The organism is Pseudomonas sp. NPDC047961, assembly GCF_050272435.1.
Lineage (GTDB): Bacteria > Pseudomonadota > Gammaproteobacteria > Pseudomonadales > Pseudomonadaceae > Stutzerimonas.
Map to the genome: position 1 here is coordinate 170,688 of NZ_JBNNMD010000005.1, position 56,952 is coordinate 227,639.

The 56,952-nt window shown below is 63.0% G+C and carries 51 protein-coding genes (2 of these 51 running past the window's edge); 26 read left to right on the forward strand and 25 right to left on the reverse strand.

Features of this window, described 5'->3' with window-relative positions; translation table 11 throughout:
- The 5 genes from ACQKIK_RS17305 to ACQKIK_RS17325 all read left to right on the forward strand — a co-directional run.
- On the forward strand, positions 1 to 5,912 hold the 3' portion of the coding sequence (locus ACQKIK_RS17305) for a DUF4347 domain-containing protein (protein ID WP_499136856.1). It extends 514 nt beyond the left edge of the window; 5,912 of the gene's 6,426 nt are visible here — the last part of the coding sequence; its start codon lies off the left edge, out of view; it ends in the stop codon at positions 5,910 to 5,912.
- Between the two features lie 64 nt (positions 5,913 to 5,976).
- The gene (locus ACQKIK_RS17310; RefSeq protein WP_499137032.1) at positions 5,977 to 7,449 is read left to right on the forward strand and encodes a TolC family protein; all 1,473 of its coding nucleotides are present in this window, start codon (positions 5,977 to 5,979) and stop codon (positions 7,447 to 7,449) included.
- 634 nt (positions 7,450 to 8,083) lie between these two features.
- Entirely contained in the window at positions 8,084 to 9,004 is a 921-nt protein-coding gene (locus ACQKIK_RS17315) for a hydrogen peroxide-inducible genes activator (RefSeq protein WP_045422729.1), read from the forward strand.
- 4 nt (positions 9,005 to 9,008) lie between these two features.
- Entirely contained in the window at positions 9,009 to 11,084 is a 2,076-nt protein-coding gene (gene recG / locus ACQKIK_RS17320) for an ATP-dependent DNA helicase RecG (protein ID WP_499136857.1), read from the forward strand.
- Between the two features lie 74 nt (positions 11,085 to 11,158).
- Complete coding sequence (locus ACQKIK_RS17325; RefSeq protein ID WP_045422733.1) at positions 11,159 to 12,562, forward strand: aminoacyl-tRNA deacylase and HDOD domain-containing protein; 1,404 nt, start codon at positions 11,159 to 11,161, stop codon at positions 12,560 to 12,562.
- A 69-nt stretch (positions 12,563 to 12,631) separates the two neighbouring features.
- On the opposite strand, the gene ACQKIK_RS17330 is transcribed toward ACQKIK_RS17325, so the two are convergent.
- The 9 genes from ACQKIK_RS17330 to gspE all read right to left on the reverse strand — a co-directional run bounded on the left by ACQKIK_RS17330 (position 12,632) and on the right by gspE (position 20,290).
- Complete coding sequence (locus ACQKIK_RS17330) at positions 12,632 to 13,144, reverse strand: type II secretion system protein M (protein WP_499136858.1); 513 nt, start codon at positions 13,142 to 13,144, stop codon at positions 12,632 to 12,634.
- On the reverse strand, positions 13,141 to 14,283 hold the full coding sequence (gspL, locus tag ACQKIK_RS17335) for a type II secretion system protein GspL (protein WP_499136859.1): 1,143 nt from the start codon (positions 14,281 to 14,283) through the stop codon (positions 13,141 to 13,143). The genes ACQKIK_RS17330 and gspL overlap by 4 nt, the downstream gene beginning before the upstream one ends.
- A gap of 3 nt (positions 14,284 to 14,286) precedes the next feature.
- Positions 14,287 to 15,270, reverse strand: coding sequence for a type II secretion system minor pseudopilin GspK (gene gspK, locus ACQKIK_RS17340; protein ID WP_499136860.1), 984 nt, complete (start codon positions 15,268 to 15,270; stop codon positions 14,287 to 14,289).
- Positions 15,267 to 15,983 (reverse strand): type II secretion system minor pseudopilin GspJ, encoded by a 717-nt coding sequence (gene gspJ / locus ACQKIK_RS17345; RefSeq protein WP_499136861.1) that lies wholly within the window; start codon positions 15,981 to 15,983, stop codon positions 15,267 to 15,269. The genes gspK and gspJ overlap by 4 nt, the downstream gene beginning before the upstream one ends.
- Complete coding sequence (gene gspI, locus ACQKIK_RS17350) at positions 15,980 to 16,387, reverse strand: type II secretion system minor pseudopilin GspI (RefSeq protein ID WP_241529800.1); 408 nt, start codon at positions 16,385 to 16,387, stop codon at positions 15,980 to 15,982. Before gspI ends, gspJ begins: the two co-directional genes overlap by 4 nt.
- On the reverse strand, positions 16,384 to 16,959 hold the full coding sequence (gene gspH / locus ACQKIK_RS17355; RefSeq protein WP_499136862.1) for a type II secretion system minor pseudopilin GspH: 576 nt from the start codon (positions 16,957 to 16,959) through the stop codon (positions 16,384 to 16,386). Before gspH ends, gspI begins: the two co-directional genes overlap by 4 nt.
- A gap of 3 nt (positions 16,960 to 16,962) precedes the next feature.
- On the reverse strand, positions 16,963 to 17,397 hold the full coding sequence (gene gspG / locus ACQKIK_RS17360; RefSeq protein WP_045422747.1) for a type II secretion system major pseudopilin GspG: 435 nt from the start codon (positions 17,395 to 17,397) through the stop codon (positions 16,963 to 16,965).
- A 5-nt stretch (positions 17,398 to 17,402) separates the two neighbouring features.
- Complete coding sequence (xcpS, locus tag ACQKIK_RS17365) at positions 17,403 to 18,617, reverse strand: GspF family T2SS innner membrane protein variant XcpS (protein WP_046163451.1); 1,215 nt, start codon at positions 18,615 to 18,617, stop codon at positions 17,403 to 17,405.
- 161 nt (positions 18,618 to 18,778) lie between these two features.
- The gene (gene gspE, locus ACQKIK_RS17370) at positions 18,779 to 20,290 is read right to left on the reverse strand and encodes a type II secretion system ATPase GspE (protein ID WP_499136863.1); all 1,512 of its coding nucleotides are present in this window, start codon (positions 20,288 to 20,290) and stop codon (positions 18,779 to 18,781) included.
- Positions 20,291 to 20,811: 521 nt separating this feature from the next.
- On the opposite strand from gspE, the gene ACQKIK_RS17375 reads away from it, so the two are divergent.
- From ACQKIK_RS17375 to ACQKIK_RS17410, 8 genes are all read left to right on the forward strand, one after another.
- The gene (locus ACQKIK_RS17375) at positions 20,812 to 21,933 is read left to right on the forward strand and encodes a Re/Si-specific NAD(P)(+) transhydrogenase subunit alpha (protein WP_102837185.1); all 1,122 of its coding nucleotides are present in this window, start codon (positions 20,812 to 20,814) and stop codon (positions 21,931 to 21,933) included.
- Positions 21,934 to 21,947: 14 nt separating this feature from the next.
- Positions 21,948 to 22,268, forward strand: a complete 321-nt coding sequence (locus ACQKIK_RS17380) for an NAD(P) transhydrogenase subunit alpha part 2 (protein WP_102837186.1) — start codon at positions 21,948 to 21,950, stop codon at positions 22,266 to 22,268.
- The gene (locus ACQKIK_RS17385) at positions 22,265 to 23,716 is read left to right on the forward strand and encodes an NAD(P)(+) transhydrogenase (Re/Si-specific) subunit beta (RefSeq protein ID WP_148925809.1); all 1,452 of its coding nucleotides are present in this window, start codon (positions 22,265 to 22,267) and stop codon (positions 23,714 to 23,716) included. The genes ACQKIK_RS17380 and ACQKIK_RS17385 overlap by 4 nt, the downstream gene beginning before the upstream one ends.
- Positions 23,717 to 23,935: 219 nt before the next feature.
- Positions 23,936 to 24,139, forward strand: a complete 204-nt coding sequence (locus ACQKIK_RS17390) for a DUF1127 domain-containing protein (RefSeq protein WP_148925808.1) — start codon at positions 23,936 to 23,938, stop codon at positions 24,137 to 24,139.
- Between the two features lie 102 nt (positions 24,140 to 24,241).
- Positions 24,242 to 24,559, forward strand: a complete 318-nt coding sequence (locus tag ACQKIK_RS17395; RefSeq protein ID WP_499136865.1) for a DUF2388 domain-containing protein — start codon at positions 24,242 to 24,244, stop codon at positions 24,557 to 24,559.
- A gap of 90 nt (positions 24,560 to 24,649) precedes the next feature.
- Complete coding sequence (locus ACQKIK_RS17400; protein ID WP_499136866.1) at positions 24,650 to 24,973, forward strand: DUF2388 domain-containing protein; 324 nt, start codon at positions 24,650 to 24,652, stop codon at positions 24,971 to 24,973.
- The gene (locus ACQKIK_RS17405; protein WP_045422762.1) at positions 24,970 to 25,290 is read left to right on the forward strand and encodes a DUF2388 domain-containing protein; all 321 of its coding nucleotides are present in this window, start codon (positions 24,970 to 24,972) and stop codon (positions 25,288 to 25,290) included. Before ACQKIK_RS17400 ends, ACQKIK_RS17405 begins: the two co-directional genes overlap by 4 nt.
- Before the next feature lie 44 nt (positions 25,291 to 25,334).
- Complete coding sequence (locus ACQKIK_RS17410; RefSeq protein ID WP_499137033.1) at positions 25,335 to 27,254, forward strand: DUF7844 domain-containing protein; 1,920 nt, start codon at positions 25,335 to 25,337, stop codon at positions 27,252 to 27,254.
- Positions 27,255 to 27,870: 616 nt separating this feature from the next.
- On the opposite strand, the gene polA is transcribed toward ACQKIK_RS17410, so the two are convergent.
- Positions 27,871 to 30,615: a DNA polymerase I gene (polA, locus tag ACQKIK_RS17415; RefSeq protein ID WP_499136867.1), complete on the reverse strand. Its 2,745-nt coding sequence runs from the start codon at positions 30,613 to 30,615 to the stop codon at positions 27,871 to 27,873.
- 76 nt (positions 30,616 to 30,691) lie between these two features.
- On the opposite strand from polA, the gene ACQKIK_RS17420 reads away from it, so the two are divergent.
- The 4 genes from ACQKIK_RS17420 (at position 30,692) to ppnN (ending at position 33,744) form a co-directional block, all read left to right on the forward strand.
- The gene (locus ACQKIK_RS17420) at positions 30,692 to 30,973 is read left to right on the forward strand and encodes a DUF2782 domain-containing protein (RefSeq protein WP_046163445.1); all 282 of its coding nucleotides are present in this window, start codon (positions 30,692 to 30,694) and stop codon (positions 30,971 to 30,973) included.
- 30 nt (positions 30,974 to 31,003) lie between these two features.
- Positions 31,004 to 31,954, forward strand: a complete 951-nt coding sequence (locus tag ACQKIK_RS17425; RefSeq protein ID WP_499136868.1) for a homoserine kinase — start codon at positions 31,004 to 31,006, stop codon at positions 31,952 to 31,954.
- Between the two features lie 129 nt (positions 31,955 to 32,083).
- The gene (locus tag ACQKIK_RS17430; protein WP_156155723.1) at positions 32,084 to 32,374 is read left to right on the forward strand and encodes a hypothetical protein; all 291 of its coding nucleotides are present in this window, start codon (positions 32,084 to 32,086) and stop codon (positions 32,372 to 32,374) included.
- Entirely contained in the window at positions 32,371 to 33,744 is a 1,374-nt protein-coding gene (ppnN, locus tag ACQKIK_RS17435) for a nucleotide 5'-monophosphate nucleosidase PpnN (protein ID WP_127838109.1), read from the forward strand. The genes ACQKIK_RS17430 and ppnN overlap by 4 nt, the downstream gene beginning before the upstream one ends.
- Before the next feature lie 144 nt (positions 33,745 to 33,888).
- On the opposite strand, the gene ACQKIK_RS17440 is transcribed toward ppnN, so the two are convergent.
- The gene (locus ACQKIK_RS17440) at positions 33,889 to 34,668 is read right to left on the reverse strand and encodes an MBL fold metallo-hydrolase (RefSeq protein WP_499137034.1); all 780 of its coding nucleotides are present in this window, start codon (positions 34,666 to 34,668) and stop codon (positions 33,889 to 33,891) included.
- On the opposite strand from ACQKIK_RS17440, the gene ACQKIK_RS17445 reads away from it, so the two are divergent.
- Positions 34,667 to 35,728, forward strand: a complete 1,062-nt coding sequence (locus ACQKIK_RS17445; protein ID WP_499136869.1) for a GlxA family transcriptional regulator — start codon at positions 34,667 to 34,669, stop codon at positions 35,726 to 35,728. The two genes, ACQKIK_RS17440 and ACQKIK_RS17445, sit on opposite strands and share 2 nt — an antisense overlap.
- A gap of 140 nt (positions 35,729 to 35,868) precedes the next feature.
- Here ACQKIK_RS17445 and ACQKIK_RS17450 read toward each other — a convergent pair whose 3' ends face one another.
- The 3 genes from ACQKIK_RS17450 to znuA form a co-directional block, all read right to left on the reverse strand.
- The gene (locus tag ACQKIK_RS17450; protein WP_064481170.1) at positions 35,869 to 36,564 is read right to left on the reverse strand and encodes a TSCPD domain-containing protein; all 696 of its coding nucleotides are present in this window, start codon (positions 36,562 to 36,564) and stop codon (positions 35,869 to 35,871) included.
- A gap of 48 nt (positions 36,565 to 36,612) precedes the next feature.
- Positions 36,613 to 38,763: an adenosylcobalamin-dependent ribonucleoside-diphosphate reductase gene (locus ACQKIK_RS17455; RefSeq protein ID WP_499136870.1), complete on the reverse strand. Its 2,151-nt coding sequence runs from the start codon at positions 38,761 to 38,763 to the stop codon at positions 36,613 to 36,615.
- A 152-nt stretch (positions 38,764 to 38,915) separates the two neighbouring features.
- The gene (gene znuA, locus ACQKIK_RS17460; RefSeq protein WP_499136871.1) at positions 38,916 to 39,941 is read right to left on the reverse strand and encodes a zinc ABC transporter substrate-binding protein ZnuA; all 1,026 of its coding nucleotides are present in this window, start codon (positions 39,939 to 39,941) and stop codon (positions 38,916 to 38,918) included.
- 65 nt (positions 39,942 to 40,006) lie between these two features.
- On the opposite strand from znuA, the gene zur reads away from it, so the two are divergent.
- Genes zur through ACQKIK_RS17480 form a run of 4 tightly spaced genes read left to right on the forward strand, consistent with a single transcriptional unit; the run spans position 40,007 to position 42,558 of the window.
- Complete coding sequence (gene zur / locus ACQKIK_RS17465; RefSeq protein ID WP_499136872.1) at positions 40,007 to 40,492, forward strand: zinc uptake transcriptional repressor Zur; 486 nt, start codon at positions 40,007 to 40,009, stop codon at positions 40,490 to 40,492.
- Positions 40,489 to 41,259 (forward strand): zinc ABC transporter ATP-binding protein ZnuC, encoded by a 771-nt coding sequence (gene znuC, locus ACQKIK_RS17470; protein WP_499136873.1) that lies wholly within the window; start codon positions 40,489 to 40,491, stop codon positions 41,257 to 41,259. Before zur ends, znuC begins: the two co-directional genes overlap by 4 nt.
- A 5-nt stretch (positions 41,260 to 41,264) precedes the next feature.
- On the forward strand, positions 41,265 to 42,050 hold the full coding sequence (znuB, locus tag ACQKIK_RS17475) for a zinc ABC transporter permease subunit ZnuB (RefSeq protein WP_046163573.1): 786 nt from the start codon (positions 41,265 to 41,267) through the stop codon (positions 42,048 to 42,050).
- A 22-nt stretch (positions 42,051 to 42,072) separates the two neighbouring features.
- Entirely contained in the window at positions 42,073 to 42,558 is a 486-nt protein-coding gene (locus ACQKIK_RS17480) for a M48 family metallopeptidase (RefSeq protein WP_127840564.1), read from the forward strand.
- A gap of 89 nt (positions 42,559 to 42,647) precedes the next feature.
- On the opposite strand, the gene katE is transcribed toward ACQKIK_RS17480, so the two are convergent.
- On the reverse strand, positions 42,648 to 44,792 hold the full coding sequence (katE, locus tag ACQKIK_RS17485; RefSeq protein WP_499136874.1) for a catalase HPII: 2,145 nt from the start codon (positions 44,790 to 44,792) through the stop codon (positions 42,648 to 42,650).
- Positions 44,793 to 45,052: 260 nt separating this feature from the next.
- Between katE and ACQKIK_RS17490 the strand changes: the two genes are divergently transcribed.
- From ACQKIK_RS17490 to ACQKIK_RS17500, 3 genes are read left to right on the forward strand one after another with little or no spacing between them, the layout of a single operon-like run.
- A complete protein-coding gene (locus ACQKIK_RS17490) occupies positions 45,053 to 46,072 on the forward strand; it encodes a methionine ABC transporter ATP-binding protein (protein ID WP_064481165.1) in 1,020 nt (339 codons plus the stop codon).
- On the forward strand, positions 46,072 to 46,749 hold the full coding sequence (locus ACQKIK_RS17495; protein ID WP_417781142.1) for a methionine ABC transporter permease: 678 nt from the start codon (positions 46,072 to 46,074) through the stop codon (positions 46,747 to 46,749). Before ACQKIK_RS17490 ends, ACQKIK_RS17495 begins: the two co-directional genes overlap by 1 nt.
- Before the next feature lie 43 nt (positions 46,750 to 46,792).
- Positions 46,793 to 47,566: a MetQ/NlpA family ABC transporter substrate-binding protein gene (locus tag ACQKIK_RS17500; RefSeq protein ID WP_499136876.1), complete on the forward strand. Its 774-nt coding sequence runs from the start codon at positions 46,793 to 46,795 to the stop codon at positions 47,564 to 47,566.
- Between the two features lie 134 nt (positions 47,567 to 47,700).
- On the opposite strand, the gene ACQKIK_RS17505 is transcribed toward ACQKIK_RS17500, so the two are convergent.
- Genes ACQKIK_RS17505 through ACQKIK_RS17525 form a run of 5 tightly spaced genes read right to left on the reverse strand, consistent with a single transcriptional unit; the run spans position 47,701 to position 51,678 of the window.
- Entirely contained in the window at positions 47,701 to 48,333 is a 633-nt protein-coding gene (locus tag ACQKIK_RS17505; protein WP_499136878.1) for an SCO family protein, read from the reverse strand.
- Between the two features lie 20 nt (positions 48,334 to 48,353).
- On the reverse strand, positions 48,354 to 49,253 hold the full coding sequence (gene cyoE / locus ACQKIK_RS17510) for a heme o synthase (protein ID WP_045422786.1): 900 nt from the start codon (positions 49,251 to 49,253) through the stop codon (positions 48,354 to 48,356).
- Positions 49,254 to 49,264: 11 nt separating this feature from the next.
- Positions 49,265 to 50,326 (reverse strand): COX15/CtaA family protein, encoded by a 1,062-nt coding sequence (locus ACQKIK_RS17515; RefSeq protein ID WP_499136879.1) that lies wholly within the window; start codon positions 50,324 to 50,326, stop codon positions 49,265 to 49,267.
- A 57-nt stretch (positions 50,327 to 50,383) separates the two neighbouring features.
- On the reverse strand, positions 50,384 to 50,965 hold the full coding sequence (locus tag ACQKIK_RS17520) for a PA_0111/PP_0108 family redox-active disulfide protein (protein ID WP_499136880.1): 582 nt from the start codon (positions 50,963 to 50,965) through the stop codon (positions 50,384 to 50,386).
- Positions 50,966 to 50,970: 5 nt separating this feature from the next.
- Positions 50,971 to 51,678 carry an SURF1 family protein gene (locus tag ACQKIK_RS17525; protein ID WP_045422790.1) on the reverse strand — a complete coding sequence of 236 codons (708 nt, stop codon included), beginning with the start codon at positions 51,676 to 51,678 and terminating at the stop codon, positions 50,971 to 50,973.
- Positions 51,679 to 51,760: 82 nt separating this feature from the next.
- Between ACQKIK_RS17525 and ACQKIK_RS17530 the strand changes: the two genes are divergently transcribed.
- Positions 51,761 to 51,964, forward strand: a complete 204-nt coding sequence (locus ACQKIK_RS17530; RefSeq protein WP_499136881.1) for a twin transmembrane helix small protein — start codon at positions 51,761 to 51,763, stop codon at positions 51,962 to 51,964.
- Between the two features lie 5 nt (positions 51,965 to 51,969).
- Here the strand turns inward: ACQKIK_RS17530 and ACQKIK_RS17535 are convergent, their stop codons facing one another.
- From ACQKIK_RS17535 to ACQKIK_RS17555, 5 genes are all read right to left on the reverse strand, one after another.
- Entirely contained in the window at positions 51,970 to 52,869 is a 900-nt protein-coding gene (locus ACQKIK_RS17535; RefSeq protein ID WP_499136882.1) for a cytochrome c oxidase subunit 3, read from the reverse strand.
- Positions 52,866 to 53,447 (reverse strand): cytochrome c oxidase assembly protein, encoded by a 582-nt coding sequence (locus ACQKIK_RS17540; protein ID WP_499136883.1) that lies wholly within the window; start codon positions 53,445 to 53,447, stop codon positions 52,866 to 52,868. The genes ACQKIK_RS17535 and ACQKIK_RS17540 overlap by 4 nt, the downstream gene beginning before the upstream one ends.
- Before the next feature lie 273 nt (positions 53,448 to 53,720).
- A complete protein-coding gene (ctaD, locus tag ACQKIK_RS17545) occupies positions 53,721 to 55,349 on the reverse strand; it encodes a cytochrome c oxidase subunit I (protein WP_045422798.1) in 1,629 nt (542 codons plus the stop codon).
- Between the two features lie 12 nt (positions 55,350 to 55,361).
- Positions 55,362 to 56,495, reverse strand: coding sequence for a cytochrome c oxidase subunit II (coxB, locus tag ACQKIK_RS17550; protein ID WP_499136884.1), 1,134 nt, complete (start codon positions 56,493 to 56,495; stop codon positions 55,362 to 55,364).
- Positions 56,496 to 56,707: 212 nt separating this feature from the next.
- Positions 56,708 to 56,952, reverse strand: partial view of a hypothetical protein gene (locus tag ACQKIK_RS17555; RefSeq protein ID WP_234463451.1) — the 3' portion only. It continues 43 nt past the right edge of the window; only the last 245 of its 288 coding nucleotides appear in the window; its start codon lies beyond the right edge, outside the window; it ends in the stop codon at positions 56,708 to 56,710.

A 56,952-nucleotide genomic window follows, 5' to 3' on the forward strand; every position in this document is an offset into this window, starting at 1 on the left:
CAACGCTATCGGAATCAGGAGATTTGCTGCTGTACGGTTGCTCCGTGGCCGATAGTGCAAGCCAAGACTTTCTCTCGTCCATCGCACGGGCGACTGGGGCAGACGTCGCGGCGTCTACCGATGCCACCGGCTCTGCGCTGGTGGGAGGAGACTGGGACTTAGAGCACATTACGGGCAGTGTCGAAACAGGAATCGCTCTTACCGATCTCGCGAGCTTCAACCACCTACTCGCTAGCACCACCTTGACCGCAAACGGGGTGGGTTTCAGCGATCTGGGTCCTACACTTATCGATGGCGAAGCCAACACGGCCGATGTGCCGGGTAAGAATTTTGAGATCTTCTACACGGACTCGGCGACCAGCAATACGTCGACCGATAGTATTGGCCACTTCCACTACACAGACTCAGATCTTGACCTGACGAGCTACCCAAACGCCTACAACGGGAAGCGGGACGTTGTGTTGAATGCCAATCAAGCGTCCGCTTTTGGCGGCGACGGCAGCGCGGAGCCATTTCTCGTTCTCCGAACCCAAGACGGGTCGGAATTTAGCTTCAACGGCATCGATGCCTTTAATTCTTACGCGCTTTCGGGCAATGAGGCCAAAATTAGCCTGTCTGGTTACCGAGATGGCGTACTGCTCGGCTCGGTGACATTGACGATTGATTCGGTGAGCACGTTCCATGGCTCATTTAATCAAAGCAATGGTCTAGCGGCGTCTGTTTTCCAGAATGTGGACCGGGTTGTTATTACTACTGACTCATCTTCGCAGTATTCCGATCCTGCTAACCCAAACTACGGTCTTTGGATGTTCTTCAATGGCTTTGTAGTCGGCGACGCCGTAGTCCCCGCTAATGCTCCGTCACTGTCGGGCAGCGGTAACGATCCTCTGTTCACCGAAAACGGCTCCGCCGTCGATCTCTTCAGTAGCGTCACCGCCAGCACCAACGACAGCGGCCAGACTTTCAGCGGCATGGCCATGACGGTTACCAATGTCAGCAACGGCAGTAATGAAATTCTGTCGATCGGCGGCACTGATGTGGCGCTCAGCGGCGGCAACAGCGGCACCATCGCCGGCATCGGCAATTACAGCGTCAGCGTGGCGGGGGGCACCGCGACCGTGACGCTGTCGGGAATGACGCGCAGCGGCGCGCAGATGGGCACGCTGATCGACGGCATGACCTACCGCAATAGCAGCGAAGCGCCGAGCACCAGCAGCCGGGTAGTGACCATCACCAGCATCTCCGACAGCGGCGGCAGCAATAACGCCGCGAGCCCGAACATCGCCGCTACCGTCACGGTCGATACCGTCAACGACGCCCCGACCGCAACCAACCTCACCCAGAGCAAAACCACCACGGAGGGCGGCGGCGCAGTGGCGTTGGACGACATAGTGCTCAGCGATGTGGACAGCGGCGACACCGTCACCGCGACCCTGACGCTTTCCAATGCATCCGCCGGTTCGCTGTCCACCGGTACCTACGGCGCGGCCACCTCGACCTTCAACGCCGGAACCGGCGTCTGGACCGTCACCGGCTCGGTCACTGATGTAAACGCCGCACTGGCGGCGGTGGCGCTCACGCCTTCAGCCAATAACGAGCAAAATTTCACCATCACGACACGCATCCGCGACGCGGCGAACACTGGACCGACTGACGGCACGATCTCGGTCACGGTCACGACGGTAAACGACGCGCCGACCGCAACCCACCTGACGCAAAGCAAGTCGGCCACCGAGGGTAGTGGGCCGGTAGCGCTGGACGATATCGTGGTCAGCGACGTGGATTCCGGGGACACCGTCACCGCCACCCTGGCACTATCCAACTCGGCAGCGGGTACGCTTTCCACCGGCACCTATGGCTCGGCGACGTCTACCTACAACGCCGGCACGGGCATCTGGATCGTCACTGGGTCGGTTGCCGACGTGAACGCTGCACTCGCCGCCGTAGCACTGACACCCTCGTCCAACAACGACCAGAACTTCACCATCACTACTCGCATTCGGGACGCGGCCGCTACCGGCCCGGCCGACGGCACGATTACGGTGACGGTCACGGGAGTCAACGACGCCCCGACCGCCACCAATCTCACCCAGACCAAGGCGGCCACCGAAGGTGGCGGCGCAGTGGCGCTGGATGACATCGTGGTCAGCGATGTGGACAGCGGCGAGACGGTCACCGCGACCCTGACACTTTCCAATTCATCCGCCGGTTCGCTGTCGACTGGCACCTACGGTGCGGCCACCTCGACCTACAACGCCGGCACTGGCGGGTGGACGGTCACCGGTTCGGTTAGCGACGTCAATGCCTCGCTGGCGGCGGTGGCGTTCACGCCTTCGGCCAATAACGACCAAAATTTCACCATCACCACGCGCATCCGCGACGCAGCGAACACCGGGCCGGCCGATGGCACCATCACGGTCACTGTCACGCCAGTGAACGACGCACCCGTCCTGACAACCACCGGTGGCAGCGTCCCGTTTACCGAAAATGCTCCGCCGGTGGCGGTCGACAGCGCCCTGACGCTGAGCGACGTGGACAGCGCCACAATGACCAGCGCTACGGTCAGCATTACCGGCAACTACAACGCGGGCCAGGACGTACTGGGGTTCGTCAACGACGGCAGCACCATGGGCAACATCACCGCCAGTTACAACGCCGGCACCGGTGTACTTACCCTCACCTCGGCTGGAGGCACGGCGAGCTTGGCCCAGTGGCGGGCGGCGCTGCGCGGGGTCACCTACAGCAATAGCTCGGAGGCACCGAGCACGGCAAGCCGTACGCTGAGCTTCACGGCCAACGATGGCAGCACCGACAGCAACGTAGCCACGCGAACCCTTTCGGTAACGCCGGTCAACGATGCCCCGACCACCAATACGGCCACCGGCTTCGTCAATACCGGCGCTTCCACGGAAACAGGCGGGGCATTGACGCTCACGGGTGCCCATCTGCACGAAGGCGATCCGGACGATCAGGGCACGGGCATCACCTACACGGTTACCACCGCCCCTACCGACGGCACGCTGTTCCTCGATGGCAACGGCAACGGCGTGGTCGATGGCGGTGAGGGGCTGGGCGCCACGTCGACCTTTACCCAGGACGACGTGGACAATGGCCGCGTCAAATACCTGCACGGAGGTGGGGTCGGAAGTTCGGACAGCTTCACCTTCAGCGTCGCCGACGGCGGCGAGGACGGTGCGGCCGCCCTGACCGGCCAGACCTTCTCCATCAGCGTGGCCGAACGCCCGGTCGTGGCGGTCGGTGGAGGCTCGCCCGCACACACCGAGGACGGCACCGCCACCGTCATCGCACCGAACCTGACGATCACCGATGGCGACAGCGCAAACACGGCCGGGGCCACCGTGATCATCACCGACTTCGTCTCGGGCGACGTGCTGGGCTTCACCAACCAGAACGGCATCACCGGCAGCTTCAATGCCGCCACCGGCGTGCTGACGCTAACCGGCACGGCCAGCCGCGCGGACTACCAGACCGCCCTGCGCTCACTCACCTACGGCACCACCAGCGACAACCCGGCGACGGGTGCAGGCAATGCCGACCGGGTGATCGAACTCCGAGTCAACGATGGCGTGCTGCAAAGCGCGGCCGGGACCAGCGCTACAGTGACGGTTGCAAACGCCAACGACGCACCCGTGCTGGACGCCAGCCAATCGCCCTCGCTCGTCGGAGTTGCAGAGGACGCTCCAGCCCCGACCAACGGCAGCACCGCCAGCAGCACGCTGGTCAGTGCGCTGCTCGGCGGCGCCACCGATGTCGATAGCGGCGCACTCCAGGGCATCACCATTACCGGCACCTCCAGCCAGGGCACGCTCTGGTATTCCACCGACGGCGGCACCACCTGGACGCAGGTACCAGTGGTATCGGCAGCGAATGCGCTGTTGCTGCAGAGCGATGCACGCCTGTACCTCCAGCCTGACGCCAACGTGAGCGGCTGCGTTACCGATGCCATCACCTTCCGCGCCTGGGATCGCACCAGCGGCAGCAACGGCGGCACGGCCGATACCACGACAAATGGTGAAGGCACCGCCTTCTCGACCTCGACCGACACCGTGGCCGTCAGCGTGACAGCGGTCAATGACGCGCCGACGATCGACGCCGGCCCGCTCGCGCTGACTGGCACCAACGAGGACACCGCCAGCAGCGCGACCGCCGTATCCACCATCCTTGCCGGCCTCAGCGCGGCCGATGCGGACAGCGGCGCGCAAACCGGCATCGCCGTCACCTCCGCCAGCGGCAATGGCACCTGGCAATACACCACTAACGGCACCGACTGGTGCAGCCTGGGCACCGTCAGCTCTGGAGCCGCATTACTGCTCGATGGCTCGGCCCAGTTGCGCTACGTACCGGATGGGGTAGACGGCGAAACAGCCGGGGCGGCACCGACCATTGGCTTCCGTGCCTGGGACCAGACTAGCGGGACGGCAACCAGCGGGGCCACGCGCAGCACGGCCGACGTCTCCACCAATGGCGGTACCACCGCCTATTCGGCGACGCAGGCCAGTGCCGCCCTTACCGTCACAGCAGTCAACGATGCGCCGACGCTCGTCTCCGGAACCGTACCGCTTACGGGTACCAACGAAAACAGCACCAGCCCCTCGACACTGGTGTCGACCATCCTGGCCAGCAGCACCGTCAGCGACGTGGATACCGGCGCGGTGTTCGGCATCGCAATCACCGGGAGCAGCGGCAATGGCGCCTGGCAGTACTCGACCAATGGCGCGGCATGGACCGCCTTCGGCGATGTCAGCGACAGCTCGGCCTTGCTGCTGAACTCGACGACGCGCGTGCGGCTGGTAGGGGACGGGATTGACGGTGGCACCGCGACCTTCACCTGGCGCGCCTGGGACATGGCCAGCGGCAGCGCGTCGGCAAACAGCGCGCCGGAAACGGCCGACGCCAGCAGCAACGGCGGCAGCACCTCGTTCTCCTCCACCACGGCCCAGGCTTCGCTTAACGTCACGAGCGTCAACGATGCCCCGACCCTGACCCTTCCCGGCGGGCAGACGGTCGAAAGCAACGGCACGCTGACACTCAACGGCACGCCAATCGTGCTCGCCGATGTGGATGCCGGCAGCGGCGCCCTGGAAGTCACGCTCACCGCCACCCAAGGCACGGCGAGCCTCGGCAGTGCGAGCGGACTCACCTTCAGCAACGGTGACGGTGTGGCCGATGCCAGCATGACCTTTACCGGCAGCCTAGCGGATATCAACACGGCGCTGAGCGGCCTCAGCTTCGCCCCCGCCAATGGCTATGTGGGCACAGCAGGCCTTCGCATCGATGCCAGTGATCTGGGGAACACCGGCGCCGGCGGCATTCTGGCCACCACCGGCACGATCGAGATACAGGTGACCGCACCAGTCGCTGTCACGGTAACCCCACCACCGCCGCCACCCGCACCGGCCACTGTCGACATGACGCCGGCCCCGCCGCCGGTAGCACCGCCGTTGCCGCCCGCATCGGTGGCCCAGCCGCTGTTGCCCCCGCCCCTGTTCGAGCCGCCGACCCTGGGCGCCGGCCTGCCACCGGTCGGCAGCATCTTCTTGCAGAACAACGCATTGGCGCCGAGCTACCTGACCCAGGTCTTTGCCAGCGAAAACGCCGGTGGGGATGGCGGCGGTGCCGGTTTCCTGGGCTTTAGGGGTAGCGACGGCGGCGTATTCGGCACCAGCACGCTGGGCAGCATCTTCAGCGACGGCGCATTGCCTACCGACAACGGCAGCATTTTCGGCGACCGCCTGGGCGGGTCGGACGGCGGCGGCGGCGAACTGCGCGGCATCTTCGGCGCGCCGAGCCTGGGGCAGCAACTCGAAACACTGAACAACAACGAGAAACGGCAAATCCAGACGCTCGCCAACGCGCTGGGTTCCATCGCGAAAGCCGCACCGCAGGCGTGATGCCTACGGTGTAATCGGTTTGCCGTACAAGGGGGCGGCGCCGTACATGAAAACCATCAAGAATCTGTTCGCAGTCAGCCTTCTGGCCCTGGCGATTGGCGGTTGCGCCGTGACCAGTCAGCCTATCGAGCGTGACGTCAGCGAGGCCAGGGCCCAGCAGGACCTTAAGGCCATGTTCGACAACCAGGAGCCCATAAGCGGCCCGCTGAGCCTGCACGACGCCATGGCCCGTGCGGTGAAATACAACCTCGAGGCCCGGCTCAAGGTCATGGAACACGCCCTGGCCGAGCGCCAGCTGGACCTCTCGACTTTCGACATGCTGCCGCGCATGGCGCTGTCGGCCGGCTACGTAGGCCGTAGCAACCTGAGCGCCTCGAGCAGCGAGAGCATTCTCACCGGCACCCAGTCGCTGGAGCCCTCCACCTCGCAGGACCGCGACCGCGAAGTCGCCGACCTGACCATGGTCTGGAACATCCTCGACTTTGGCGTCAGCTACGTCAGCGCTAAACAGCAGGCAGATCAACGACTGATCGTCGAAGAACGTCGGCGCAAGGTCATCCATACCATCGTGCAGGACGTTCGCTCGGCCTACTGGCGCGCCGTGGCCGCCGATCGCCTGCTGACCCAGATCGACAGCCTGATGGCGCGGGTCGACCAGGCGCGGAGCAGCAGCCAGCGCATGAGCCAGGACCGTATCGGTGACCCGGTTCAGACCCTGAGCTACCAGCGCGCCCTGATCGAGGCCACCCGTCAGCTTGAAGAACAGCGCCGTGCGCTGTCGCTGGCCAAGACCGAACTGGCCGCACTGATCAACTTGCCTTTGAACACGCCGATCACTCTGGCCGCCGAGCGCGATTACCAGGTGCCCGAGCTCAAGGTGGACATGGCCGAGATGGAACTGCAGGCACTGGCCAGTCGGCCGGAGCTACGCGAGCAGGACTACCAGGCGCGGATCAGCGCTGCCGAAACACGCAAGGCCATGCTGCGGTTGTTGCCGGGTTTGGAGTTTTCCGTCGGAGGGCATTACGACAGCAACTCGTTCCTGGTGAACCAGAGCTGGGCGGACTACGGGGTGAAGGTCACCTGGAACCTGTTCAACGTGCTCTCGGCACCCGCCGCCATCGACGTCGCCGAAGCTGGCGAGCAGGTCGCCGAGGCGCGGCGCCAGGCCATGTCCATGGCGGTACTGGCGCAGCTCTACGTGGCCAACGCCAACTTCCACGAGGCACATCGTCAGTTCATCACCAGCCAGCAGCTGGCCGGCCTCGACGAACAGATTGCCCAGCAGCTGCGCAACCGCTACCAGACCCAAAGCATCGGTGAGCTGGACCTGATTCAGGGTGAGCTGAACCAGTTGCAGGCCCAGCTGCGCCGCGACCTGGCCTATGCCGAACTGCGCAATACCTTCGCCCAGCTGTTCGTCAGCGCCGGTGCCGATCTGCTGCCGGAGCAACTGCCCGACGGCCGGCTGGAAACCATAGCCGCTGCCATCGACGCAAGCGAGGCGCAGTGGGCTGAGGGCTCGCTAGCACGGTAAGCTCATCACTCATGTAGCTACTCTTATCACCGGAGCGGCGCCGGAGATAACCCGTTGGGCTATCAATGGGCTTTGTTTGTGGATCGGAACCGGGCTTTACGATTGAACAAACGAGTTGGAGCGTCGAATTTGCTTGTTTAACGACAGACGGTAGGCCTCGCATCAGCGCTGCGTAACCTCCTAGTGGATGGCCTGCCGATGCGCCCGGCGCCAGGAATGCCGGTTGCCTCGTATTGCCATCAGAGGCCCGCGCGTCATAGAGGTCGGATAGCTCTGGTACCGCGGCGGCCAGCTCAGATGTAGCGGCCGCTGCAGCGCTTGGATCCGGCACGGTGGGTAACGCTCTGGCGACCAAACCGCTAAAAGCCGCGCATCACAGTCAACGAGCGTTGCAAACGGTGCGGGCAATGTGCCCGCTCACGCAGCCGGGCTGCCCGTAACAGCGCGTCGGACCCCCGGCAAGCCTTGTGCGGATCTGAATCCGCGGCACGCTCCCTGTGGCTTGCTATATGTCGGCCAGAATAGCGTGAGATGTCGCGCGCTGATTCCATATAGGCGGATCTTGCAGCAGACAGCCAGTTGGTTCGAACACGAGCAAAGGCTATGCTAGCCCGCACTCTGATGGAATAACGCTATGACACTGACCGAACTGCGCTACATCGTCACGCTCGCCCAGGAATCCCACTTCGGCCGCGCCGCTGAACGTTGCCACGTCAGTCAGCCTACCCTCTCGGTGGGTGTGAAAAAGCTCGAGGACGAACTCGGCGTGCTGATTTTCGAGCGGACCAAAAGCGCGGTACGGCTGACACCGGTCGGTGAAGGCATCGTCACCCAGGCGCAAAAGGTGCTGGAGCAGGCGCAGAGCATTCGCGAGCTGGCCCAGGCCGGCAAGAATCAGCTGGCCGCCCCGCTCAAGGTTGGCGCCATCTATACGGTCGGCCCCTACATGTTCCCGCATTTGATCCCGCAGCTGCATCGCGTGGCACCGGACATGCCGTTGTACATCGAAGAGAATTTCACCCACATCCTGCGTGACAAGCTGCGCACCGGCGAACTGGACGCGATCATTATCGCGCTGCCTTTCCAGGAAGCCGACGTTCTGACCCTGCCGCTGTATGACGAGCCCTTCTATGTGCTGATGCCCGCCGGGCATCCCTGGACGAAGAAAGAAACCATCGACAGCGAGATGCTCAACGACAAGAGCCTGCTGCTCCTGGGTGAGGGACATTGCTTCCGCGATCAGGTGCTCGAAGCCTGCCCGACCACGCGCAAGGGTGAGGCGCCGAGCCACACCACGGTGGAATCCTCATCGCTGGAAACCATCCGCCACATGGTCGCCTCCGGCCTTGGCGTGTCGATCCTGCCGCTGTCGGCGGTCGACAGCCATCACTACTCCCCTGGCGTGCTGGACATCCGTCCGCTGACGCCGCCTGTGCCGTTCCGCACCGTGGCGATCGCCTGGCGCGCCAGCTTCCCGCGCCCGAAGGCCATCGAAGTGCTGGCCGACTCCATCCGTCTGTGCTCGGTTGCAAAACCGCCCGCCGACAAAGCCTGACGTCATGAGCGAGCTGGCAGCGGTCCCGGTGACCGCATTGAAGGGCGTCGGCGCGGCGCTGGCCGAAAAGCTCGCCAAGGTTGGCCTGGAAACCCTACAGGACCTGCTGTTTCACCTGCCGCTACGCTATCAGGACCGCACCCGCATCGTGCCGATCGGTGCCCTGCGCCCCGGTCAAGATGCGGTCGTCGAAGGCACCGTCACCGGTGCCGACGTGGTCATGGGCCGGCGCCGCAGCCTGCTGGTCCGTCTGCATGACGGCAGCGGCAGCCTCAGCCTGCGCTTCTACCATTTCAGCCAGGCGCAGAAGGAAGCCCTCAAGCGTGGCACCCAGGTACGCTGCTACGGGGAAGCGCGACCAGGCGCCTCGGGGCTGGAGATCTACCATCCCGAATACCGCGCGCTCACAGACAGCGAGCCGGTGGCCGTCGAGCAGACACTGACGCCGATCTATCCAACCACCGAAGGCCTGACCCAGCAGCGCTTGCGCCAACTGACCGCGCAAGCCCTGGCACGACTCGGCCCGCACAGCCTGCCCGACTGGTTGCCCGACGAGCTGACCCGCGACTACCGGTTGGCCAAGCTGGACGAAGCGATCCGCTACCTGCACCGCCCGCCGCCCGATGCCGATCTGGAAGAACTCGCCGAGGGCCGCCATTGGGCCCAGCACCGCCTGGCCTTCGAGGAGCTGCTGACTCACCAGCTTTCGATGCAACGCCTGCGCGAAAGCAGCCGCGCCCAGCACGCACCGCCCTTGCCGGCTGCCCGCGACCTGCCGCAGCGTTACCTGCAAAACCTCGGTTTCCAGCCCACCGGCGCCCAGCAGCGAGTCGGCGCCGAGATCGCCTATGACCTCGCCCAGAACGAGCCGATGCTGCGCCTGGTGCAGGGAGACGTCGGTGCCGGCAAGACGGTGGTCGCCGCCCTTGCCGCCTTGCAAGCCTTGGAGGCGGGCTATCAGGTGGCCTTGATGGCGCCGACCGAGATCCTCGCCGAACAGCACTTCATCACCTTCTGCAAATGGCTCGAACCGCTGGGCATCGAAGTCGCTTGGCTGGCCGGCAAACTCAAGGGCAAGGCACGAGCCACGGCACTGGAACGCATCGCCTCAGGCTGCCCGATGGTGGTCGGCACCCATGCACTGTTTCAGGATGAGGTGCGGTTCAGCAGGCTCGCGCTGGTGATCATCGACGAGCAGCACCGGTTCGGCGTGCAGCAGCGCCTGGCGCTGCGCCGCAAGGGCGTCGAGGGACGACTCTGCCCGCACCAGCTGATCATGACCGCCACGCCGATTCCGCGGACCCTGGCGATGAGTGCCTACGCCGATCTGGACACCTCGATCCTCGACGAGCTGCCCCCCGGTCGTACACCGGTCAACACCGTACTGGTGGCCGACAGCCGCCGCCTGGAGGTTATCGAGCGGGTGCGCTCGGCCTGTAACGAAGGCCGTCAGGCCTACTGGGTCTGCACCTTGATCGAGGAGTCCGAAGAGCTGACCTGCCAGGCGGCGGAAACCACCTTCGAAGACCTCTCCGCCGCGCTCGGCGGGCTCAATGTCGGGCTGATCCATGGCCGCATGAAGCCCGCCGAAAAAGCCGCGGTGATGGCCGAGTTCAAGGAAGGCCGCCTGCAGCTGCTGGTCGCCACTACGGTGATCGAGGTGGGGGTTGACGTGCCCAACTCAAGCCTGATGATCATCGAAAACCCTGAGCGCCTCGGCCTTGCTCAGCTGCACCAGCTGCGCGGGCGGGTCGGGCGCGGCAGTGCCGCCAGCCATTGCGTGCTGCTCTATCACCCGCCGCTGTCTCAGATCGGCCGTGAACGTTTGGCGATCATGCGCGAGACCTGCGATGGCTTCATCATTGCCGAAAAGGATCTGGAACTGCGCGGCCCGGGCGAAATGCTCGGCACCCGGCAGACCGGCCTGCTGCAGTTCAAGGTCGCCGATCTGATGCGCGATGCCGATTTGCTGCCTGCCGTGCGCGACGCAGCCCACGCATTGTTGGAACGCTGGCCACAGCACGTAAGCCCCTTGCTAGAGCGCTGGCTGCGCCACGGCCAGCAATACGGGCAGGTTTGACGCTCGTCGGCAAACCCAAACCGCACTAACGCTAAGGCTATACTGCGCCGATCGGGAATAAAGACGGACTTTCCATGAATTCGGCTGCTGAAACCAAAAACAACATTACGCTCCCACCCATGATCGTTCAGCTGCTGGACAAGCTGGCGCTGCCTTACCGCGCCTGCGAGGACCGACCGGATCTTGATCCGGCCCGGCGCGTGCAGGCCATTCTGGTCGACGATGCCATCGGCGCGCTGCTGGTGCTCTATCCCAGCGACCATTTGCTCGATCTGCCACGTCTGGTTGATCTGACCGGGCGCCAGTTGGTGGCGGTTAAGCCCGAGCGGCTCACTCGAATGTTGTCCAAGCATGACCTGAAGGTTCTGCCCGGGCTGCCGCCGCTGACCAGCTCGCCCTGCCTGTACGAGGACCGGCTGTTGCAACAGCCGGAGTTGTTCATCGAATCCGGTCAGCCCGGCTTGCTGCTGGCGCTGGCGAGCCAGGATTTCAAGCAACTGCTCAGCAAAGCCAGCGCCGGTCAGTTCGCCGTTCCGTTGAGTACCATCCAGCCGAACCTCGACCGTCCAGAAGAGGACCGCGCTGAAATTACCAAGGCGGTTCAAAGCTTCACCGCCCGGCGCATTCAGAAGCGGCTGGAGGAAACCATCGAGATTCCTCCGCTGGCACAGACGGCGCAGAAAATCATCAAGCTACGTGTCGACCCTGACGCCACAGTGGACGATATCACCGGTGTGGTCGAAACCGACCCGGCGCTGGCCGCCCAAGTGGTCAGCTGGGCCGCTTCGCCCTACTACGCCGCGCCCGGCAAGATCCGCTCGGTGGAAGATGCCATCGTACGGGTGCTCGGTTTCGACCTGGTGATCAACCTGGCGCTCGGCCTGGCGCTGGGCAAGAGCCTGAGCCTGCCCAAGGATCAGCCGCAGCAGGCCACACCTTACTGGCAGCAGTCGATCTATACCGCGGCGGTGATCGAGGGGCTGAACCGCGCCATTCCGCGTACCCAACGGCCCGAGGCGGGCATCAGCTACCTTGCCGGGTTACTGCACAACTTCGGCTATCTGGTGCTCGCGCATGTCTTTCCGCCGCATTTTTCGCTGATTTGTCGACACCTGGAGGTCAATCCGCATCTGAGTCACAGCGTGATCGAACAGCACCTGCTGGGCATTACCCGTGAGCAGATCGGGGCCTGGCTGATGCGCTACTGGGGGATGCCTGACGAGCTGTCTACGGCGCTGCGCTTCCAGCATGACCCGCACTATCAGGGCGAGCATGCCGGGCATGCCAACCTAGTCTGCCTAGCGGTCCGCCTGCTGCGTAACCGCGGCATCGGCTCCGGCCCCTACAGCGAGATCCCGCAGGATCTCTTCGATCGCCTCGGACTGAGCCGTGAGAAGGCCAACGAGGTGTTGAACAAGGTGCTTGATGCCGAAGCCGCGCTACGCGCCCTGGCGATGCAGATTCATCCGGCGCCGTGAACCTTGGCCAGCAGCGCCTGCGCGGCGCTGCTGGCCACCGAGCCCTGCCCGCTTCCGTTGTGCAACGGTCTAGCCCTCTGCGCGGAAACTTACGCGTGCATCGACCAGTCCCTCTCCGACCTGACTGATGCTGACCTCGGCGAGGCTCGCACCCGCGGTCTGAAGCTCGTCGAACCAGCGCAACAGCGTCCCATAGGATGCACTGGGGAGCGTTACCTGCAGGCTACCGTCATTGCCGAAATCGAAGCTCTCGATGGTCAGGCCGCTCTGCTGCGCACTCTGCGTTACCAGTCCCTGCAACTGATCCGGTGCCAGCGAAACCGGGTTGCTGCGTGACATCTGTCGCGCCAACTCGGTGTTTTGCTCGAGATAGGCATGCAGCTCACGCTCCTGCTGGAAGTACGCTTGCGCGTCCCGCACGCGCTGCTGCGCAGGCGCCCAGAGCAGAACGTAGAACAACACCACCAGCAAAAAGGCGCCAAGCAAGGTAAGCGACAGGCGCTCGCGGGGTTGCAGCCGTTGCCAGCGCAGCCACAAAGGCGACTCGGCCAGGCGCACGCGCATCTGTTGTCTCAAATTCATCCTCGGCCTCCGATCACCACACGCGCGCTGACGGCATCACCGTCACGACTGGCCGACCCCAACTGGACGCTCTCCCCGGTTTGCCCGAGTCGCTGTCGCAGCTGCTCGAGCGCAGCGAAATCGCTGGCGCGCACCTGCAGGGCAAGATCACCCCGGGCCTGGTTGAAATCAAGCTGCCCGATCGACACCGGAATACCCTCGGCCAGTGCCAGCGCCACTTCATTCAACAAGCGCATGAACTCTGCCGAAGCGCCGGCGTTCTGGCTGATATGGTCGTCGAACTGAGCCCGCAGATTGACGATGCGTCGGTCCTCGGGAAACAGCTCGGTGTAGAGCGCCTGACTTGCCTCTGCGTATTGCTCAGCCTGGCTTTCCAGCGTCCAGGCCTGGACCAGGTTGAACACCAGTTGCACAGCCAACACCAGCGCCAGCACGATCATGACCGGCTTCCATTGACCCAGCCCGCTACCCGCGGCGTGAATGGCGAAATCGCCCTGCGCCAGATTGAGTGCAGCCGCGCGACCCGAGGCCAGGAAACGATAGGGCTCGTCCAGCTGCTGGTAGTCGTCCAGCGGTGAGGGTGCGGCTTCCAGCGTGCCATGTCCGTGATGCGGCACAGGACACTGCCCAGCCAGGTGCGGCCACTGCGCACTCTCGAAGGCCAGTCGCGCTTCCGGCTTGCCTCCGAGCAGCGCACGACCGTCGATGAACAGTAGCTGTGTACCGTCGCGCGGCAGCAAGTCGGCATCGACATGAATCGCGACGATGGTCAGGCCGAGCGCCTGCAGATCCTCCAGCCAATCGGCCAGCAGCTGCCTGCGAATGGCGATGACCCGACGCCGCCCGTCTTCCAGCGCATCGCCATGGGTCAGGTGCAGGTCATCGACGTTTTCGGCGAGCAGTTCTTCAACGGCATAGGCCAGTGCCTGATTGACCCAGCGCGCCTTGCGGGTCGGCAGGTTGACTGCGAACGAGCTGCAGACTTCGGCCGGCAGCACCAACGTCACAGCGGCCGGCGCCCGCTCGATGACGTTCGCCAACGGCATCCAGCCATCATCCCCTTCACCCGGCAGCCAGTAGACGCGCGTATCGCTGTCGATCCGGGAACCGCAATCAGCGGGCAGAAACAGGCAGTCCATCGGCTATCGATCTCCGTCATTGGTTGGTCGGGGCAGCCGTGGCGGCTGTCCCAGGTTGCGCTGCAGCACGCGAACATCGCCATCGTCCTCACGCCGCAGCTGACTCACCAGTGCCAGGCGGCGGTCCGCTAGGCGCACCTCGCTGATGGCCTGGAATAATTGACTGGTCACTGCGATGTTGGTGCTTTGAAGTTGGACACCGCTGAGCGCTGGTTGCGCCATGAAACTGGCCGTGTCACGGAACGGGGCAGATTGTCGTGCCTTCACCAGCGATTCGGCGGCGCTGGGGCTGAGGCTGTCGGCAAGGCTCGACAGCACCATGGCACTGGCTGTGTTGAGGTTCAGCGGTGTATCCGCTGGCAGCACACTGACATAGGGCGCCAGACGCTGAAAGTCTTCATCGCGCATACCGAGCAGCAGGCGCAGTTCGGAGAGGTCCTCCAGCCGCCTGCCCGCCGTGCGATAAGGCGGATCAAGCAGCAGGTAGGCGTTGTCCTCCGCGCCCGTTTCGCCGCTGGGTTGCTGATCGCTGTCGATCCAGTCCACCAGCCGCTCGGCATAAGGCTCGGTGATCTGCAGGCGCAGCAGCAGCCGGCGAAACTGTGCGAGCGCTGCCGCGTTGGGCTGTTGTTCCTGCACCAGGCTGTTGAGATTGAAACGCCCGGCCAGGTCCTCGATTCGTACCTGGACCTGCCCCTGACCCTCGTCGAGATCGTACGCCGGTTGCGGCAGCGCCCAGGGCTCCAGCAGATGATCCACCGCCGGTTGCCCTGTGCCCTGACCGGACAGCTGCAGATCACGGCGCAGCATGGTTTGCGCCAGCGCCTCCCCACCCAGCGCGTAGTGCAAGGCCTGACGCGCCTGCAGCTGGTTGCCGGTACCTCGGATCGACAGCTGCTGACGCGCAATCATCCCGGCGCAAATCACCGTAACGATGGCGACCACCAGCAGCACGGTGATGAGCGCGACGCCGCGCTGGGCCTTCATTGCATCTCTCCCACGCCGCCGGGCTCCGGTACGCCCTGGGAGTCGGGCTGGATGAATTGCGGAGCCGGCGTCGGGCCATCCGGCAACCGCAGCAGGCGGGTGATGGTGCCGTAACGCTGATGGTCAATGGAGACCTCCACGGCGAGCGGCAGCCGCCGCGCTTGTTCAGCCGGGTCACCGCGGCCGAATTCGAACGGCGGCCATTCCTCGTGCCAGGTGTTCTCCGCATCCAGATAGCGCAGCCGCAGTGCCAACACATTGTCGAGCACAGGCTGCACCCGTGGTTCGCTGTCCACGTCGCGATCGAGCACCACCCAATAGACCCGCTCCAGCGTGTCGCCAACCAGCCGCCAGCGCACCCGCTGCAGGTTGGCCCGACGCATACCGGTGGGGTTTCGCCAGCCGCTGCGGGTCAGCTCCAGCGACACGCCGTCTGCGGCGCCGGCCATCTGGCCGATGAACGCGTTCTGCTCGTCGCCATAGCCGTCGCGCACCGGTCGTGGCATGGCCTGAATGAGGTCGCGTTCCAAACTCCACATCGCGCGCCCGAGTTCGCGCAGCTGCACTTCCTGCGCCCGCACCACCTCATCACTGCGCATTACCGCTTCGAGCATGCGGTAGGTGGCCAAGCCCAACAGCGCGAACAGGGCGATGGCGATCAGCAACTCGAGTAGCGTGAAGCCTGCGGTGGCACGAGCTGTGCGGATCTTCATGGGTCAACGCCAACGAAGCCGGTGAGGCTGGTCACCGCGCGCTCTTCGATGGAGCCGGCCCCGGCACCCCGCCGCTGCTCGGCGGCCGCGACCCAGACGCGAATACGCAGCAAACCGGGCGTGCCGCTGGTTTCCACTTCGCTCAGGGTCTGCCATTGACGGCCAGCGAATTCCAGGCGGGTATCTTCGCGGCCAACGCTCGGTGCCGGTTGTTGCAGCTGCAGCTCGGTGAGGCGGTTGTCGGCGATCCAGCCGGCCAGAGTCAGCGCTTCCAGCCGCCCGGCATTGCTCACGCTGCGCGCGGCCGCGGTCAACACCACAGCCGCGACGATGGCGAAAATCGCCAGCGCCACCAGCACTTCAAGCAGGGTAAAGCCGCGCGAGCGCGCCGGACGATGGCTCATCGACGGGTCTCCACGGGTTCGGCACGAGGCATGCGAAAGCCATCGCTGGACACCATCCAGCGGCTCCCTCCAGGTCGCTGATCGGATAGGGTCAGGGTGAACGGAGACAGCTCTCCGCTGGAAAGGATCAGCAGCTGCGGCTGCACGCGAGGGGCTCGCCGACGCTCTCGATCCTCGTCGTTGGACAGCCCGGCCGGGTCATCCTCGCGCTTGACCGGCGCCACCAATTGCAACGGCGTGCCGTCGAGTTCCAGCTCCAGGCTCATCCATTCGGGTGCCTGGTGCGCCTCGCTGTCACCAACATCGCGCCAGCGCGCATCGGCTTCGTCGTAGTGCATCACCCGGTAACCGTCCCGGTCGAACCGCAGGCCATATTCGCGGCTATCGAGTACGGCTTCGTCGGCCATCAGGCTGATCAGGGTAGCCACGCGCTGCGCTTCATCACGGATTTCACGCGACGAGCTGGTGTTACCGGTCGATAGCACCGCCAGGCCCACCAGGCTGCCAAGGATGACGATCACCACCAGCAGCTCGATCAGCGTGAAGCCACCGTCCCGGCGCGCCTGGGGCATGGATCAGAGGTCCCAGTTACCGATGTCCGCGTTCAGCTCGGAGCCGCCCTGCTTACCATCGGCACCATAGGAGTACAGGTCGTACGCGCCTTCGGTGCCGGGCGACAGATACTGGTATTCGTTGCCCCATGGATCCTTCGGCACACGCTTGAGGTAGCCGTCGCGGTTCCAGTTCTTCGGCTGCGGATTGCCGCCCGGCTTCTCCACCAGCGCATCCAGCCCCTGCTGCGTGCTGGGGTAGGAATAGTTATCCAGCTTGTACATGTCGAGGGCGGCACCGATGGCCTTGATATCGCCCTTGGCCACGGTGACCTTGGCCTGATCCGGGCGGTTCATCACCTGCGGCACCACCAGCGCGGCGAGAATCCCCAGGATCACCACCACCACCATGATTTCGATAAGGGTGAAGCCACCCTGTTTGCGTTCGTTCAACGTCATTCTCACTAGCCCACCAGTTGATTGAGAGAAAGGATCGGCAGCAGGATCGCCAACACGATTACCAATACCACAGCCCCCATGAACACCAGCATGAAGGGCTCGAAAAGTCCCACCATCAGCGATATTTGCGCAGCCAGATCGTTCTCCTGATTGCGCGCGGTGCGCGCCAGCATCTGATCCAGCTCACCGGATTTCTCACCGCTGGCAATCATGTGCAGCATCATCGGTGGAAACTCGCCGGTGGCATCCAGCGCGCGGGTCAGGCTACCGCCCTCACGCACGCGCTGCGCTGCCTCGATGACCTTGTCACGGATACGCAGGTTGGCGATCACCGCCGCCGCAATGCCCAGCGCATCCACCAGCGGCACACCGCTGCGGGTGAGAATCGCCAGGGTCGAGGCGAAACGCGCGGTGTTGGTCGCCCGCGCCAGCCGACCCACCAGCGGAATGCGCAGGATGAAGGCATGCCAGCGGCGCTTTATCTTTTCATCACGCAGCGCCTGCCGCATCGCCAGGGCGGCGGCGACAATGCCAATGAGCATCAGCCAACCCCAGTGCTGCACCACTTCGCTTACCGCGATCAGCCCTGTGGTCAGGGCCGGCAGCGCCTGCCCGGTATTGACGAACACCTTCACCACGTCCGGCACCACATAGCCCAGCAGCAGCACCACGATGGCCAGCGAGGCCACCAGCAGGATCACCGGATACAGCAGCGCCAGTTGAATCTTCTGCCGCGACTGCTGGCGTTGATCGGTGTAATCGGCCAGCTGATCGAGCACCAACCCGAGGTGACCGGCATGCTCGCCGGCCGCAACCGTGGCGCGGTACAACTCGGGAAATGCCGATGGGTATTCACGCAGCGATCCCGCCAGGCTATGGCCTTCCATCACCCGTGCCCGAACGGCCAGCAGCATCGACTTGATCTTCTGTGAAGACGACTGCGCCGCTGCCGCACGCAGCGCTTCCTCGATGGGCAACGCAGCCTGCACCAGGGTCGCCAGCTGTCGGGTCACCAGCGCCAGGTCGCGCGCCGACAGCCCACGGCCAAACGCGAAACCTCCGCCACTGATGTCTTCCTTGGCCTTGGCCTGTTTGACCTCCAACGGAGACCATTGCTTCTCGCGCAACAGCTGCCGCGCCTGCCGCGCGCTGTCCGCCTCGATCAGGCCCTTCTGCTCGCGACCACGCGGATCGAGGGCGATGTATTCGAACGCCGCCATTAGCGCTCAGCCATCGCGGTCAAGTGCCCTAGCGCGGGGCAGCGGACACGAAACCGCTGGAGGGCAGTCGCCTGCCCAACGTCGGCAGCGGCGGTATGGATGTATTCATCAGGGCTGGTCATGGCCGGGTAGCGATCCTTCTGCCAGTACTGCTCATGCGCTTATTCCTCGCGTGTCACGCGCAACACTTCTTCGATGGTGGTCACACCTTCTCGCACCTTGCGCAGGCCGTCGTCACGAATGCTCGGGCCCAGGCGGCGGGCATGGCGAACCATGTCCTGCTCGGCGGCGCGGGTGTGGATCATGCTGCGCAGGGTGTCGTCGAACAGCACCAGTTCGTAGATGCCGGTCCGCCCACGGTAGCCCAGCTGGCGACAAACGTCGCAGCCTTCGGCGTGGTAGAGCGTTGGGGCTTCGCTCGGGTCGAGACCGAACAGCGCGCACTCGGCCTCGTCGGCGACATAGGCGCGTTTGCAGTCATTACACAGCACCCGGACGAGGCGTTGGGCCAGCACACCAAGCAGCGACGAGGAGATCAGGAACGGCTCGACACCCATGTCCACCAGGCGGGTGACCGCTCCGATGGCGCTGTTGGTGTGCAGGGTCGAGAGCACCAGATGACCGGTAAGCGAAGCCTGCACGGCCATGTCGGCGGTTTCCTGGTCGCGGATCTCGCCGACCATCACCACGTCGGGGTCCTGGCGCAAAATGGCGCGCAGGCCCCGCGCGAAGGTCATGTCGACCTTGGTGTTGACCTGGGTCTGGCCGATGCCCTCGAGGTTGTATTCGATCGGGTCCTCGACGGTGAGGATGTTGCGCGTACGGTCATTGAGCGTGACCAGACTGGCGTACAGCGTGGTGGTCTTACCCGAGCCGGTCGGGCCGGTGACGAGAATGATCCCGTGCGGCTTTTGCACGGCCTGTTCCATGACCTTGCGATCACGGTCGCTCATGCCCAGATGGCGGAGCGTGAGCCGGCCGGCCTGCTTGTCCAACAGACGCAGTACAACCCGCTCGCCGTTGGCCGAAGGCAGGGTCGACACACGGATATCCACCTCACGGCCACCCACCCGCAAGGAGATGCGGCCATCCTGCGGAATACGCTTTTCGGCAATATCCAGCCGCGCCATGACCTTGATCCGCGACACCAGCAGCGCCGCCAGCTCCCGCTTGGGCTGCACAACTTCGCGCAGGATGCCGTCGATACGAAAGCGAATGACCAGACGTTTTTCGAAGGTTTCAACATGGATATCGGAGGCGTTCTCCTTGATCGCCTCGCCCAGGATGGCGTTGATCAGGCGAATGATCGGGGCGTCGTCTTCCTGTTCCAGCAGATCCTCGGTTTCCTGGATCTGATCAGCCAGGCTGTGCAGGTCCATATCATCGCCGAGCCCTTCGACCATCTGCATCGCAGCGGAAGAGTCGTGTTGATAGGCCGCACTCAGGGCCTGCTCGAATTCATCCTGCGCCAGCCATTGCATCGCCAACGGACCACCGGCGACACGCTGGGCCTCCTGCACAGCGGTCAGCGGCGCACCTTCGCGGGCGCACAAACGCAGGCCCTCCGGGCGCTCCAGCAGAAGCACGCCGTGGCGGCGAGCGAAAGCGAACGGCAGCCGCCTGGGCTGCGATTCCTCCATCAAGATCATTTCATTCACGTCTAGATCGGCCATGTGAATTCTCATGAGTAATACGATCGAACGTCGTCGGCATTCCGAAGCCAGCGCAACCAAATGCATTGGACTACAGGGAATCCATGACATTACAGGCACTGATCCGATTTTTTTTGCACATGCGCCGCGCCGACCGGCACCAAGGTCGCATACAGACAAGCCCGCCGACGAATACAACGTCTATGGTCCGTCATTCATGATTGCGCCGCGCATAACCGAGTACAGAACCTTAGACGAAGGTCGAACCCAATACCGACGCAGCCTGCAGCGATACAAAGCAACCTAATGGTCACGCCGTGAACGAACATCCGCCGTTGCGTTCAGATTAAAACAGTTGTTTGATTTCCATAGCCCTTGCAGAATGCCGCGCCGCAGCAGGCAAACCGGCAAGTGCAGGGGCCCGTTAGCCGATTCACACCCAGCCGCCATCCGCAGTGGCCGGGCGAAAAGTAACGCCAGCGTTGCGATAGCCGGGTTACCGCGCAGCACGCTGGTTACGATCAAGCAGGAGAACAAGAACAATGCACATTGGTGTTCCTCTCGAAACCAGGCCCGGTGAAACGCGCGTTGCCGCGACACCGGAAACCATCAAGAAGCTGATCGGGCAAGGGCATCGGGTGACGGTGCAGAGCGGAGCTGGCGTACAGGCCAGTGTTCCGGACAGTGCCTTCGAAGCGGCAGGCGCAACCATCGCCGATGCCGCTGCGGCGTTCGCAGCAGAGATCCTGCTGAAGGTGAACGCACCGAGCGAAACCGAACTGGCGCAGATGCAGCCAGGCACGGTCTTGGTCGGCATGCTCAATCCCTTCGACAATGAAAACATCGCACGCATGGCCGAACGCGGGATCACCGCCTTCGCCCTGGAAGCCGCGCCGCGCACCTCGCGCGCGCAAAGCCTCGACGTGCTCTCCTCACAGGCCAACATCGCCGGCTACAAGGCAGTGATGGTTGCCGCCAACCAGTACCCGCGCTTCATGCCGATGCTGATGACCGCCGCCGGTACGGTGAAAGCCGCACGGGTGCTGATCCTCGGTGCCGGTGTAGCGGGTCTGCAGGCCATTGCCACGGCCAAGCGCCTGGGCGCGGTCATCGAAGCCTCGGACGTACGTCCGGCGGTGAAGGAGCAGATCGAATCGCTCGGCGCCAAGTTCGTTGATGTGCCCTGCGAGACCGACGAAGAGCGCGAATGCGCCGAAGGTGTTGGCGGCTATGCCCGGCCGATGCCGGCCAGCTGGATGGCGCGTCAGGCGCAGGCCGTGCACGAACGTGCCAAGCAGGCCGACATCATCATCACCACTGCGCTGATTCCGGGCCGCAAGGCGCCGACGCTGTTGCAGGAAGAAACCGTGCAGCAGATGAAGCCCGGCTCGGTGGTGATCGACCTCGCCGCCTCTCAGGGCGGTAACTGTCCATTGACCGAAGCCGATCAGGTGGTGGTCAAGCACGGCGTGACCCTGGTTGGCTACACCAACCTGGCGACGCACGTGCCGGCGGATGCCTCGGCGCTATACGCACGCAACCTGCTGGACTTCCTCAAGCTGGTGATCGATGGCGAAGCCAAGTTCCAGCTCAATCTCGAAGACGACATCGTCGCCGCGTGCCTGATGTGCCGCGACGGCCAGGTCGTGCGCACCAACGGTTAAGGGAGCCCGAAAGAATGGACCTGATATCTGATGGCATCTACAACCTGATCATCTTTGTGCTGGCGATCTACGTCGGCTACCACGTGGTCTGGAACGTCACCCCCGCGCTGCACACGCCGCTGATGGCAGTCACCAACGCCATCTCGGCGATCGTCATCGTCGGCGCCATGCTCGCTGCCGCCCTGACTGTCACCCCGATGGGCAAGCTGATGGGCACCCTGGCGGTGACCCTGGCCGCGGTCAACGTGTTCGGTGGCTTCCTCGTCACTCGCCGCATGCTGGAAATGTTCAAGAAGAAGGAGCGCGCAGGCGCCAAGGCGGAGGTCAAGCCATGAGCATGAATCTGATTACCCTGCTCTACCTCGTCGCCTCGGTGAGCTTCATCCAGGCGTTGAAAGGCCTGTCGCACCCCACCACCTCGCGCCGCGGCAACCTGTTCGGCATGATCGGCATGGGCATCGCCGTGGTCACCACGGTATTTCTGGTGTTCAAACTGGGCGCCCAGCTGGTCGAGAGCGCCAGCCCTTGGAGCGGTCTGGGCTTCATCGTCTTTGGCCTGCTGGTCGGCGGCACCATCGGCACACTGATGGCCAAGCGCGTCGAGATGACCAAGATGCCCGAACTGGTCGCCTTCATGCACAGCATGATCGGCCTGGCCGCGGTGTTCATCGCCATCGCTGCCGTGCTCGAGCCGCAATCGCTGGGTATCGTCCAAGCCATCGGCTACCCGATCCCGGCCGGTAACCGTCTGGAGCTGTTCCTCGGTGCAGCCATCGGCGCCATAACCTTCTCCGGTTCGGTGATCGCCTTCGGCAAGCTGTCGGGCAAGTACAAGTTCCGCCTGTTCCAGGGCGCGCCTGTCTCGTTCCCCAACCAGCACAAGATCAACCTCGCCGTTGGCGTGGCGATTCTGGTGCTGGGCCTGATCTACACCTTCAGCGGCAACTTCACCGCGTTCCTGATCCTCGTGGCGCTGGCGTTCGTGATCGGTGTGCTGATCATCATCCCTATCGGTGGCGCGGACATGCCGGTGGTTGTATCGATGCTCAACAGCTACTCGGGCTGGGCAGCGGCCGGTATCGGCTTCTCCCTGAACAACTCGATGCTGATCATCGCCGGTTCGCTGGTGGGCTCGAGCGGCGCGATCCTCTCGTACATCATGTGCAAGGCGATGAACCGTTCGTTCTTCAACGTCATTCTCGGTGGCTTCGGTGGCGACGCCGATGCCGGCCCGGCAAAAGGCAGCCAAGAGCAGCGTCCGGTCAAATCCGGCTCCAGCGATGACGCCGCCTTCCTGCTGTCGAACGCCGACACCGTGATCATCGTTCCCGGCTATGGCCTGGCGGTGGCGCGTGCACAGCACGCACTGATGGAACTGGCCGAGAAGCTGACGCACATGGGCGTGACCGTGAAGTATGCGATCCACCCGGTTGCGGGCCGTATGCCCGGGCACATGAACGTGCTGCTGGCCGAGGCCGAAGTGCCGTACGAGATGGTCTTCGAAATGGACGACATCAACTCCGAATTCGGCCAGGCCGACGTGGTGCTGGTGCTTGGCGCCAACGACGTGGTCAACCCGGCCGCGAAGAACGATCCCAAATCGCCTATCGCCGGCATGCCGATCCTCGAGGCGTACAAAGCCAAGACGGTCATCGTCAACAAACGCTCCATGGCCAGCGGCTATGCCGGTCTGGATAACGAACTGTTCTACATGGACAAGACCATGATGGTCTTCGGTGATGCCAAGAAGGTCGTCGAAGACATGGTCAAGGCCGTGGAATAAGCACCACCCGCTGCACCAGAACCCCTCGCGGCTCAGCCGCGAGGGGTTTTTTATGCACCCTCAACCGAACAATTCGGCACCTGAAGCACCGGTACAGTAGGCCTGCTTGCACAACTGGACCGGCACAATTCAGATTCCCTGTGGCTGTTACGCAACAGCCCGGCACGCGACTCTATCTGCCCATAACCCATCCCCGTGAATTGCGGGAAGGAGCGGCTCATGGAGCGCGTACTGACTTGGAGGCAAAAAACAGCAATCGGCTTGCCGCCGCTGCACCGGGTATTGCAGCAGCTACGTCTGTGGCAGCGACGCGCGCGAACCCGCCAGCACCTGGCTGCGCTCGATGAGCGTCAGTTGGCCGATGTCGGCATCAGCCAGAGCGAGCGGATGGACGAGCTGAGCAAGCCCTTCTGGCGCGGATAAAGCCGCTTCCAGGCGGCCCCGTCGGGCCTTAAGCTGAACGGCACGCTGGCCCAAAGGTCATAGCGAGTAACGGCGAAAATTGCGTCTAGCCTGGAGAACACCATGAACAAGTATCTGTTGTCAGTTGCCACCGCGGCCTGCCTGGTCGCGGGCACCGCGTCAGCCGGAAGCATCACCGGCACCATCGATGCCATCGGCGCCTCGCTGGTCAACACCGTCGAAGGCACCTCCGATATCACCTCGAACCTGGGCGATGACAAGCTGGTTCTCGACGCCAAGGACGATGCGGCGCGTTTCGTCGCCAGCAATGGCGAGGCGCGCGGCGCTCACCTGGAAGCGGCGCTGAAGCACATCCGCACCCAGGCCCCGGATCTTCTCGCCAGCGATCTGCAGCTGGCTGGCGCAATCCTGGCGCTCTGATACGCGGCGTGGGGAGCATGGCTCTGGCTCTGGCTCTGGAGCTGGCGTTTCGCTAGCCTTGCCGGCTGATTGTTCAGCCCCAGGGTTCACATGCGTTCGCTTTACCTTGTACTCGCCGGCTGCTGCGTCTGCGGCAGCGCGCAGGCCTTCGACAGCCTCATCGGCAAAACCGTCGCGTCTTCCTACGTCGCCAGCCAGGTGACCAGCGCCCCCTTCGACAACAAGCTGATCCTCAACGCCCGCGACGACGCCGCCGGGTTCGTTGCCAGCCACGGCGAGCTTCGTGGCGCTCGCCTGGAAGGTGCCTTGCGCTGGCTGCGCGAGCGGCAACCGCAGCTGACGGCAAGCGACCTTGAACTGGCCGAGGCAATCCTCGTCCAATCACCCACTCCGCTCCCTCGAGAAGACTCATGAACCTCAAGCTGATCGCTGCGCCTTTTGCCCTGGCCCTTCTTGCCAGCGGTGCTCAGGCACAGACGCTGGTAGCTACCAGCAATATCGTCGTCAATGCCCTGGACCGCAGCATCAATTTCACCTCCGACGTGACCAGCCGCATCAGCGACATGAAGGTCGTCAGCGAAGCCCGCGATGAAGCAGCCGGCTTTGTCGCCAGCGGTGGTGAGATTCGTGGCGCGCGACTGGAAGCCGCGCTCGGCCGCTTGCGCGGTGCATTCCCGGAAGCACAGCAAGCCAGTGACCTGGCGCTGGCCGAAGCCATCCTCGCTCAGTGAAACCGTCCTGGGCCCGCTGGCTGGGCGTTGCGCTCACTGCGGTCATGGCGTTCGGCAATGTGTGCCTGGCCGAACTGCGCCTGACCCTGGATGACGCCGACCTGCAACCGGCCGAACGGGCAGCCAGCCAGCAATTGCTGGACGAAGCGGTAGCCGCGCTGCCGCCGCGAATGATGGAACGCCTGGACCGGGACGTCCGCGTCCGCTGGCATGACGGGCTGACCCACGACGTTTATGGAAGTGCCGGCGGCGACCTGCTGCTGCTCAATCGGCGCCTGTTGCCAGCACTGACCGATGGCAGCGCGGCCAATCAACGCACGGAACGACCGCACGGCACGGTGCGGCGCGAGATGTTGGCGACACTGGTCCATGAGATTGCCCATCTATATGACCGCGCCCACCTCTGGTCAGCGGAAACCCATCGGCAACTGGGTTTCTGTAATCAACGCGCCGGCAGCCTCGGCCTGGTCGGGTTGCCGGACAGTTGCCGCGGCCAGACCGAGCGCCGGTTTACCCTCAGTGATGATCCATATCTGCTTGATCTTGCCGGCTGGCCGCAACGCGTCGGCGAGCGTGGCGAGCGCGAGCGCGAAAATGCGCAACAGGCGCGCAGCCCCGATGCCTATGAGCTGACCAGCCCACTGGAATTCGTTGCGGTGAACCTGGAGTACTTTCTTCTGGACCCCAGCTACGCCTGCCGTCGGCCGCTGCTGCATCGCTATTTCACTGAACATTTCGGCTGGCAACCGGCCAGAGCGGAGGCATGCAAAGGCGCACTGCCGATCCTCAATGCCGGACACGACTTTGCGCGCACCCCGCTGATCGAGCTCGACCCCGAGCGCGTCTACGCCGTTGACTATCTGTTCGCCGAGGCCAACGACGCATGGGTCAGTCGCTGGGGCCACAGCATGCTGCGCCTGGTTATCTGTGCGCCAGGTCGGCCGCGCGGGTCAGACTGCCGCCTGGATCTGGACCATCACCTGGTGCTGTCTTTCCGCGCCTTCGTTGGCGACGTGCAGCTGTCGAGCTGGGACGGACTCACCGGCGTCTATCCGTCACGCCTGTTCGTCCTGCCGCTGGGCCAGGTGATCGACGAGTACACCAAGGTCGAACTGCGCAGCCTCGCCTCGATCCCGCTGAAACTGCAGCGTGACGAGATCGAGAACCTGGTGACCCGCAGCGCCGAAATGCACTGGAGCTACGACGGTGATTACTACTTCCTGTCCAACAATTGCGCGGTGGAAACGCTCAAGCTGCTACGCAGCGGCACCGCCCGTCCCGAACTCGTTGCGCTGGACAGCATCCTGCCCAGCGGCCTGCTGGAACTCCTGATCAGCCGTGGCCTGGCCGATGCCAGCGTACTCGACGACCCACAAGAGGCGCTGCGCCTGGGGTATCGCTTCGATTCCTACCGTGATCGCTACCAGGCCATGTTCACCGTGCTTCGCGAGCGTCTGGGCTTGCCGCAGACGGATGTCGAAGCCTGGCTAGCGCTCAGCGCCGAACAACGTCGTCCTTGGATCGAAAAAGCCGACCTGCGCGCCAGCGCTGCCCTGCTGCTGGTCGAACAGGCGGCGCTGCGCCGGCATCTGCTGCTGGCTCAAGAAGAGTTGAAAAATCGTTATCTGAGCGGCCGCGAGCACGGCGACGGGAGCCTGGCCAAGGCGGATGAAACCCTGCAGGGCATTCTCGCCAACAGCGGTTATCTGAGCCAGCCGGCGCAATTGCTCGACGGCAACGGCTACGGGCTGCCGCAGGCCAGCGAATGGCAGCGCCTGGAGTCGGAAAGCAGCCAACGCCAGGCGCGCTTGAATCAGCTTACCGATTCGCTGAATGCCGAGGTGCGCCTGTTGCTCGGCGAAGAGCGGCGGCTGGAGTTGGAAAGCGTCGAAGCCAATCTGGCGCAGATCAGTAAACACCTACGCGGATTGCACAAAGCCGGCGGAGGTCTGCAGCTACCCTGACGCCCGTCCGCCGCGCCGCCCCCCCGTTAACGCCGATCTCGGAGGCGCCAGCTTGCTGGCGATACACATCCCACCCACGTGCCAGGTTATGCGCAACGCCCATGATCACGAGCAAGAATTGGGGCGCCTCCCTCGCTCCTACAAAGCGAAGCGGATCGGCAGCGCCACATGAAGGCGCAGCCGGAGGCACCTGCCAGCAACGTGCCGGCACTTTTTCCGAGACGAAAAAAAACCTCGAACTTCGTTGGGGGAGGGGGAAGTTCGAGGTCTAAATCCGGAACGCCATAGGCGTATCCAGAGATCTGCCAACACTTAACACAACAAGGAGCATCGAAGGGCTTTTACACCCTTCGTAGCCTATGACCAGGCTTCCGATCCGTCAGTTCAATACGGATCGAAAAATAATTTCATAACGGGGCGTGGCCGCTCTAAAACGGGGCGTCCCGAGGCTGCACGAACGCGACGCGCCCTTGTCCAGCCGCCCCTCACCGCATTTTCACGCAGCTCCCTAACCTGACACATTCCGCCAACGCCCCTTTCCGACTATCCGCGGTAAGAACTGACGTCTGCTCGCGGCTGAGCGAGCCGACTACAGACCGTCGACTCGCAGGTGCCGTCAGTGCGCTTCGTCCCAGTTATTGCCGACGCCCGCCTCAACCAGCAGCGGCACGTCCAGCTGGGCTGCTCCGCTCATCAACGGAAGAATCTGCTCGCGAACCTGCTCGACCAGATCTTCACGGACCTCGACCACCAGTTCATCGTGCACCTGCAGGATGACGCGCGCATCCAGCCCGCTCTCCTGCAGCCAGTTGTCCACCGCGATCATGGCGCGCTTGATGATGTCCGCCGCGGTGCCCTGCATCGGCGCGTTGATCGCCGTGCGCTCGGCACCTTTGCGCATGGCGCCATTCTTCGAGTTGATCTCGGGTAAATACAGCCGCCGGCCGAACAGCGTCTCCACATAGCCCTGCTCCGCGGCCTGGGTGCGGGTGCGTTCCATGTAGGCGAGCACGCCGGGGTAGCGGGCAAAGTAGCGGTCGATATAGGCCTGTGCTTCGCCACGCGAAACGTCGATCTGCTTGGCCAGGCCAAAGGCGCTCATGCCATAGATCAGGCCGAAGTTGATCGCCTTGGCGCTGCGCCGCTGATCGTTACTGACCTGGTCCAGCTCGACGCCGAACACTTCGGCCGCCGTGGCACGGTGGACGTCCAGGTCGTTCTGGAAGGCGTACAACAGCCCGGCGTCCTGCGCCAGGTGCGCCATGATGCGCAACTCGATCTGCGAATAGTCCGCGGCCAGCAGCTTGTAACCCGGCGCCGCGACGAAGGCCTGACGGATACGCCGGCCCTCGGCCGTACGGATCGGGATGTTTTGCAGGTTCGGGTCGCTGGAGGACAACCGCCCGGTCGCGGTCACGGCCTGGTGGTAGCTGGTGTGGATGCGTCCGGTACGCGGATTGATCTGCTGCGGCAGCTTGTCGGTGTAGGTGCCTTTGAGCTTGCTCAAGCTACGGTGCTGCATGATCACCTTGGGCAGCGGGTAGTCCCGCTCAGCCAGCTCGGCCAGCACGCTTTCCGCCGTAGACGGCTGGCCACCGGCGGTCTTCGACAGCACCGGGCAGCCGAGCTTGTCATAGAGGATCGCGCAGAGCTGCTTGGGCGAACCGAGGTTGAACTCCTCGCCAGCGATGTCGAACGCCTCACGCTCCAGCTCGACCAGCTTGTTACCCAGCTCGACGCTCTGCAGCCCGAGCAGATTGGCGTCGACCAGCGCGCCGTTGCGCTCGATGCGCGCCAGCACCGGCACCAGTGGCATCTCGATTTCGCTGAGGACCTTGAGCAGTGACGGCGTGGCCTCGAGCTTGCTCATCAGCGTCTGGTGCAGGCGCAGGGTAACGTCGGCATCTTCGGCGGCGTAGGGGCCGGCCTGCTCGACAGCGATCTGGTCGAAGGTCAGCTGCTTGGCGCCCTTGCCGGCGATGTCTTCGAAACGGATGGTGCCGCGGCCGAGGTATTTCAGCGCCAGGCTGTCCATGTCATGGCGGGTGGCGGTGGCATCGAGCACGTAGGACTCGAGCATGGTGTCGAAGGTCATGCCGCGCATCTCGATGCCGTAGTGCATCAGCACGTTCATGTCGTACTTGCCGTGCTGGCAGATCTTGCGCTTGCTGGCATCTTCCAGCAGCGGCTTGAGCGCCGCGAGCACGGCGTCGCGATCGAGCTGCTGCGGGACGCCCATGTAGCTGTGGGCCAGCGGTACGTACGCCGCTTTGCCCGCCTCGATGGCAAATGACACGCCCACCAGCTGTGCCTTCTGCGCATCAAGGCTGGTGGTTTCGGTGTCGAAGGCGAAGCAATCGGCGGCCTTCAGTTGTTCAAGCCAGGCGTCGAACTCGGCTTGCTCGAAAATCGTGCTGTACTCGGCTTCGGCCTGGATCGAGCAGCCTTCGGGCTGCACCTCGCAGTTTTCCCCGGCGGCCTTCACCTCGCGCAGCAGCTCATCGAGCCAGTTCTTGAATTCCAACTCGCGATACAAGGCGATCAGCGCCTCGCGGTGCGGCTCACCGGGCATCAGGTCGCCGACCTGCACGTCCAGCGGCACATCGATCTTGATGGTCGCCAGCTCGTAGGACATGAACGCGGCGTCGCGGTGTTCCTCGAGTTTGGCGGCCAGCGACTTGGCGCCGCGAATCGGCAGGTCGCAAACCTTGTCGAGCTTCTCGTAGAGCCCCTTGATGCCGCCTTCGATGCCGTTGAGCAGGCCGCAGGCGGTCTTCTCACCAACGCCAGGAACGCCGGGGATGTTGTCGACCTTGTCGCCCATCAGCGCGAGGAAGTCGATGATCAGCTCCGGGCCAACGCCGAACTTGTTCTTCACGCCTTCAATGTCATAGACGCTGCCGGTCATGGTGTTGACCAGCGTGACATGCGGACACACCAGCTGCGCCATGTCCTTGTCGCCGGTGGAGATGATCACGTCGCGTCCCAGCGCGGCACATTGGCGCGCCAGTGTTCCAATCACGTCGTCGGCTTCGACGCCCTCGACGCACAGCAGCGGCATGCCCAAAGCGCGGACACTCGCGTGCAGCGGCTCGACCTGCCCGCGGAGGTCGTCGGGCATCGGTGGACGATGGGATTTGTATTCAGCGAACAGCGTGTCGCGGAAGGTCGGGCCCTTGGCATCGAAGACCACCGCGAAGGGGCTGTCCGGGTATTGCCGGCGCAGCGACAGCAACATGTTCAGCACGCCCTTGACCGCCCCGGTGGGCTTGCCGGTCGAGGTGGTCAGCGGCGGTAGGGCGTGGAAGGCGCGGTAGAGGTAGGACGAACCGTCCACCAGAACGAGGGGCGCTTGGCTCATGAGCAGGATCAACCTTTTCGGCGGGTCCGCGGCTAGAATGCACAGGACCATTTGACGACAAAGGGACAAGGTTATCATGCGCACATTCAAACCTTTGCTGCTGGCCGGGCTGCTGGCACTGGTGCCGCTGAGCGGTTTCGCTCAGGAATCGGTCGATGGCGAACCCGACGTCACAATTCGCCAGGAAGGTGATCGCACGATTGAGGAATACCGGGTCAATGGCTTCCTCTATGCAGTGAAGATCACGCCCAAGGTCGGCAAGCCGTACTTCCTGGTGCGCGCCGATGGCGACAGCAACTTCATCCGCGCCGATAAGCCGGACATGCTCATCCCGGCCTGGAAAATCTTCAGCTGGTAACCTGGCAGCACACCTAACGGAAGGCAGCCCATGTCGGTTTTTACGCCCCTGCAACGCGAAGAGCTCGAGGTATTCCTGGCGCCCTATGGGCTTGGGCGGCTGCGGGATTTCGAGGGCATCGCGGCTGGCAGCGAAAACAGCAATTTCTTCGTTAGCCTGGAGCAGGGTGAGTATGTACTGACCCTGATCGAGCGCGGCCCGCGCCAGGATCTGCCCTTCTTCATCGAGCTGCTCGACGTGCTGCATCGCGCCGGACTGCCGGTGCCGTATGCCCTGCGTACCGACCGCGGCGAAGCGCTACGTACGCTGGCGGAAAAGCCGGCCCTGCTGCAACCGCGCCTGGCCGGCAAACACGTCAGTGCACCCAACCCCCATCAGTGCGCTGAAGTGGGCCGGTTACTGGCGCGACTGCACCTGGCGACCCGCGACCACATCATCGAGCGGCGCAGCGACCGTGGCCTGGACTGGATGCAGGAAGAAGGCCCGAGCCTGGCGCTGTCGCTAGACGACGCGCAAATGCCGCTGCTGCGTGACAGCCTTGCAGAGATTGCCGAACTGAAGCCGAAGCTTCTGGCGCTGCCGCGAGCCAACCTGCACGCTGACCTGTTCCGCGACAACCTGCTCTTCGAGGGCAGCCACCTGACCGGCGTGATCGACTTCTACAACGCCTGTTCAGGGCCAATGCTCTATGACATAGCCATCACCCTTAACGACTGGTGCTCGCACCCCAACGGCGAGATCGATGAGACGCGCAGTCAGGCATTGCTGGCTGCCTATTCCAGCCTGCGCCGCTTCACCCCGGCCGAGGCCGAACTATGGCGCCCGATGCTACGCGTCGCCTGCGTGCGTTTCTGGCTGTCGCGCTTGATCGCGGCGCAGAAGTTCGCTGGCCAACCGGTGTTGATCAAGGACCCCGACGAATTTCGCCGTATGCTCAGCGCCCGTCAGCACTGCCACAGCGCTCTGCCGTTTGCCTTTTAAGGCCCCCTTCAAGCGGAAGGCCGCCCCGCGCCCGCGCCCAGTGCCGGAAAAACCCTTCACGCCGTGCGCAATCAAACAGCCATGTTCGCGGTCAAAGTTCCTGCACCTAAGACCGTACGGGATGTACGCATGAACAGAGCAATGCCCCAGGAGGGGATTTCAGGAACGTTTTCGCCGGTTAAACGTCAAGTACAGCCCGTCCAGGCGCATCGTTGCACCTGGAAAGATACAGCCGGCACCAGCAAGCAGCTTGCGGCTATGGGTTTAGCCGCTGCGCCCAGCAGCAACCCTGTCCCCTGGCGCACTGCCCGCTCGGACGGCCCTATTCATACGCCGCTGCCCACCGCCGTGGCGCTCAACATCCTGATGCACCTGCCCGTTTCGGCCAGGCCGCATTGTTTTCAGGGAAAACACGCATGACCTCACGCTATGTAATCAATGCCTCGGTTACCCCGAAAGGTAGTCTGGAGACGCTGTCCCAACGGGAAGTCCAGCAACTGAGCGAAGCTGGTTGTGGCAGTACGTACACGCTGTTCCGCCAGTGCGCCTTGGCCATTCTCAATACCGGCGCGCGCATCGATAACGCCAAGACCATCCTTGAGGCCTACGACGACTTCGAAGTACGTATCCACCAACAAGATCGTGGTGTGCGTCTGGAATTGCTCAATGCGCCGGCCGATGCCTTCGTCGACGGCGAGATGATCGCCAGCACCCGCGAAATGCTGTTCAGTGCGCTGCGCGACATCGTCTACACCGAAAGCGAACTGGGAAGCCCGCGCATCGACCTGAGCAGCTCCCAGGGCATCACCGATTACGTCTTCCATCTACTGCGCAACGCTCGCACGCTGCGTCCCGGCGTCGAGCCGAACATGGTGGTGTGCTGGGGCGGACACTCGATCAGCACCGAGGAATACAAGTACAGCAAGCGCGTCGGCCACGAGCTGGGCCTGCGCAACCTGAATATCTGCACCGGCTGCGGCCCTGGCGTGATGAAGGGCCCGATGAAGGGCGCGACCATCGCTCATGCCAAGCAGCGCATCGTCGGCGGCCGTTACCTGGGCCTGACCGAGCCGGGCATCATCGCCGCCGAAGCGCCGAACCCGATCGTCAACGAGCTGGTGATCCTGCCGGATATCGAAAAGCGCCTGGAAGCTTTCGTCCGCGTCGGTCACGGCATCATCATCTTCCCCGGCGGCGTCGGCACGGCGGAGGAATTCCTCTACTTGCTGGGCATTCTGCTACACCCGGACAACCGCGACGTGCCCTTCCCGGTCATCCTCACCGGCCCGGAGAGTGCCGCGCCGTATTTGCAGCAGCTGCGTGACTTCGTCGGCGCCACCCTCGGCGAAAAAGCACAGGGCTTGTACCAGATCATCATCGACAACCCGGCCGAGGTAGCCCGGCAGATGTCCGAAGGCTTGAAAGCGGTCAAGCAGTTCCGCCGTGAGCGTAACGACGCCTTCCATTTCAACTGGCTGCTGAAAATCGAGGAAGGCTTCCAGCACCCGTTCGACCCGACTCACGAAAACATGGCCAGCCTGCAGCTGACCCGCGACGTGCCGCCCCATCTGCTGGCGGCGAACCTGCGTCGGGCGTTCTCCGGGATCGTCGCGGGTAACGTCAAGGACAAGGGCATTCGCCGCATCGAGCAGTTCGGCCGCTACGAAATCAATGGCGACACGGCGATCATGAAGCCACTGGATGAGTTACTGCAGGCATTTGTCCAGCAACACCGCATGAAACTCCCCGGCGGCCGACCCTACGAGCCGTGCTATCGCGTAGTGACCTGACGGAGCGGTCCGTGGGCAATGCAGCATAGGCGTCCGATCTGTCGTGGAGCCGCAAGCAGCAGCTGCGCTCTCACTCGGAGCCCCGGCCCACCTCCGCGCCATGGAAACCATGCACGCCTCCATAGTTGTCTGTTGAGTATCGGCTCAATCATCCACTGTTAACGTCTGCCCATCGGCCGGGATGACCAGCCGATGGGCCACACCGGCGCCAATCGCTGCAGCTGCCAATTCCGCCCGGGTAACTGGGCAATGGCTGATCGCTTCTAGATGGTTGGCAATCACCCTGCCCCGACTCAGTCGCGTGAACTCAAGTACCTCGTCTACGCCCATGATGATCTCGTCGCCTATGTCGAAACGTGCGCCTCCTGCGGGAACGACACTGACCTGAGGTTGATGCCGCAGCACGAACGCTCGAACGGACGGAGTGAGAAGGGTGTCGCCAGCCAGATACAGGCTGGGCTCGTTGGGTATTTCTATCAGATAGCCGACGCCGTGCTCCATCAGCTTCCCGACCAGGCCCTTGCCATGCGTGCACCTGACCGTGCGGATAAGCCCACCCAGGAACGGGCTTGGCTGCTCATGATCGTCAGGAAGAGACTGGACGTTCAGGCCTCGTTCCGCGAGATGCGACGCATCGTGCGGGGTGCAGATGACGGGCGTCTGCCGCTCTCTAAGCCAGTGCTTGGCTGCCCGGTCGAGGTGATCGAAGTGGCCTTTCTGGCAGTGGGTGATCAAGCAGTGCGTCACCTCCTCGAGCGCACCGCCTGTTGAATCGGGCAGCTCAACTACCGGGTTTCTCTGCCTTGCGGACAGTATCCGCAAGGGAGGAAGCGCTCCTTTTCTGGCCAGCATGGGGTCGACGAGAATGCGGTAAGGACCCAGTTCGACAATGATTGTGGCGTTGCGAATTTGCTGAATTTTCATGATGAAGCCCCCTTCAGGTATGACTTCATGGTGCCAATCCATCGCCGTCGCCATAATGGCCAACTTAGACATATTCAGTTCATTTCAAGCCATGACCAGAACCCTTCAGGTAGGCCTTCTCCTGTACCCCGGTTGCATGCCTGCCGGGCTGCTCGCTTTTGCGGATATGCTGCATGCCGCCAACCGTCGAACCGGGCAGCAGCTTTTTGAAACGCGCTTCATGGCCTTGCATAAAGGGCCGATTGCCTGTGCCCATGGCCTGATTCTGGAAGCAACACACGCCATCCATGACGGTTCGCTCGAAGCCTTACTGATACCTGGGTTCTGGGCAGAGTCGGCGGAACATATCGACACGGCGTTGGCAGCCAATGCAGACCTCGTGGCGGCCTTATCGATACGAGGAAAACGTTGCCAGTTATGGAGCTACTGCGTGGGTGTTTGCCTGGCTGCTGCGAGTGGTCGGCTGAGTAATCAACACGCGACCGTGACCTGGTGGTTGGCTGACACCATGCTCAAGCGTTATCCGAAGGTTCGCTGGCAGATCGAGCAAAATTGCGTTTTCAACGAGCACAACGCCACCGCTACGGGAGTGAATGGCTATCTACCCATTGCACAGTCGCTGATCGAGCAACACGTCAGCCCAGCGATCTTTCGTGACCTCATCAAATTGATGGTGCTCCCACGCCCCGCACAGTCACATGACGTCTTTCAAGCCATAAGCCTCATCAAGCAGCCCAGCAGGCTGCTCCGCCAGGTACACGCCCTAGTGGAAAGGCTGCCGGCCGACCAAATCACCCTGTTGAAGCTGGCATCTGAACTGGGCATGTCCGAGCGCACGCTGGCACGCAAGGTGAGAAGCGAGGCAGGCGTACCGGCGGCCACCTATGCACGGCGCATCAAGTTGAGCCAGGTCGGTGAACGCCTCACCCTGACCTCAGCACCGGTCAACGCCATCAGCACAGAGTTGGGTTTCAGCAGCGACGCCAACATGCGACGGATGTTCAAGGATTTGACTGCACTCACTCCGGCAAAGTATCGACAGCAATTTTCTCGCTGCTAGTCGGTGGGCAGTTTGGTTCTGCCAGATGCGCCGGCGTATCGCCCGCGTGCTAAAGCGGCTGGCCAGGTTTTCTGGTAGCAGTGGGCTGGCCTTAGCCCGGATAACGGCCCAACCGGCGTTAGCCCCAGCGCCGCCAACACTCAACCACACTTGGAATTGCCGCAATTCAGGCAAGTCGCGCAGCCATCCATCTGCACCACCGCCTGGGTGTTGCACTTGCTGCACAGCTGCGCACCGGCCGGGAAGCCCTCGCCCGGTTCGACGGTCACCGCCCCCTGGCTGGCCTCGTAAGCGGCGCGCTTTTCCGCCAGGTACTTGAGCTGCGTCTCGTCCAAGGCATGGCCTTCGAGCATGCCGATATGGATCAGGTGGCGCTCCAGTACGCCGCCGATCTCCGCCACGATGGACGGCATATAGACGCCGCCCTTTTTCAGATAGCCGCCGCGGGGATCGAACACCGCTTTCAGTTCCTCGACGAGGAAGGTGCAGTCACCCCCCTTGCGGAACACTGCAGACATGATCCGGGTGAGCGCGACGATCCACTGGAAGTGGTCCATATTCTTCGAGTTGATGAAGATCTCGAACGGGCGTCGCTGCTCGTGGGGCGTGCCGGCGTTGAGGACCACATCGTTGACGGTCACGTAGAGCGCATGTTCGAACAGCGGCGACTTGATCTTGTAAGTCATGCCGACGAGTGTTTCGGGGCGCTGCAAACTTTCATCCATTTCCACCACGGTGGTCTTGCCAGTGGCGTTGTCGGCGGTGACGGCGGGGCGCTCCAAGGTCTCGTCGACGACCTTGAAGCCCTTAATGCGCTGAGTGATCTTTACGGTCATTGCATGTTCTCCACGGACGGTGCGGGCCGCCCGGCTATCAGTCGGGACTCAGTATTTGCCGTAGTAGCCTTCTTTCAAGGCGTCGAACAGGTTGGCGGCAGAATTGACCTCACCGTCGTACTCGACCTCTTGATTGCCTTTCAGCTCGACCACACTGCCGTCCTCGAGAATGAAGCGGTATAGGGTCTTTTCCAGATCCGCTTCCTTGACCAGCACACCCTGAAACGCCGCCGGATTGAAGCGGAAGGTGGTGCAGCCCTTGAGACCTTGGCGCCAGGCATAGCGGTAGATGTCCTTGAACGCCTCGAAGGGGTAGTCGGTGGGCACGTTGGCGGTCTTTGAAATCGACGAATCGACCCATTTCTGCGCCGCGGCCTGAATGTCGACGTGCTGGGTCGGGGTGACGTCGTCGGCAGTGATGAAGTACTCCGGCAGCTGCTCGCCCGACTCGGTCGAGCCCGGCTTGGCGCGCGAGTTGATCAGCGTGCGATAGGCCAGCAGTTCATAGCTGAACACCTCGATCTTTTCCTTGGCCTTGCGCCCCGCGCGGATCAGGTTGCGCGAATAGTGATGGGCGAAGCTTGGCTCGATGCCATTGGAGGCGTTGTTGGCCAGGCTCAGGCTGATGGTGCCAGTGGGCGCGATGGAGCTGTGGTGAGTGAAACGTGCGCCCTGCTCGGCCAGCTGATCGATCAGCTCGGGCGCGTATTCGGCGATCTTCTGCATGTAGCGCGAATACTTCGCGTGCAATACGCGGCCCGGCACCTGATCGCCCAGTTTATAACCATCGGCCTTCATTTCCGGACGCTTGCGCAGCATCTCGGCGGTGACTTCGAAGATTTCGGTCAGCAGTGGCGCCGGGCCTTTTTCCTTCGACAGATCCAACGCCTGCTCCCAGCCAACCAGCGCCATTTCGCGCGCGACTTCTTCGGTGAAGACACAAGCTTCGGCGCTGCCATAGCGAAGTTTGAGCAATGTCAGTGCCGAGCCGAGCCCGAGGAAACCCATGCCGTGGCGGCGCTTGCTCTCGATTTCGTGGCGCTGCTGCGCCAGCGGCAGGCCATTGATCTCCACCACGTTGTCGAGCATCCGGGTAAACACACGCACCACTTCGCGATACTTGTCCCAATCGAAGCGCGCATCGGCGCCGAAGGGGTCAGTGACGAAGCGGGTCAGGTTGATCGAACCCAACAGGCAGGAGCCGTAGGGCGGCAACGGCTGCTCGCCACAGGGATTGGTCGCGCGAACTGCTTCGCACCACCAGTTGTTGTTCAACTGGTTGACTCGGTCGATGAGGATGAAGCCCGGCTCGGCGTAGTCGTAGGTGGACACCATGATCATGTCCCACAGATGTCTTGCCTTGACCCGCCCGTAGATCTTGCAGGCCACGAGGCCGTCGTCGCGGACGATGTAGCCGTCATGGCTCGGCCATTCGCGCCACACCACCTGTTCGGCATCGGCCAGATCAAGCTCGGCTTTTTCCTTCATGTGCAGCGGAAAGATCAACGGCCAGTCCGCGTCGGCTTCCACCGACTGCATGAACTCGTCGGTGATCAGCAGGCTGAGGTTGAATTGCCGCAGTCGGCCGTCTTCACGCTTGGCGCGGATGAACTCGCGCACGTCCGGATGGCCGATGTCGAAGGTGCCCATCTGCGCGCCGCGGCGCCCACCGGCGGAGCTGACGGTGAAGCACATCTTGTCGAAGATATCCATGAACGACAGCGGGCCGCTGGTGTGCGCGCCCGCGCCGGAGACGAAGGAGCCGCGGGGGCGCAAGGTGCTGAACTCGTAACCGATGCCGCAGCCGGCCTTGAGCGTCAGGCCGGCTTCATGCACCTTGCCGAGGATGTCGTCCATCGAGTCGGTGATGGTGCCGGAGACGGTGCAGTTGATCGTCGAGGTGGCCGGTTTGTAGTCCTGCGCGCCGGCGTTGGAAATGATCCGCCCGGCGGGGATGGCGCCGTTGCGCAGCGCCCAGAGGAAGCGTTCGTACCAGTGCTCGCGGGCATCCTGTTCCTCCACATCAGCAAGCGCGCGGGCAACCCGCTGCCAGGTGGCGTCGACGCTGTCATCAACGGCGCTACCGTCCTTGCGGGTCAGGCGGTATTTTTGCGCCCAGATGTCTTCGGAGGCCGTCTGAAGAGCGATTTCTGGGGTGGTTTTCGTCTCTGCCGTGATGGGCCCGTCCGTCTTCGCCATGCGCTGCGCATCCTCGTGTCGATGGAGTGGAAACCAAAGCACGAAGCATAGCCATGAGCGCCAGAAGCACTATGACGCGCATCAAGTCGGCCGACGGACGACCCGGACAAGCGCCCGGCGGAGCGTTGCCGCCGAGCGCTATGAACCGAGGGTCAGAGCGATTCCAGACATCCCGCCAGCGAGCGACCAAGGTTATCGATCAACTGCTCGTAGCCGCCCGCCGAGGCGTCGATGCCATGACCCAGCGCGTCCAGCTCGGTGACCTTCACTGGCAGTCCCCGGATCAGACTATCCGCCAGACGCGGACGAACCGGTGGCTCGTAGAACACGCAGCTCGGGCCGGCCTGTTCCAGACGCTCTCGCATGGCGGCAACATGCCGCGCGCCGGGCTGGGCTTCGCCACCGGCGCTGAATACGCCGGCGTGTTTGATCCCATAAGCGGCTTCGAAATAATCGAAGGCTTCATGGAAGACGAAGAACGGCTTTCCGCGCACTGCACTCAGACGCGTGCTCAAGCGCTCATCGAGAGCGGCCAGGCGCTGCTTGAATGCCGCCAGGTTGGCCTCGTAGCGCTGCGCGTTGGCCGGATCGGCTTTGGCCATGTCCTTGGCCATGGCTTCGGCTATCACCACGGCGTTGGACGGCAGCAACCAGAGGTGCGCATCCAGGCTGCCGGGGCGATGAGCGTGGTCGTGTTCGTCATGGCCGGCGGCGTGTTTCTCATCCGCCGCGTGCTCGTGCTCGTCGTGGTCATGCTCAACGTGATCGTCGTGGGCCTCCTGCGCGTGCTCGCCCACATGCTCGGCTTCATGATCGGCATGGTGGTCAGCTGCTTCACCGAAATGGCGCAACGTCAAACCGGGAAGGGACTGTATGGCAACGCTGGGGCCCTGGCGCCCGCTCAGCACCGGTTCCAGAAACGTTTCCATGTCAGGGCCGATCCAATAAACCAGATCAGCACTGCGCAGCTGCCGTACGTCGGATGGGCGCATGGCGTAGTGATGGGGCGAGGCGCCCGGCGGCAACAGAACGGCTGGTTTGCCTACACCCTCCTGAACGGCCGCGGCGACCAGTTGCAGGGGCTTGATGCTGGTCAGCACCTCGACCTCCGCGTGGGCCTGAACACTGTTGAAGAGGCTGGCAGTGAGGAGCAACGGTAATGAAAAAAGACGGAACACGGGCAACACTCGATTGAACTGAATAGGTAACATAATAACGTCTCTAAGCCACCTCGTCTCCGCCCATGCCCAAGTCCCCCCTGGCCTGCACGCCCCATGACCATGACCACTGCGTCAGCAGTGCCCTGGCAGAAGCCGACCACCTCTGTGAACGCTCCGGCGTGCGCCTGACCGCCCTGCGTAAACGCGTGCTCGAGCTGGTCTGGCAGAGCCACAAGCCGCTCGGCGCCTATGACATCCTCGCGGAATTGACCGCTCAGGACGGCCGTCGCGCCGCACCGCCGACCGTATACCGGGCGCTGGATTTCCTGCTGGAGAACGGGCTGGTGCACCGCATCGCCTCGCTCAATGCCTTTATGGGCTGCAACCATCCGGAGCACCCGCATCAGGGCCAGTTCCTGATCTGCCGCAACTGCCATACCGCCATCGAACTGGAACAGGCGACCATCAGCGAAGCCATTCTTGAGGCGGCGCGAGGCGTCGGGTTTGAGGCCGAAAGCCAGACGGTCGAAGTGGTCGGCCTCTGCAATCAATGCCGGAGCGCCGCATGAGCGAGGCGCTGATCCGCCTGGATGACATCCATGTGCGCTTCGCCAAGCAGACGGTGCTCGAAGGCGCTCAGCTGCAGGTCCATCGGGGTGAAATCGTCACACTGATCGGCCCCAACGGCGCCGGCAAGACGACCCTTGTGCGCGCCGTGCTCGGCCTGCTCAAGCCCGACACCGGCACGGTCTGGCGTAAGCCGCGGCTGCGCGTCGGCTACATGCCGCAGAAGCTGCACGTCGACCCTACGCTGCCGCTGTCGGTGCTGCGTTTCCTGCGCCTGGTGCCAGGCGTCGATCGCGCCGCTGCCCTGGCTGCGCTCAGCGAAGTGGGTGCCGAGCATGTCATCGACAGCCCGCTGCAATCCGTCTCAGGCGGCGAGATGCAACGGGTGCTGCTGGCCCGCGCCCTGCTACGGGAGCCGGAATTGCTGGTGCTGGACGAGCCGGTGCAAGGCGTCGACGTGGCCGGCCAGGCCGACCTGTACCGCCTGATTGGCAGGCTCCGCGACCGTTACGGCTGCGGCGTATTAATGGTCTCTCATGATCTGCATCTGGTGATGAGCGCCACCGACCAGGTGGTCTGCCTGAATCGCCACGTCTGTTGCTCCGGCCACCCGGAACAGGTCAGCGCTGACCCGGCGTTCGTCGAACTGTTCGGCCAGGATGCTCGCAGCCTGGCGGTCTATCACCATCAGCACGACCACAGCCACGACCTGCACGGCAGCGTAGTGACCGGCAAACCTCACGTCCACGGCCCGAACTGCAAGCATTGATCGATATGCCAGATTTCCTACTGAATGCCCTGCTCGCCGGCCTCGCGCTGGCGTTGGTCGCCGGCCCGCTTGGCTCCTTCGTGGTCTGGCGGCGGATGGCCTATTTTGGCGACACCCTGTCCCATTCCGCCCTGCTCGGTGTGGCGCTGGGTCTGATGCTCGAGGTCAACCTGACCCTGGCGGTCATCGTTTGCTGCGTGCTACTGGCGGTGCTGCTGGTGACCTTGCAGCAGCGCCAGCCGCTGGCCTCGGACACCCTGCTGGGCATTCTCGCCCATAGCACGCTGTCGCTCGGACTGGTGTCGCTGAGCTTCATGCAGGACGTGCGCATCGACCTGATGGGTTATCTATTCGGCGATCTGCTGGCCGTCAGCCCGACCGATCTGGCCTGGATCGTTGGTGGCAGCGCCTTGGTGCTGCTGGCGCTCATCCCGCTATGGCGACCCTTGCTAGCGGTTACCGTGCACGAGGAACTGGCCAAGGTAGAAGGCTTGCCGGTGGCCGCCATCCGCCTGGCCCTGATGTTGTTGATCGCGATGGTGATTGCCGTAGCGATGAAGATCGTCGGTGTGCTGCTGATCACTTCACTGCTGATCATTCCGGCCGCTGCCGCTCAGCGCCATGCACGCACGCCGGAGCAGATGGCTTTGGGTGCCAGCCTGCTGGGACTGCTGGCGGTCTGCTGCGGGCTTGCATTGTCCTGGTATCAGGACACGCCGGCCGGCCCGTCTATTGTCGTCTCGGCGGCCGCGATATTCCTGCTCAGTTTTGCCTGGCCGCGTAGGGCCTAACGTGATGACTGCCGCGCCGGCCATGCTCAAATACCTGCAGGGTTACCCCGAATCGTTGCAGCAGCAGGTTCGCCAGCTGATCGCCGAGCAGCGGCTGGGCGACTACCTTGAGCGCCGCTATCCGCAGCGCCATCAGGTGCAGAGCGACAAGGCGCTGTATGGCTACGTCCAGCAGTTGCGCCAGAGCCACCTGAAAAGCGCGCCGAACATCGACAAGGTGCTCTACGACAACCGCCTCGACCTCACCCATCGCGCGCTGGGCCTGCACACCGCCGTTTCACGCGTCCAAGGCGGCAAGCTGAAGGCGAAGAAGGAGATCCGCGTCGCTGCGCTGTTCAAGGAAGCGGCGCCGGAATTCCTGCAGATGATCGTCGTGCATGAGCTGGCGCACCTGCGCGAGAGCGATCACAACCGCGCCTTCTACAAGCTCTGCGAACACATGATGCCGGGTTACGCGCAGACCGAATTTGACTTGCGCTGCTACCTACACTGGCGCGAGCTGAGCTGAGCTGAGCTGAGCTGAGCTGACACACAGCCTCCAGGCATAAAAAAGGCGGCTCGGAACAAACCGAGCCGCCTCTGGACATGCCGCTACGATCAGGCCGGCACTTGCTCCGCAGCCGCCTCGCGCGCCCAGATGCGATGCTGCGCCAGGGCCTGGGCGAACGCCGTGAATACCCGAGCCACATCACCGTCATCACCGGACACCAGACCGGCATCCTCCGGCAGGTTGAGCGCAGTGAGCAGCTGCCGCGCCTCGCCCAGTACCGCGATGGGCTTGAGGTGCTTGTAGGCCTCGAGCAGGTAGTGCTTAGCCACGCCATTCTTGGCCATGGCCTGCACGCTCTGCGCGCCGCCCGGCACGAAGACCGCGTCGAAGGCGATCGAGGGCATGCCATCCATCGCTGCATCAGGCGTGAGCATCGTGCCGTCAGCCGCCTTGACCGGAGCCGGTGACGGACCGATCAGTTTGGCGATTGCACCCTCGTCTGCCAGCTTCTGTTTGAAAGCCTCGATAGCTTTACCGTCCACGCCGTTGGCGATAAGGATCGCCACTTTGCGCGACTTGATGTTGCCGGACAGGTGATTCATCAGGCTCAGCGCCGGTGAGCTGGCCGGGTTCGGCTGCTTGAGGCTGATGGTCGGCGCCGTCGGCGGTGTCACCCCGATGTTTTCAGCAACCCGGCGAGCCAGTTCCAGATCGATATTGGCAAGGATCTCGTTGACCTGACGCTCGCGGATGAAGACGCGCTCGACCTTGCCCAGCTCGAAGCTGTAGGCGCCGATGATGTGCTCCTTCTCCGGGGCGCTCATGCTGTTCCAGAACAAGGTCGCCTGGGAGAAGTGGTCGCCGAACGAAGGGCTGCGTGCCCGCACCTTATGGCCTTCCATGCGCTCCGGATAGCTCTCGAACCCGCCGCCGCTGGCTGCTGGCGGGGTTTCTTTCGGCCAGCCGCTGTCGATGGAGTTGGGCTCGTAGTTAGCGCGGCCCTTGTTGATGGTTTGCCGGTGAAACGCATCACGCTGGTTGTTGTGTACCGGCGCAATCGAGCGGTTGATCGGCAGTTCGTGGAAGTTCGGCCCGCCCAGACGCAGCAATTGGGTATCGGTGTAGGAAAACAGCCGGCCCTGCAGCAGCGGATCGTTGGTGAAATCGATGCCGGGCACGATGTGGCCGATGTGGAAGGCGGCCTGCTCGGTTTCGGCGAAGAAGTTGTCCGGGTTGCGGTTGAGCGTCATCTTGCCGAGCTTCTGCACCGGTACCAGCTCTTCCGGAATGATCTTGGTCGGGTCGAGCAGGTCGAAATCGAACTTGTGCTCGTCGGCCTCTTCCACCACCTGCACGCCCAGCTCCCACTCGAAATAGTCGCCCATCTCGATGGATTCCCAAAGATCGCGGCGGTTGAAGTCCGGGTCCTTGCCGGCGAGCTTCAGCGTCTCGTCCCAGACCAGCGAGAAGGCGCCAGCTACAGGCTTCCAGTGGAATTTGACGAAGCGGCTCACGCCCTCGGCATTGATCAGGCGGAAGGTGTGCACGCCGAACCCTTCCATGGCACGCAGGCTACGCGGGATGCCGCGATCGGACATGGCCCAGATGACCATGTGCGCCGACTCGGGGGTCAGTGAAACGAAGTCCCAGAAGCTGTCATGAGCCGACTGGCCCTGTGGGATCTCATTGTGCGGCTCGGGTTTGACCGCATGCACGAAGTCGGGAAACTTGATCGCATCCTGGATGAAGAACACCGGCATGTTGTTGCCGACCAGATCGAAGATGCCTTCATCGGTGTAGAACTTGGTGGCGAAACCGCGCACGTCACGCACGGTATCGGCCGAGCCGCGCGAGCCCTGCACGGTGGAAAAGCGCACGAACACCGGGGTTTCCTTGCCCTTGCCGGCGAGGAACGAGGCCTTGGTCAGCGCGCTGTGGTCATCATAGCTGACAAACACGCCATGGGCAGCCGAGCCGCGGGCGTGCACGATGCGCTCGGGGATGCGCTCGTGGTCGAAGTGCGTGAGCTTCTCGCGCATGATGAAGTCTTCGAGCAGCGAGGGTCCCCGTTCGCCTGCCCTCAGCGTGTTCTGGTTATCAGCGATCTTGACGCCCTGGTTCGTGCTCAGGGCCTCGCCCGTGGCATCGGAGCGAAAGGTTTCGAGCTGATCAAGCTTGGCGTTGTGGTTCTTGCGATCGACAGTGTCGGTACCGGCGAGCTCGCTGTTCTTAGGATCTTTGTTGTCCGTCATCATGGGCCTCGGTTGAGCGGGTGTGCTGAACCGCGAAGAAATCGGGCCATGCGGCCCAACACTTGATCAATTCACGGCGTACCAGTTAGTGACCCGATAAAGCCGCTCAAGGTTGCGAGCTGCGACGATTTGCTCAGACTATAGAGGCGATGGCTTGTCTCAATCACCGCAGTTCGCTACGCCCGCCCGCTGCAAATGCGTAGAATGCACGCCTTTCGCCACCATCCAGGCACATACGACCGCACCCACAAGGTTCGCCCGTGATCGAATTTCAGCAAGTCCACAAAACCTATCGGGTTGCCGGCCGGGGCACTGCTCGAGAAGTGCCTGCGCTCAAGCCGACCGAACTGACTATCGGTGCAGGCGAAGTGTTTGGCCTGATTGGCCATTCCGGTGCAGGCAAGAGCACCTTGCTGCGCCTGATCAACCGTCTGGAAGAACCATCCGGAGGCCGCATCCTGGTTAACGGAGAAGACGTCACGGCGCTCGACGCCAACGGCCTGCGTCGCTTCCGTCAGCGGGTCGGGATGATCTTCCAGCACTTCAACCTGCTGATGTCCAAGACCGTCGCCGATAACGTCGCCATGCCGCTGCGCCTGGCGGGTAACCACTCACGAAGCGAGATCGACAGCCGGGTCGCCGCCTTGCTCGACCGCGTCGGCCTGAAAGATCAGGCGCGCAAGTACCCGGCGCAATTGTCGGGCGGCCAGAAACAGCGCGTCGGTATCGCCCGCGCGCTGGCGACCGAGCCGGACATTCTGCTCTGCGACGAAGCCACCAGCGCGCTCGACCCGCAGACCACTGCGTCGGTGCTACAGCTGCTCGCCGAGATCAATGCCGAGCTGAAATTGACCATCGTGTTGATTACTCACGAGATGGATGTAATCCGCCGTGTCTGTGACCGCGTCGCGGTGATGGATGGCGGTGAGATTGTCGAACAGGGGCCGGTCACCGAGGTATTCCTGCACCCGAAGCATCCGACCACGCAACGTTTCGTCCTTGAAGACGAAGCGGTCGACGAAGGCGAGCAGCACGATGATTTTGCTCATGTCCCCGGCCGGATTCTGCGCCTGACCTTCCAGGGTGAAGCCACCTACAAGCCGCTGCTCGGCACCGTCGCCCGGGAGACCGGTGTGGATTTCAGCATCCTCTCGGGACGCATCGACCGCATCAAGGACACCCCATACGGCCAGCTGACCCTGGCGCTGGTAGGGGGCGACATGGGTGCTGCCCTGGCCCAGCTGGATGCAGCTGACGTGCATGTGGAGGTGCTGCGCTGATGGACGCCTTGTTTAGCTCTTTGTTGGGAAATGTCGACTGGTACGAAATCTGGCTGGCGACTCTGGACACCCTGCTGATGCTCGGCGGGTCGCTGCTGTTCACCATCCTCCTCGGCCTGCCGCTGGGCGTGCTGCTGTTCCTCACCGGCCCGCGCCAACTGTTCGAGAACGGCCCGCTGTACGGCTTTCTGTCCTTCGTGGTGAACGTGCTGCGCTCATTGCCGTTCATCATTCTGCTGATCGTGATGATTCCCTTCACGGTGCTGGTCACTGGCACCTCGCTGGGCGTGGCGGGGGCGATTCCGCCACTGGTGGTGGGTGCCGCGCCGTTCTTTGCGCGACTGGTGGAAACCGCGCTGCGCGAAGTCGACCGCGGCATCATCGAGGCCACTCAGGCGATGGGTGCCACCACCCGGCAGATCATCTTCAATGCCCTGCTGCCCGAGGCTCGCCCAGGCATCATTGCTGCCGTAACCGTCACCGCCATCACACTGGTTTCCTACACCGCCATGGCTGGCGTGGTGGGTGCAGGCGGGCTCGGCGACTTGGCCATCCGCTTCGGCTATCAACGTTTCCAGACCGACGTCATGGTCGTCACCGTGGTGCTGCTGCTGGTCCTGGTCCAGGTACTGCAGAGCGTCGGTGACAAGTTGGTAACGCATTTTTCAAGAAAATAACTGCCTAACCGGCACCGATACAGGAACCCACAAGGAGCCCTACATGAAAAAACTGCTTGCCGCCTTTGCCGCTGTCGCGGCTTTCTCCGCCCAAGCCGCCGACGAACTGAACGTCGCTGCCACTGCCGTCCCGCATGCGGAGATTCTGGAATTCATCAAACCCCAGCTGGCCGAACAGGGCGTCGACCTGAAGGTGAAAGTCTTCACCGACTACGTGCAGCCGAACATTCAAGTGGCCGAGAAACGTCTGGACGCCAACTTCTTCCAGCACCAGCCGTACCTGGATGAGTTCAACAAGGGCAAGGGCACCGAGCTGGTCAGCGTTGCTGGCGTGCACATCGAGCCCTTCGGCGCCTACTCGAGCAAACACAAGTCGCTGGACGAGCTGCCCAATGGCGCAACCGTGGTGATCCCCAACGACGCGACCAATGGCGGCCGCGCCCTGCTGCTGCTGCAGAAGGCCGGTGTGATCACGCTGAAGGACGGCGCCGGCATCACCGCCACGCCGAAGGACATCGCCGAGAATCCGAAGGACATCAAGATTCGTGAGCTGGAAGCCGCCACCCTGCCACGGGTGCTGACCCAGGTCGACCTGGCGCTGATCAACACTAACTACGCCCTGGAAGCCAAGCTGAACCCCACCGAAGACGCCCTGTTCATCGAAGGCAACGACTCGCCGTACGTGAACATTCTGGTGGCACGTCCGGACAACAAGGACAGCGCCGCCATGCAGAAGCTGATTGAAGCGCTGCACAGCGAAGAGGTGAAGCTGTTCATCAATGAGAAGTACCAGGGCGCAGTCGTACCGGCGTTCTAAGTGCGACAGCAACATGAGCGGCGTGCAACGTCGCTCCATTCCTGACGAGACAGGCCCGCCACGTGCGGGCCTTCTTGTTTCTAGCAACGGCAAATCAGGGTGGTGTTTAACCGCTCCTGAGCCGAGGTTAACCGTTACTCCAGTGCAAGCACGGCCGGCAGCTGCTCAGCCAGCTTCTCGGTACGCAGCGGCCCGCGGACGAAACCGCGCAGACGGCCGTCGGGGCCGATCAGGGCGAGGTTGCCGCCGTGGTCGACGGTGTAGTCCTCTTTCGAGGTGTCGGCCGGGATGAAGGGCACGCCGACGGCATTGGCCAGCTCTTGAATATCGTCCAGCGAGCCGGTCAGGCCGATGAAGCCGGCGCCGAAGTATTCCAGGTACTTCTTCAGCTGTTCCGGCGTGTCTCGCTCGGGATCGACGCTGACCAGAATCGGTTGCATCCGCTGTTTCGCGTCTTCCGGCAGTTTAGTGCGCAGCTGCCGCAGTTCCGCGAGCGTCGCGGGGCAGATGTCCGGGCAGAAGGTGTAGCCGAAAAACAATAGGTTCCAACGTCCCTCCAGCTGCTCCATGGATACCGGCTCGCCGTCCTGGTTGGTCAGCGTCAGGCTGGGCACATCGCGGCCCTGAGGCAGCATGACGATGCCGGCATCGAGCAGGTCGGCGGTATCGAGTTGCTGCTCGGTGTTGAGCACCTTGTAGACCGTCAGGCCAATGACCAGCGCAACCAGCGCCACTAGAACAATTACGGTTTTCTGGATGCGTGTCATGAGGGTCCTTGGCGGCCGGCTTAGAAGGTCAGCGGCAGATAATGATCAACCAGCAAGGCGATGAACAGCGCAAACAGGTACCAGATGCTGAATTTGAAGGTCTTGATGGCGGCATGCGGGCGGCTGTCGCGATAGAGCACCACGGCCCAGAACAGGAATCGCGCACCCAGCAGCACGGCCGCAGCCAGGTACAGCGGGCCGCTCATGTGAATGGCGAAAGGCATGACGCTCACGGCCAGGAGCATCGCGGTGTACAGGAGGATATGCACTTTGGTGTAGTGCTCGCCGTGGGTCACTGGCAGCATCGGCACGTTGACCTTGGCGTACTCATCCTTGCGGTGGATGGCCAGCGCCCAGAAGTGCGGCGGCGTCCAGGCGAAGATGATCAAAACCAGCAGCAGCGGTTCGGCCGTCACCTGCCCAGTTACCGCAACCCAGCCGAGCAGCGGCGGCGCGGCGCCGGCCAGCCCGCCAATGACGATGTTCTGCGGCGTGGCGCGCTTGAGAAAGCCGGTGTAGATCACCGCGTAGCCGATCAGCGAGGCCAGCGTCAGCCATGCCGCCAGTGCATTGGTAAAGGTCAGCAGCAGGGCCATCCCGGCAACGCTGAGCACCAGGGCGAACAGCAAAGCAGCGGCCGGCGCGACCCGTCCTTGTGCCAGCGGCCGCTTGTGGGTGCGTGCCATTTCCAGGTCGATGCGCCTGTCGACCACATGGTTGATCGCCGCCGCGCCACCGGCACAGAGGGCGATGCCCAGGTTGCCGAACAACAGAACGGTCCAGGGCACACCGGAGCGCGTCGCGAGGAACATGCCCACCAATGAGGTGATGAGCATCAGGACCACTACCTTTGGTTTGGTCAACTCCAGATAGTCGCGCCAGATGGCCTGAGCGCCGCGTTCGCTGATAAGAGTGGCCATGGGAGTTCTCCTTATGCGCGAGGCAGGTCGAGCCTGCTCGTCGTGTTCGAATTCAGATGCGGCTGAGGCGCCTGTACGGCGTCAACCGATGGGGCCAGGCGCAGGCGATGGTTGATCAGCACGGTTACCAGCAGCAGCAGCGCACCGCCGCCGTTATGGGCGACCGCAACGGCCAGCGGCAGATTGAGCAGCACGTTACTGATGCCCAGCGCGATCTGCAGGGACAGAGCGGCGACAAGCAACACGGCCAGACGCGACAGACCGTGACGCCAGAGCTGCCAGGCCAGCGCCAGCAGAATCAGCGTCACCGTGAGCGCGCCGAGCCGATGCGTCAGGTGAATGGCGGTTCGGGCCTCGCCATAAAGCATCCCGCCGAGGTAATTCGGGCCAATGTCGTGATGGGTCAGGTTGAAGGCGTTGGCGAAATCCATCTGCGGCCACCACTGGCCATGGCAGGTTGGGAAATCGGTACAGGCCACCGCCGCGTAGTTACTGCTGACCCAGCCACCCAGGGCCACCTGGATGATCACCGCGAACATGCCGATCAACGCAAAGGTTCTGAGCCTGCCCGGCACGCTCGGCATCGCCGGCCTCCGGACGGACAGGCGCAGCGTCAGCAGGAACAAGAGGCTCAAGGTGGTGAAGCCGCCTAGCAGGTGCGCGGTGACCACCTGAGGCCAAAGCTGCAGGGTGACGGTCCACATGCCGAACGCCGCCTGAGCGATGACCACCGCGAGCAGCAGCAAGGGAAGCTTGAGCGGCTGTCCCGGCTCGGCGCGGCGGCGTAGCGCCTGCACTGCAAGCCCGAGGATGACCAGCCCCAGCGCACCTGCGAAATAGCGGTGCACCATCTCGTTCCAGCCCTTGTGTACCTCCAGCGGGGCATCCGGGAAGCGCATCGCGGCCAGACTCTGCTTGTCCTCGCTCATAGGGACGCTGAGAAATCCGTAGCAACCGGGCCAGTCCGGGCAGCCCAAGCCGGCATGGGTCAGCCGTGTATAGGCGCCGAGCAGCACCACCACGACAGCCAATAGCGTGGCGACAAGGGCGAGGCGGTAGCCGGGTTTTGCCATCTGGTTCTCCTTGGGCAGCCTTTCTGGGACTCCAGCGAGGCGGCCGAGTGCCTTGGATCAACCGATCTGGGAAATTTTCAGCAGGTACTTGAGGTCGTCGAGGATCGCCTTGCCATTGGCTTTGCTGTCATAGCGCAGCACCAGATTGCCGTGCGGGTCGACAATCCACAGCTGTGCGCCATCCGGTAGATCAGGATTTGCGCCGTATACGCTGGGATCCAGGGAGTAGCGTTGCAGCTGTGGATACTCGCGCTGCAAACGCTGGGCGTAATCGGCCGCCAAAGGCTGGGCACTGGCGATGGCGTGGCTGGCCCGACCGGCTTCGCGGGCCAGGCCGATGTTGATTTGCCGCGCCAGATAGACCAGCTGCTGGCAGTCTTCGGCGCAGCCATCCGGCGCCGTAACCAGCAGTTCCCAGCGCGGCTCGGCGGCGACCGGCGCGTTGATACCCAGGGCGTCGCGGCCTTGCCCAGTAGCGACCAGCGCGCCGTCATAGGTGCGAGTTTCAGGCACCCAGAAACCGAAGCGGTACATTGCGCTTGCCAGCAGCATGGGGCCAATCACAACGGCGAAGATCAGCAGCAGTTGCAAACGCCCCCGGCGCCGTTGCGCCGGTGCAGGCTTATAGGTCGGATTCATCGCGGTCACTGCTTGCTCCCCCGTGCCTGATGCACGCCGAAGTAGATGAACAACGCCAGCAATGCCGCTGCCAGCGCAAACCATTGCACTGCATAGCCGACGTGCTGCTGCGGCTGCATGAAGGTCACCGGCCAGTCGGCACGATACGCTGCCGGGCCCGGTTCCAGCCGCAGCTGGTATTTGATGCCGTCACGGTCGAGCAACTGCCAGATGTCCTCAACCTCGACGTGGTTGATCAGCCGCGGCCAGCCTTCGGCCATGCGTCGGTTAAGAATGAACGGCTCGCCTGACGGCGCGTACACCCACGCGGACAGCTTCAGCGGACGATCCGGGGTGTCGAATTTCGGTGGGATGCGCCGGTCCGGCCAGGGCAGCCAGCCGCGGTTGACCAATACCCAACGGCCGCTGGGCTGATCCTGAAACGGCTGCAGCAGTTCGACGCCGACCCGACCGTCGCGGGTGCGGCTATCCAGCAGGAAGCTGTGCTCAGCGTCGAAGCTGCCCTGCAAGTTGATGCGCGCGTAGGCGGGGTCCTGGAGAGTTTCGATCTGCTCCGGCCCCAATGGCGCTGCGGCTTCGCGTGCCTCCTGACGCGCCAGCATGTCGCGCTTCTGGTCGGCGCGTTCCAGCTGCCAGAAACCCAGCCAGACCAGAAATGGCAACAGGCACAGCACCACAAGTGTAGGTATGACGCCTGGCTTGAAGCCGCTCATACCCGGCCCCGCGGCGTATTGATCCGGCTGGCTATACTGCACCCCCACTTACCCCCAGTCACCTGTCACGGCGGACCCGCTCATGCTCAAGGCGGCGATTGTTCTGTTATTAGTAGCCACACTGGTCAGTCTGTTCAGTGGTCTGTTCTTTCTCATCAAAGATGAGGGCCGTACATCACGTGTGCTCACGGCCCTCTTCGTTCGTGTCTCCCTCACCGCAATGACTGTCGCCCTGATCGCATGGGGCTTTTATAGCGGGCAGTTGCAGCCCGGTTTTGGCGCCTGATCGCGCTAGATCACGTAAACGAAAACGAACAGGCCAATCCACACCACATCCACGAAATGCCAGTACCAGGCTGCAGCCTCGAAGCCGAAATGCTGCTCAGGTGTGAAATGGCCGCGAAAGCTGCGTACCAGCATGACCGTCAGGATGATCGCGCCCATGGTCACGTGGGCACCGTGGAAGCCCGTGAGCATGAAGAAGGTTGCGCCGTAGATGCCCGAGCCCAGCGTCAGCCCAAGCTCGGTATAGGCGTGGATGTACTCCTCTATCTGCAGGACCAGGAAGGCGGCACCCAGCAGCACGGTCAGGCCCAGCCCAAGCTTGAGCTGCTTGCGGTTGCCCTTGCGCAGGGCGTGATGGGCCCAGGTCAGGGTGAAGCTGGACGTCACCAGCAGGATGGTGTTGATCAGCGGCAGCCCCCAGGGGCTGATGGTGCCGGACGGCGCTGGGTAGAACCGCGGGTCCGGGTTGTTCAGCAGCGGCCAGCTGTACTCGAAGTTCGGCCAGAGCATGGCGCTGACGCCCTTGTCACCGTAACCGTCGAGCCAGGGGCCGACCCAGTAGCGGATGTAGAACAGCACCCCGAAGAAGGCGAGAAAGAACATCACCTCGGAAAAGATGAACCAGCTCATGCCCCAGCGAAACGAGCGATCCATCTGCGCGCTGTACAGGCCTGCTCGACCTTCACGGACGACTGCTCCGAACCAGCCGAACATCATGTAGGCGATCAGCAGTGCGCCGACAAAGAAGATCACCGGCCCGCTGATCTCGTCGCGACCGGCCTTGAGGTCATTGAACCAGCTGCCCAGGCCGAACACCGTGGTTAGCAGCGCCACGGTCCCGACGATTGGCCATTTGCTCTGGGCGGGGACGTAATAATTCTCGTGCGTGGTGGTCTGTTGGCTCATTGCAGACTCTCCTTGGCCACCACCAAAGACGCCTGGGAAACGGCGGCGACGGGAGGTTGGCGAGACGTGATGTCGAACAGGGTGTAAGCGAGCGTCAGGTGACGCACATCCGCAGGCAGATCACGGTCGACGATGAAACGCACCGGCATTTCGATGCGCTCACCGGGTTGCAGCACTTGCTGGGTAAAGCAGAAGCATTCGGTCTTGTGAAAAAATGCCGCCGCCTTGGACGGCGACACGCTGGGCACCGCCTGGGCGGTCATCGGTTTGTCCGTCGGGTTGTAGGCGATGAAACGCATTTCACGACTGGAGCCGGGATGAACACTGAGCTGGTCAGCCACCGGCTTGAATTCCCAGACCATCCCTGACGCATTGGTGGCAAGAAATTGAACCCGCACCTCGCGGTCTTCATCCACCGTCTGCACCCCTTGGTAGGCCCCCGCCGTCTTGCCGTTGATGCCGAACGCCTTGCACATGACGTCGTAGATCGGCACCAGGGCGAAGCCGAAGGCGAACATCGCCACGACCAACAGCAGCAGTCGGCGTACCAGGCGGGGTATGGGCAAGGCATCGCTCATGGCACCCGCCTCGTACAGAGCTTTTCGTCAGGCGCCGCCTCACCCTGTTCATAACCACTCCGGTGGGCTAAAGCCCACCCTACCGGGTCGCTATGGCGTGCTGAAGCGGAGCGCTGACCGGCCCCTCCGGATTTCTGGTAATGCCAGGCGCCATGTAGGGTGGGCTTCAGCCCACCAACGGCACCACCTACCACGCGTCTAATAGCCACGGCGCAGCCCGTCGAGGCCACCCGAAGCCCAGCCTCCGGCCTCCAACCTTTAGCGGCTTGTGCCCTAATCATCCTTGGGCCCCGTGCGGTGTTCGTGGAGTTGATGCATGTCCGGCGGGACACTGAAGGTGTGGTACGGCGCCGGTGACGGCACGCTCCACTCCAGACCCTCTGCACCGTCCCAGGGCTTGGCTGCGGCAGCCGGGCCGCCGCGGATGCATTTGATGACGATGAAGAGGAACAGCAACTGGGTTGCGCCGAACATGAACGCGCCGATGCTCGAAACCATGTTGAAGTTGGCGAACATCATGTTGTAGTCCGGGATCCGCCGCGGCATGCCGGCTAGCCCAACGAAGTGCATCGGGAAAAACGCCAGGTTCATGCCGATGAAGCTCATCCAGAAATGCAGCTTGGCCAGGGTTTCGTCGTACATGTGGCCGGTCCACTTCGGCAGCCAGTAGTAGGCCGAAGCGAAGATGCCGAAGATCGCACCCGGCACCAGTACGTAGTGGAAGTGCGCCACCACGAAGTATGTGTCGTGGTACTGGAAGTCAGCCGGGGCGATGGCCAGCATCAATCCGGAAAAGCCGCCGATGGTGAAGAGGATGACGAAGGCCACGGCGAACAGCATCGGCGCCTCGAAGGACAGCGACCCCCGCCACATCGTCGAGACCCAGTTGAACACCTTCACCCCGGTGGGCACCGCGATGAGCATGGTGGCGTACATGAAGAACAACTCGCCAGTCAGCGGGATGCCGACGGTGAACATGTGGTGCGCCCAGACGATGAACGAGAGGAAGGCAATGGCAGCGGTGGCGTAGACCATCGAGGTGTAGCCGAACAACGGTTTGCGCGAGAACGCCGGGATGATCGAGCTGACCGCGCCGAAGGCCGGCAGGATCATGATGTACACCTCGGGGTGGCCGAAGAACCAGAACACGTGCTGGAACAGCACCGGATCACCACCGCCGGCCGCGCTGAAGAAACTGGTGCCGAAGTGGATGTCCATCAGCATCATGGTCACCACGCCTGCCAGCACCGGCATCACCGCAATCAGCAGGAAAGCGGTAATCAGCCATGTCCAGACGAACAGCGGCATCTTCATCAGCGTCATGCCCGGTGCACGCAGGTTGAGGATGGTGGCGACCACGTTGATCGCCCCCATGATCGAGCTGATGCCCATCAGGTGAATGGCGAAGATGAAGAAGGTCACGGATTCGGGCGCGTAAGTCGTCGACAGCGGCGCGTAGAAGGTCCAGCCGAAGTTAGGCCCCCCGCCCTCCATGAACAGCGTGCTGACCAGGAGGCCGAAGGCCGCAGGCAGCAGCCAGAAGCTGAAGTTGTTCATCCGCGGCAGGGCCATGTCCGGCGCGCCGATCATCAGTGGAATCATCCAGTTCGCCAGGCCGACGAAGGCCGGCATCACCGCGCCGAAGACCATGATCAGGCCGTGCATGGTGGTCATCTGGTTAAAGAATTCCGGCTGCACGATCTGCAAGCCCGGCTGGAACAGCTCAGCGCGAATCACCATCGCCATCGAGCCGCCCAGCAGGAAGGCACAGAAGCTGAACCACAGGTACATCGAGCCGATGTCCTTGTGATTGGTGGTCAGCAGCCAGCGTGAGAGCCCCTTGGCCGGGCCGTGGTGATGGTCATGCCCGGCATGACCATGATCGTCGATCACTGCACTCATCGCCTGATCCTCTTACTGGGTGGCTTCTTCGGCCTGTTTGAAGACGAGCACGTCTTTCGGCGTGACCATGTCACCCGTATCGTTGCCCCACGCGTTACGCTCGTAGGTCACCACTGCGGCGATGTCGACTTCCGACAGCTGCGGGCCGAAGGCCGGCATTGAGGTACCCGGTGAGCCTTTCACAACGATGCTGATGTGGTTTTCCGCATCACCCGTGGCGATGGGCGAGCCCTTGAGTGCCGGGAACATCGGCGGCAGCCCTTCGCCTGAAGCCTGGTGACAGGCGGCACAGTTGGTCTGGTAGACCTTCTCGCCACGTGCGGTCAGCTCTTCGAGCGTCCACTCCTTGCTGGTGAGTTCGGCGAGCTTGGCAGCTTCGGCCTTCTTCTCGCCGAGCCAAGTGGCGTAGTCCTCCTGGGACTTGACCTCCACCACCACCGGCATAAAGCCGTGGTCCTTGCCGCACAGCTCGGTGCACTGGCCCCGGTAGATGCCAGGCTGGTCGACTCGGGTCCAGGACTCGTTGATGAAACCCGGAATGGCATCCTTCTTCACCGCCAGATCCGGCACCCACCAGGAATGGATGACGTCTGCCGCAGTAATCAGAAAGCGCACCTTGGCGCCGACTGGAATCACCAGCGGCTCGTCCACTTCCAGCAGGTAGTGCTCGCCCTTGGGCGCCAGGTTGTTGATCTGTTCACGCGGGGTGGTGAGGTTGCTGAAGAACTCGACGTCTTCACCCAGGTACTTGTAGTGCCACTTCCACTGATAGCCAGTGATCTGGATATCCACGTCCGATTCGCTGGAGTCGTAGATGTGGATCAGCGTGCGGGTGGCCGGTACCGCCATGGCGACGAGTATCAGCAACGGAATGATGGTCCAGAGCACCTCGACCTTGGTGTTTTCGTGGAAGTGCGCCGATTGCAGCCTCTTGGAGCGGCGGTGGGCAAACATCGACCAGAACATCACCGCGAATACCAGCACGCCGATGATCACGCAGATCCAGAAGATGGTCATGTGCAGATTGAAAACGGAGTGGCTGACCTCGGTGGCACCGGGGCGCATATTCACTTCCCAGGCCGCGTGGGCCTGGCTGAATAGCGAACACAATCCAATCCCCATCCAGGCTCGTGGATGTCGCGACATTGCGGGTTCCCCTTATGGTTCTTGTTATCCCGCCGACCGCCTGTCCGGCCGCAGAGCAGCGCAAAACGCTCGCTACGACAGCCTGACCACGCTCCGATCTGGCTCCCCCCAATTCCTGGTTGCCAGTCCTCGCTTTGCACGTGCAGTCGGATTCAATCGGTACGCTTACGATCGGAGTATAGACAGCCATCCGAGACTGGCAATTTAGTCGATCAAACGCTGGCCTCTGCCTCCGCGGAATGGTCGTTCTTCTTCACCCCTCGGATATTCATCAGCGCCAGGCACACCTGCAGCGTGATCAACGCCCAGGCTTCGGCATACCAGCCCCAGATGACCCAGAGCAGGTTGCTGAGCAGGAAGCACCAGAACCCCACCGTTCGCCGTTGCGGTTTGAGCGAGCCGATCAGCCACGCCGCCAACACCGTGACCACCATTGCCGGCCATTGCAGAAGATCGA

Coding starts and splice junctions, on each gene's coding strand:
- ACQKIK_RS17315 (WP_045422729.1), top strand. CDS start 8,084: ATGACACTGACCGAACTGCGCTACATCGTCACGCTCGCCCAGGAATCC.
- recG (WP_499136857.1), top strand. CDS start 9,009: ATGAGCGAGCTGGCAGCGGTCCCGGTGACCGCATTGAAGGGCGTCGGC.
- ACQKIK_RS17325 (WP_045422733.1), top strand. CDS start 11,159: ATGAATTCGGCTGCTGAAACCAAAAACAACATTACGCTCCCACCCATG.
- ACQKIK_RS17330 (WP_499136858.1), bottom strand. CDS start 13,144: ATGAATTTGAGACAACAGATGCGCGTGCGCCTGGCCGAGTCGCCTTTG.
- gspL (WP_499136859.1), bottom strand. CDS start 14,283: ATGGACTGCCTGTTTCTGCCCGCTGATTGCGGTTCCCGGATCGACAGC.
- gspK (WP_499136860.1), bottom strand. CDS start 15,270: ATGAAGGCCCAGCGCGGCGTCGCGCTCATCACCGTGCTGCTGGTGGTC.
- gspJ (WP_499136861.1), bottom strand. CDS start 15,983: ATGAAGATCCGCACAGCTCGTGCCACCGCAGGCTTCACGCTACTCGAG.
- gspI (WP_241529800.1), bottom strand. CDS start 16,387: ATGAGCCATCGTCCGGCGCGCTCGCGCGGCTTTACCCTGCTTGAAGTG.
- gspH (WP_499136862.1), bottom strand. CDS start 16,959: ATGCCCCAGGCGCGCCGGGACGGTGGCTTCACGCTGATCGAGCTGCTG.
- gspG (WP_045422747.1), bottom strand. CDS start 17,397: ATGACGTTGAACGAACGCAAACAGGGTGGCTTCACCCTTATCGAAATC.
- xcpS (WP_046163451.1), bottom strand. CDS start 18,617: ATGGCGGCGTTCGAATACATCGCCCTCGATCCGCGTGGTCGCGAGCAG.
- gspE (WP_499136863.1), bottom strand. CDS start 20,290: ATGGCCGATCTAGACGTGAATGAAATGATCTTGATGGAGGAATCGCAG.
- ACQKIK_RS17375 (WP_102837185.1), top strand. CDS start 20,812: ATGCACATTGGTGTTCCTCTCGAAACCAGGCCCGGTGAAACGCGCGTT.
- ACQKIK_RS17380 (WP_102837186.1), top strand. CDS start 21,948: ATGGACCTGATATCTGATGGCATCTACAACCTGATCATCTTTGTGCTG.
- ACQKIK_RS17385 (WP_148925809.1), top strand. CDS start 22,265: ATGAGCATGAATCTGATTACCCTGCTCTACCTCGTCGCCTCGGTGAGC.
- ACQKIK_RS17390 (WP_148925808.1), top strand. CDS start 23,936: ATGGAGCGCGTACTGACTTGGAGGCAAAAAACAGCAATCGGCTTGCCG.
- ACQKIK_RS17395 (WP_499136865.1), top strand. CDS start 24,242: ATGAACAAGTATCTGTTGTCAGTTGCCACCGCGGCCTGCCTGGTCGCG.
- ACQKIK_RS17400 (WP_499136866.1), top strand. CDS start 24,650: ATGCGTTCGCTTTACCTTGTACTCGCCGGCTGCTGCGTCTGCGGCAGC.
- ACQKIK_RS17405 (WP_045422762.1), top strand. CDS start 24,970: ATGAACCTCAAGCTGATCGCTGCGCCTTTTGCCCTGGCCCTTCTTGCC.
- ACQKIK_RS17410 (WP_499137033.1), top strand. CDS start 25,335: ATGGCGTTCGGCAATGTGTGCCTGGCCGAACTGCGCCTGACCCTGGAT.
- polA (WP_499136867.1), bottom strand. CDS start 30,615: ATGAGCCAAGCGCCCCTCGTTCTGGTGGACGGTTCGTCCTACCTCTAC.
- ACQKIK_RS17420 (WP_046163445.1), top strand. CDS start 30,692: ATGCGCACATTCAAACCTTTGCTGCTGGCCGGGCTGCTGGCACTGGTG.
- ACQKIK_RS17425 (WP_499136868.1), top strand. CDS start 31,004: ATGTCGGTTTTTACGCCCCTGCAACGCGAAGAGCTCGAGGTATTCCTG.
- ACQKIK_RS17430 (WP_156155723.1), top strand. CDS start 32,084: ATGAACAGAGCAATGCCCCAGGAGGGGATTTCAGGAACGTTTTCGCCG.
- ppnN (WP_127838109.1), top strand. CDS start 32,371: ATGACCTCACGCTATGTAATCAATGCCTCGGTTACCCCGAAAGGTAGT.
- ACQKIK_RS17445 (WP_499136869.1), top strand. CDS start 34,667: ATGATGAAGCCCCCTTCAGGTATGACTTCATGGTGCCAATCCATCGCC.
- ACQKIK_RS17440 (WP_499137034.1), bottom strand. CDS start 34,668: ATGAAAATTCAGCAAATTCGCAACGCCACAATCATTGTCGAACTGGGT.
- ACQKIK_RS17450 (WP_064481170.1), bottom strand. CDS start 36,564: ATGACCGTAAAGATCACTCAGCGCATTAAGGGCTTCAAGGTCGTCGAC.
- ACQKIK_RS17455 (WP_499136870.1), bottom strand. CDS start 38,763: ATGGCGAAGACGGACGGGCCCATCACGGCAGAGACGAAAACCACCCCA.
- zur (WP_499136872.1), top strand. CDS start 40,007: ATGCCCAAGTCCCCCCTGGCCTGCACGCCCCATGACCATGACCACTGC.
- znuC (WP_499136873.1), top strand. CDS start 40,489: ATGAGCGAGGCGCTGATCCGCCTGGATGACATCCATGTGCGCTTCGCC.
- znuB (WP_046163573.1), top strand. CDS start 41,265: ATGCCAGATTTCCTACTGAATGCCCTGCTCGCCGGCCTCGCGCTGGCG.
- ACQKIK_RS17480 (WP_127840564.1), top strand. CDS start 42,073: ATGCTCAAATACCTGCAGGGTTACCCCGAATCGTTGCAGCAGCAGGTT.
- katE (WP_499136874.1), bottom strand. CDS start 44,792: ATGACGGACAACAAAGATCCTAAGAACAGCGAGCTCGCCGGTACCGAC.
- ACQKIK_RS17495 (WP_417781142.1), top strand. CDS start 46,072: ATGGACGCCTTGTTTAGCTCTTTGTTGGGAAATGTCGACTGGTACGAA.
- ACQKIK_RS17500 (WP_499136876.1), top strand. CDS start 46,793: ATGAAAAAACTGCTTGCCGCCTTTGCCGCTGTCGCGGCTTTCTCCGCC.
- ACQKIK_RS17505 (WP_499136878.1), bottom strand. CDS start 48,333: ATGACACGCATCCAGAAAACCGTAATTGTTCTAGTGGCGCTGGTTGCG.
- cyoE (WP_045422786.1), bottom strand. CDS start 49,253: ATGGCCACTCTTATCAGCGAACGCGGCGCTCAGGCCATCTGGCGCGAC.
- ACQKIK_RS17515 (WP_499136879.1), bottom strand. CDS start 50,326: ATGGCAAAACCCGGCTACCGCCTCGCCCTTGTCGCCACGCTATTGGCT.
- ACQKIK_RS17520 (WP_499136880.1), bottom strand. CDS start 50,965: ATGAATCCGACCTATAAGCCTGCACCGGCGCAACGGCGCCGGGGGCGT.
- ACQKIK_RS17525 (WP_045422790.1), bottom strand. CDS start 51,678: ATGAGCGGCTTCAAGCCAGGCGTCATACCTACACTTGTGGTGCTGTGC.
- ACQKIK_RS17530 (WP_499136881.1), top strand. CDS start 51,761: ATGCTCAAGGCGGCGATTGTTCTGTTATTAGTAGCCACACTGGTCAGT.
- ACQKIK_RS17535 (WP_499136882.1), bottom strand. CDS start 52,869: ATGAGCCAACAGACCACCACGCACGAGAATTATTACGTCCCCGCCCAG.
- ACQKIK_RS17540 (WP_499136883.1), bottom strand. CDS start 53,447: ATGAGCGATGCCTTGCCCATACCCCGCCTGGTACGCCGACTGCTGCTG.
- ctaD (WP_045422798.1), bottom strand. CDS start 55,349: ATGAGTGCAGTGATCGACGATCATGGTCATGCCGGGCATGACCATCAC.
- coxB (WP_499136884.1), bottom strand. CDS start 56,495: ATGTCGCGACATCCACGAGCCTGGATGGGGATTGGATTGTGTTCGCTA.